General features: G+C 72.6%; 57 protein-coding genes, 1 pseudogene and 1 riboswitch (1 of these 59 cut by a window edge). Of the genes and pseudogenes, 34 read left to right on the top strand and 24 right to left on the bottom strand.

The genetic code is table 11. The features are described from left to right. Positions 1–2: 2 nt before the first annotated feature. Complete coding sequence (locus ABZ899_RS16950) at positions 3–665, top strand: MerR family transcriptional regulator (RefSeq protein WP_361346273.1); 663 nt, start codon at positions 3–5, stop codon at positions 663–665. A 45-nt stretch (positions 666–710) separates the two neighbouring features. Then, entirely contained in the window at positions 711–2,162 is a 1,452-nt protein-coding gene (locus tag ABZ899_RS16945; protein ID WP_361346271.1) for a DNA polymerase IV, read from the top strand. A 92-nt stretch (positions 2,163–2,254) separates the two neighbouring features. Here ABZ899_RS16945 and ABZ899_RS16940 read toward each other — a convergent pair whose 3' ends face one another. After that, positions 2,255–2,638 carry a PRC-barrel domain-containing protein gene (locus ABZ899_RS16940; RefSeq protein WP_361346269.1) on the bottom strand — a complete coding sequence of 128 codons (384 nt, stop codon included), beginning with the start codon at positions 2,636–2,638 and terminating at the stop codon, positions 2,255–2,257. A 114-nt stretch (positions 2,639–2,752) separates the two neighbouring features. After that, positions 2,753–2,848: riboswitch (glycine riboswitch) on the top strand. 173 nt (positions 2,849–3,021) lie between these two features. Between ABZ899_RS16940 and gcvP the strand changes: the two genes are divergently transcribed. The 5 genes from gcvP to ABZ899_RS16915 all read left to right on the top strand — a co-directional run bounded on the left by gcvP (position 3,022) and on the right by ABZ899_RS16915 (position 10,785). Beyond that, positions 3,022–5,907 carry an aminomethyl-transferring glycine dehydrogenase gene (gene gcvP, locus ABZ899_RS16935; RefSeq protein WP_361346267.1) on the top strand — a complete coding sequence of 962 codons (2,886 nt, stop codon included), beginning with the start codon at positions 3,022–3,024 and terminating at the stop codon, positions 5,905–5,907. Between the two features lie 327 nt (positions 5,908–6,234). Then, on the top strand, positions 6,235–6,324 hold the full coding sequence (gene kdpF / locus ABZ899_RS16930; protein ID WP_361346265.1) for a K(+)-transporting ATPase subunit F: 90 nt from the start codon (positions 6,235–6,237) through the stop codon (positions 6,322–6,324). An 8-nt stretch (positions 6,325–6,332) separates the two neighbouring features. Next, positions 6,333–7,997 carry a potassium-transporting ATPase subunit KdpA gene (gene kdpA / locus ABZ899_RS16925; protein ID WP_361346263.1) on the top strand — a complete coding sequence of 555 codons (1,665 nt, stop codon included), beginning with the start codon at positions 6,333–6,335 and terminating at the stop codon, positions 7,995–7,997. After that, on the top strand, positions 7,994–10,111 hold the full coding sequence (gene kdpB, locus ABZ899_RS16920) for a potassium-transporting ATPase subunit KdpB (protein WP_361346261.1): 2,118 nt from the start codon (positions 7,994–7,996) through the stop codon (positions 10,109–10,111). Before kdpA ends, kdpB begins: the two co-directional genes overlap by 4 nt. A 5-nt stretch (positions 10,112–10,116) precedes the next feature. Further along, complete coding sequence (locus ABZ899_RS16915; protein WP_361346260.1) at positions 10,117–10,785, top strand: potassium-transporting ATPase subunit C; 669 nt, start codon at positions 10,117–10,119, stop codon at positions 10,783–10,785. Positions 10,786–10,956: 171 nt separating this feature from the next. Here ABZ899_RS16915 and ABZ899_RS16910 read toward each other — a convergent pair whose 3' ends face one another. Next, a complete protein-coding gene (locus ABZ899_RS16910; RefSeq protein WP_361346258.1) occupies positions 10,957–11,163 on the bottom strand; it encodes a DUF5999 family protein in 207 nt (68 codons plus the stop codon). Between the two features lie 325 nt (positions 11,164–11,488). Then, on the bottom strand, positions 11,489–12,091 hold the full coding sequence (locus tag ABZ899_RS16905; RefSeq protein WP_361346256.1) for a hypothetical protein: 603 nt from the start codon (positions 12,089–12,091) through the stop codon (positions 11,489–11,491). A gap of 561 nt (positions 12,092–12,652) precedes the next feature. Between ABZ899_RS16905 and ABZ899_RS16900 the strand changes: the two genes are divergently transcribed. Beyond that, a complete protein-coding gene (locus ABZ899_RS16900; RefSeq protein ID WP_361346255.1) occupies positions 12,653–14,173 on the top strand; it encodes a glutamate-cysteine ligase family protein in 1,521 nt (506 codons plus the stop codon). A 30-nt stretch (positions 14,174–14,203) separates the two neighbouring features. Here the strand turns inward: ABZ899_RS16900 and ABZ899_RS16895 are convergent, their stop codons facing one another. Beyond that, positions 14,204–15,976, bottom strand: a complete 1,773-nt coding sequence (locus tag ABZ899_RS16895; protein ID WP_361346253.1) for a substrate-binding and VWA domain-containing protein — start codon at positions 15,974–15,976, stop codon at positions 14,204–14,206. A 202-nt stretch (positions 15,977–16,178) separates the two neighbouring features. On the opposite strand from ABZ899_RS16895, the gene ABZ899_RS16890 reads away from it, so the two are divergent. Continuing rightward, a complete protein-coding gene (locus tag ABZ899_RS16890; RefSeq protein ID WP_361346251.1) occupies positions 16,179–16,979 on the top strand; it encodes a CPBP family intramembrane glutamic endopeptidase in 801 nt (266 codons plus the stop codon). A gap of 44 nt (positions 16,980–17,023) precedes the next feature. On the opposite strand, the pseudogene ABZ899_RS16885 reads toward ABZ899_RS16890, so the two are convergent. After that, positions 17,024–17,780, bottom strand: a pseudogene (locus ABZ899_RS16885) (PhzF family phenazine biosynthesis protein). A 164-nt stretch (positions 17,781–17,944) separates the two neighbouring features. On the opposite strand from ABZ899_RS16885, the gene ABZ899_RS16880 reads away from it, so the two are divergent. Beyond that, positions 17,945–18,550: a PadR family transcriptional regulator gene (locus tag ABZ899_RS16880; RefSeq protein ID WP_361346249.1), complete on the top strand. Its 606-nt coding sequence runs from the start codon at positions 17,945–17,947 to the stop codon at positions 18,548–18,550. 90 nt (positions 18,551–18,640) lie between these two features. On the opposite strand, the gene ABZ899_RS16875 is transcribed toward ABZ899_RS16880, so the two are convergent. Further along, positions 18,641–19,075 carry an SRPBCC family protein gene (locus ABZ899_RS16875; protein WP_361346247.1) on the bottom strand — a complete coding sequence of 145 codons (435 nt, stop codon included), beginning with the start codon at positions 19,073–19,075 and terminating at the stop codon, positions 18,641–18,643. Between the two features lie 271 nt (positions 19,076–19,346). Between ABZ899_RS16875 and ABZ899_RS16870 the strand changes: the two genes are divergently transcribed. The 3 genes from ABZ899_RS16870 to ABZ899_RS16860 all read left to right on the top strand — a co-directional run bounded on the left by ABZ899_RS16870 (position 19,347) and on the right by ABZ899_RS16860 (position 22,102). Next, positions 19,347–19,895, top strand: a complete 549-nt coding sequence (locus ABZ899_RS16870; protein WP_361346245.1) for a Clp protease N-terminal domain-containing protein — start codon at positions 19,347–19,349, stop codon at positions 19,893–19,895. 84 nt (positions 19,896–19,979) lie between these two features. Beyond that, positions 19,980–20,984, top strand: coding sequence for an EamA family transporter (locus tag ABZ899_RS16865; protein WP_361346243.1), 1,005 nt, complete (start codon positions 19,980–19,982; stop codon positions 20,982–20,984). A 170-nt stretch (positions 20,985–21,154) separates the two neighbouring features. Continuing rightward, positions 21,155–22,102 (top strand): EamA family transporter, encoded by a 948-nt coding sequence (locus ABZ899_RS16860; RefSeq protein WP_361346241.1) that lies wholly within the window; start codon positions 21,155–21,157, stop codon positions 22,100–22,102. A gap of 46 nt (positions 22,103–22,148) precedes the next feature. Here the strand turns inward: ABZ899_RS16860 and ABZ899_RS16855 are convergent, their stop codons facing one another. After that, positions 22,149–22,832 carry a pyridoxamine 5'-phosphate oxidase family protein gene (locus ABZ899_RS16855; RefSeq protein WP_361346239.1) on the bottom strand — a complete coding sequence of 228 codons (684 nt, stop codon included), beginning with the start codon at positions 22,830–22,832 and terminating at the stop codon, positions 22,149–22,151. A gap of 35 nt (positions 22,833–22,867) precedes the next feature. Between ABZ899_RS16855 and ABZ899_RS16850 the strand changes: the two genes are divergently transcribed. After that, positions 22,868–24,199, top strand: coding sequence for an aminotransferase class I/II-fold pyridoxal phosphate-dependent enzyme (locus ABZ899_RS16850; RefSeq protein WP_361346237.1), 1,332 nt, complete (start codon positions 22,868–22,870; stop codon positions 24,197–24,199). Between the two features lie 73 nt (positions 24,200–24,272). On the opposite strand, the gene ABZ899_RS16845 is transcribed toward ABZ899_RS16850, so the two are convergent. Beyond that, on the bottom strand, positions 24,273–25,202 hold the full coding sequence (locus ABZ899_RS16845; protein WP_361346235.1) for a DMT family transporter: 930 nt from the start codon (positions 25,200–25,202) through the stop codon (positions 24,273–24,275). A 74-nt stretch (positions 25,203–25,276) separates the two neighbouring features. Between ABZ899_RS16845 and ABZ899_RS16840 the strand changes: the two genes are divergently transcribed. Next, positions 25,277–26,179, top strand: coding sequence for a LysR family transcriptional regulator (locus ABZ899_RS16840; RefSeq protein ID WP_361346234.1), 903 nt, complete (start codon positions 25,277–25,279; stop codon positions 26,177–26,179). 16 nt (positions 26,180–26,195) lie between these two features. Here the strand turns inward: ABZ899_RS16840 and ABZ899_RS16835 are convergent, their stop codons facing one another. After that, on the bottom strand, positions 26,196–26,663 hold the full coding sequence (locus ABZ899_RS16835; RefSeq protein ID WP_361346232.1) for a pyridoxamine 5'-phosphate oxidase family protein: 468 nt from the start codon (positions 26,661–26,663) through the stop codon (positions 26,196–26,198). Positions 26,664–26,801: 138 nt separating this feature from the next. Between ABZ899_RS16835 and ABZ899_RS16830 the strand changes: the two genes are divergently transcribed. Further along, positions 26,802–27,452: a cysteine hydrolase gene (locus ABZ899_RS16830; RefSeq protein WP_361346230.1), complete on the top strand. Its 651-nt coding sequence runs from the start codon at positions 26,802–26,804 to the stop codon at positions 27,450–27,452. Here ABZ899_RS16830 and ABZ899_RS16825 read toward each other — a convergent pair. Further along, a complete protein-coding gene (locus tag ABZ899_RS16825) occupies positions 27,439–27,882 on the bottom strand; it encodes a Rieske (2Fe-2S) protein (RefSeq protein WP_361346229.1) in 444 nt (147 codons plus the stop codon). The two genes, ABZ899_RS16830 and ABZ899_RS16825, sit on opposite strands and share 14 nt — an antisense overlap. Positions 27,883–28,090: 208 nt before the next feature. On the opposite strand from ABZ899_RS16825, the gene ABZ899_RS16820 reads away from it, so the two are divergent. The 6 genes from ABZ899_RS16820 (at position 28,091) to ung (ending at position 33,585) form a co-directional block, all read left to right on the top strand. Beyond that, entirely contained in the window at positions 28,091–28,855 is a 765-nt protein-coding gene (locus ABZ899_RS16820; RefSeq protein WP_361346227.1) for a HipA family kinase, read from the top strand. Further along, entirely contained in the window at positions 28,852–29,301 is a 450-nt protein-coding gene (locus tag ABZ899_RS16815; RefSeq protein ID WP_361346226.1) for a DUF3037 domain-containing protein, read from the top strand. The genes ABZ899_RS16820 and ABZ899_RS16815 overlap by 4 nt, the downstream gene beginning before the upstream one ends. A 113-nt stretch (positions 29,302–29,414) precedes the next feature. Continuing rightward, positions 29,415–30,176, top strand: a complete 762-nt coding sequence (gene fabG / locus ABZ899_RS16810) for a 3-oxoacyl-ACP reductase FabG (RefSeq protein WP_361346224.1) — start codon at positions 29,415–29,417, stop codon at positions 30,174–30,176. Positions 30,177–30,204: 28 nt separating this feature from the next. Beyond that, positions 30,205–30,966 carry an SDR family oxidoreductase gene (locus ABZ899_RS16805; protein WP_361346294.1) on the top strand — a complete coding sequence of 254 codons (762 nt, stop codon included), beginning with the start codon at positions 30,205–30,207 and terminating at the stop codon, positions 30,964–30,966. Positions 30,967–31,178: 212 nt separating this feature from the next. Further along, a complete protein-coding gene (locus ABZ899_RS16800; protein ID WP_361346222.1) occupies positions 31,179–32,759 on the top strand; it encodes an ABC transporter substrate-binding protein in 1,581 nt (526 codons plus the stop codon). Positions 32,760–32,901: 142 nt separating this feature from the next. Beyond that, entirely contained in the window at positions 32,902–33,585 is a 684-nt protein-coding gene (ung, locus tag ABZ899_RS16795) for a uracil-DNA glycosylase (protein WP_361346220.1), read from the top strand. A gap of 19 nt (positions 33,586–33,604) precedes the next feature. On the opposite strand, the gene ABZ899_RS16790 is transcribed toward ung, so the two are convergent. The 4 genes from ABZ899_RS16790 to ABZ899_RS16775 form a co-directional block, all read right to left on the bottom strand. Then, positions 33,605–34,087 (bottom strand): hypothetical protein, encoded by a 483-nt coding sequence (locus tag ABZ899_RS16790; RefSeq protein WP_361346218.1) that lies wholly within the window; start codon positions 34,085–34,087, stop codon positions 33,605–33,607. Between the two features lie 107 nt (positions 34,088–34,194). Further along, positions 34,195–34,677: a hypothetical protein gene (locus tag ABZ899_RS16785; RefSeq protein WP_361346216.1), complete on the bottom strand. Its 483-nt coding sequence runs from the start codon at positions 34,675–34,677 to the stop codon at positions 34,195–34,197. Positions 34,678–34,789: 112 nt separating this feature from the next. Further along, positions 34,790–35,302 (bottom strand): DinB family protein, encoded by a 513-nt coding sequence (locus ABZ899_RS16780; RefSeq protein WP_361346214.1) that lies wholly within the window; start codon positions 35,300–35,302, stop codon positions 34,790–34,792. 56 nt (positions 35,303–35,358) lie between these two features. Continuing rightward, the gene (locus ABZ899_RS16775; protein ID WP_361346212.1) at positions 35,359–35,949 is read right to left on the bottom strand and encodes a TetR/AcrR family transcriptional regulator; all 591 of its coding nucleotides are present in this window, start codon (positions 35,947–35,949) and stop codon (positions 35,359–35,361) included. 85 nt (positions 35,950–36,034) lie between these two features. On the opposite strand from ABZ899_RS16775, the gene ABZ899_RS16770 reads away from it, so the two are divergent. Together ABZ899_RS16770 and ABZ899_RS16765 are read left to right on the top strand one after the other, a co-directional pair. Further along, a complete protein-coding gene (locus tag ABZ899_RS16770; RefSeq protein ID WP_361346211.1) occupies positions 36,035–37,237 on the top strand; it encodes an FAD-dependent monooxygenase in 1,203 nt (400 codons plus the stop codon). Further along, the gene (locus ABZ899_RS16765) at positions 37,234–38,139 is read left to right on the top strand and encodes a Gfo/Idh/MocA family oxidoreductase (RefSeq protein ID WP_361346209.1); all 906 of its coding nucleotides are present in this window, start codon (positions 37,234–37,236) and stop codon (positions 38,137–38,139) included. Before ABZ899_RS16770 ends, ABZ899_RS16765 begins: the two co-directional genes overlap by 4 nt. On the opposite strand, the gene lnt is transcribed toward ABZ899_RS16765, so the two are convergent. The 3 genes from lnt to ABZ899_RS16750 all read right to left on the bottom strand — a co-directional run bounded on the left by lnt (position 38,063) and on the right by ABZ899_RS16750 (position 40,955). Next, a complete protein-coding gene (lnt, locus tag ABZ899_RS16760; RefSeq protein ID WP_361346208.1) occupies positions 38,063–39,634 on the bottom strand; it encodes an apolipoprotein N-acyltransferase in 1,572 nt (523 codons plus the stop codon). The two genes, ABZ899_RS16765 and lnt, sit on opposite strands and share 77 nt — an antisense overlap. A 71-nt stretch (positions 39,635–39,705) precedes the next feature. Continuing rightward, positions 39,706–40,224, bottom strand: coding sequence for a nuclear transport factor 2 family protein (locus ABZ899_RS16755; protein ID WP_361346206.1), 519 nt, complete (start codon positions 40,222–40,224; stop codon positions 39,706–39,708). A 65-nt stretch (positions 40,225–40,289) separates the two neighbouring features. Then, entirely contained in the window at positions 40,290–40,955 is a 666-nt protein-coding gene (locus ABZ899_RS16750; protein ID WP_361346202.1) for an NAD(P)-binding domain-containing protein, read from the bottom strand. A gap of 105 nt (positions 40,956–41,060) precedes the next feature. On the opposite strand from ABZ899_RS16750, the gene ABZ899_RS16745 reads away from it, so the two are divergent. Beyond that, positions 41,061–41,432 (top strand): helix-turn-helix domain-containing protein, encoded by a 372-nt coding sequence (locus tag ABZ899_RS16745; RefSeq protein ID WP_361346200.1) that lies wholly within the window; start codon positions 41,061–41,063, stop codon positions 41,430–41,432. A 48-nt stretch (positions 41,433–41,480) separates the two neighbouring features. Further along, positions 41,481–42,146: a hypothetical protein gene (locus ABZ899_RS16740; protein WP_361346198.1), complete on the top strand. Its 666-nt coding sequence runs from the start codon at positions 41,481–41,483 to the stop codon at positions 42,144–42,146. A 50-nt stretch (positions 42,147–42,196) separates the two neighbouring features. On the opposite strand, the gene ABZ899_RS16735 is transcribed toward ABZ899_RS16740, so the two are convergent. From ABZ899_RS16735 to ABZ899_RS16725, 3 genes are all read right to left on the bottom strand, one after another. Beyond that, positions 42,197–42,376 carry a hypothetical protein gene (locus ABZ899_RS16735; protein ID WP_361346196.1) on the bottom strand — a complete coding sequence of 60 codons (180 nt, stop codon included), beginning with the start codon at positions 42,374–42,376 and terminating at the stop codon, positions 42,197–42,199. A 114-nt stretch (positions 42,377–42,490) separates the two neighbouring features. Continuing rightward, positions 42,491–43,366 carry an undecaprenyl-diphosphate phosphatase gene (locus ABZ899_RS16730; RefSeq protein WP_361346195.1) on the bottom strand — a complete coding sequence of 292 codons (876 nt, stop codon included), beginning with the start codon at positions 43,364–43,366 and terminating at the stop codon, positions 42,491–42,493. A gap of 141 nt (positions 43,367–43,507) precedes the next feature. Further along, the gene (locus ABZ899_RS16725) at positions 43,508–43,978 is read right to left on the bottom strand and encodes a helix-turn-helix domain-containing protein (RefSeq protein WP_361346193.1); all 471 of its coding nucleotides are present in this window, start codon (positions 43,976–43,978) and stop codon (positions 43,508–43,510) included. Between the two features lie 212 nt (positions 43,979–44,190). Here ABZ899_RS16725 and ABZ899_RS16720 point away from each other — a divergent pair, with 212 nt between their 5' ends. Beyond that, positions 44,191–45,360 carry a thiolase family protein gene (locus tag ABZ899_RS16720; protein WP_361346192.1) on the top strand — a complete coding sequence of 390 codons (1,170 nt, stop codon included), beginning with the start codon at positions 44,191–44,193 and terminating at the stop codon, positions 45,358–45,360. Between the two features lie 13 nt (positions 45,361–45,373). Here the strand turns inward: ABZ899_RS16720 and ABZ899_RS16715 are convergent, their stop codons facing one another. Beyond that, a complete protein-coding gene (locus tag ABZ899_RS16715; RefSeq protein WP_361346190.1) occupies positions 45,374–46,156 on the bottom strand; it encodes a TVP38/TMEM64 family protein in 783 nt (260 codons plus the stop codon). A gap of 48 nt (positions 46,157–46,204) precedes the next feature. Here ABZ899_RS16715 and ABZ899_RS16710 point away from each other — a divergent pair, with 48 nt between their 5' ends. The 3 genes from ABZ899_RS16710 (at position 46,205) to ABZ899_RS16700 (ending at position 49,298) form a co-directional block, all read left to right on the top strand. Beyond that, positions 46,205–46,927 carry a DNA alkylation repair protein gene (locus ABZ899_RS16710; RefSeq protein WP_361346189.1) on the top strand — a complete coding sequence of 241 codons (723 nt, stop codon included), beginning with the start codon at positions 46,205–46,207 and terminating at the stop codon, positions 46,925–46,927. A gap of 272 nt (positions 46,928–47,199) precedes the next feature. Further along, on the top strand, positions 47,200–48,369 hold the full coding sequence (gene tuf, locus ABZ899_RS16705) for an elongation factor Tu (RefSeq protein WP_361346187.1): 1,170 nt from the start codon (positions 47,200–47,202) through the stop codon (positions 48,367–48,369). Positions 48,370–48,452: 83 nt separating this feature from the next. Continuing rightward, positions 48,453–49,298: a fused MFS/spermidine synthase gene (locus ABZ899_RS16700; RefSeq protein WP_361346185.1), complete on the top strand. Its 846-nt coding sequence runs from the start codon at positions 48,453–48,455 to the stop codon at positions 49,296–49,298. A 13-nt stretch (positions 49,299–49,311) separates the two neighbouring features. On the opposite strand, the gene ABZ899_RS16695 is transcribed toward ABZ899_RS16700, so the two are convergent. Then, positions 49,312–50,613, bottom strand: coding sequence for an MFS transporter (locus tag ABZ899_RS16695; protein ID WP_361346183.1), 1,302 nt, complete (start codon positions 50,611–50,613; stop codon positions 49,312–49,314). 152 nt (positions 50,614–50,765) lie between these two features. Between ABZ899_RS16695 and ABZ899_RS16690 the strand changes: the two genes are divergently transcribed. Both ABZ899_RS16690 and ABZ899_RS16685 read left to right on the top strand, forming a co-directional pair. Beyond that, a complete protein-coding gene (locus ABZ899_RS16690) occupies positions 50,766–51,218 on the top strand; it encodes a DUF4442 domain-containing protein (RefSeq protein WP_361346181.1) in 453 nt (150 codons plus the stop codon). A 175-nt stretch (positions 51,219–51,393) separates the two neighbouring features. Then, positions 51,394–52,044, top strand: coding sequence for a DedA family protein (locus ABZ899_RS16685; protein WP_361346180.1), 651 nt, complete (start codon positions 51,394–51,396; stop codon positions 52,042–52,044). Positions 52,045–52,078: 34 nt separating this feature from the next. Here the strand turns inward: ABZ899_RS16685 and ABZ899_RS16680 are convergent, their stop codons facing one another. Next, entirely contained in the window at positions 52,079–52,615 is a 537-nt protein-coding gene (locus ABZ899_RS16680) for a gamma carbonic anhydrase family protein (RefSeq protein ID WP_361346178.1), read from the bottom strand. Between the two features lie 114 nt (positions 52,616–52,729). On the opposite strand from ABZ899_RS16680, the gene ABZ899_RS16675 reads away from it, so the two are divergent. Then, on the top strand, positions 52,730–53,527 hold the full coding sequence (locus ABZ899_RS16675; protein ID WP_361346177.1) for an acyltransferase: 798 nt from the start codon (positions 52,730–52,732) through the stop codon (positions 53,525–53,527). Positions 53,528–53,547: 20 nt separating this feature from the next. Here ABZ899_RS16675 and ABZ899_RS16670 read toward each other — a convergent pair whose 3' ends face one another. Continuing rightward, positions 53,548–54,405, bottom strand: coding sequence for a DMT family transporter (locus ABZ899_RS16670; protein ID WP_361346175.1), 858 nt, complete (start codon positions 54,403–54,405; stop codon positions 53,548–53,550). 103 nt (positions 54,406–54,508) lie between these two features. Between ABZ899_RS16670 and ABZ899_RS16665 the strand changes: the two genes are divergently transcribed. Further along, positions 54,509–55,053: the 5' portion of an XRE family transcriptional regulator gene (locus ABZ899_RS16665; protein WP_361346174.1), read on the top strand. 28 nt of this gene lie beyond the right edge of the window; the window shows 545 of its 573 coding nt (coding positions 1–545); the start codon lies at positions 54,509–54,511; the stop codon falls past the right edge of the window.

Raw genomic sequence — 55,053 nt, 5'->3', positions numbered from 1 at the left:
GCGTGAGAAGCAGCGGCGGCGGTACGGCTGGGGGTGCACCCGAGCGCGGCCTCGGGGCGAGCGGCCCGTACCCGCTTCACGGCAGCGCTGACCAGGGCGGTGCGGCCGATCACGCCCCGCAACGACCGGCGGCCGTGCCGAGCAGCGGCGGAGGGGCGGCGTCCATGGCGTCCGAGCAGATCGGGTACCGGGGTCCGACGGCCTGTGCGGCCGCGGGGATCACGTACCGGCAACTGGATTACTGGGCCCGCACCGGACTCGTCGAGCCCAGTGTGCGGCCGGCGTACGGGTCGGGGACGCAGCGCCTCTACAGCTTCCGGGACGTCGTCGTCCTCAAGATCGTGAAGCGTTTCCTGGACACCGGTGTGTCCCTGCAGAACATCCGGACCGCCGTCCAGCACCTGCGCGAGCAGGGCTTCCGGGACCTGGAACGGCTGACCCTGATGAGCGACGGCGCCACCGTGTACGAGTGCACGTCGCCGGACGAGGTCCACGCGCTGCTCCAGGGCGGGCAGGGGATCTTCGGGATCGCCGTCGGCGTGGTGTGGCGGGACGTCGAGAGCGCGTTGTCGCAGCTGCACGGGGAGCGGATCGACACCGGGGAGACGCTGGTCGGGCACAACCCGGCCGACGAGCTGGCACGGCGGCGCAACCGCGCGGTCTGAGGACGCGCAGAGGCGTTGTCAGTGCCGTAGGGCAGCATCGGAACTGTGAGAAACGCGCCCACCATCCTGCATCTCGACATGGACGCCTTCTACGCGTCGGTGGAGCAGGCGTCCAAGCCGAGCCTGCGGGGGAAGGCCGTGATCGTGGGCGGGCTGGGGCCCCGCGGGGTGGTCGCCACGGCCTCGTACGAAGCGCGGATCTTCGGGGTGCACTCGGCCATGCCGATGGCGCAGGCGCGGCGGCTCGCGCCCAACGCCGCGTATCTCGTGCCGCGCTTCTCGATCTACCGGGACGTCAGCGAGCGTGTGATGGGGCTGCTGCGGGAGCTGTCGCCTCTGGTGGAGCCGTTGAGCCTGGACGAGGCCTTCGTGGACCTGGAGGCCGGGGGAGTGGCCTGGGACGCGGAGTCCGCCCGGCTGGTGGGGGTGAAGCTGCGCTCCGACATACGGACCGCCACCGGCCTGGCCGGGTCGGTGGGGCTCGCGGCGTCCAAGATGGTCGCGAAGATCGCCTCGGAGCAGGCCAAGCCGGACGGGATGGTGCTGATCGAGCCGGGGACCGAGCGGGCACTCCTCGGGCCGATGTCCGTGCGCGTGCTGCCGGGGGTGGGGCCGGCCACCGGGGACCATCTGCGGCGGGCCGGGATCCACACCGTCGAGGAGATCGCCGAGGCGGGCGAGGACGAGCTGGTGCGGCTGCTGGGGAAGGCGCACGGGCACGCCCTGTACGCGATGGCGCTGGCGCACGACGAGCGGCCCGTGGTGGCCGAGCGGGAGGCGAAGTCCGTCTCGGTCGAGGACACGTACGACGTGGACATCCATGACCGGGTGCGGGTGGGGTTGGAGGTGCAGCGGCTCGCCGACCGGTGTGTGCGGCGGTTGCGGGGGGCCGGGTTGTCGGGGCGGACGATCGTGCTCAAGGTTCGGCGGTACGACTTCTCGACGCTGACGCGGTCGGAGACGTTGCGGGGGCCGACGGATGATCCGGCGGTGGTGCGGGAGGCTGCCGCGCGGCTGCTGGACGGGGTGGACACGACCGGGGGCGTGCGGTTGCTGGGGGTCGGGGTGAGCGGACTGGCCGACTACACGCAGGAGGATCTGTTCGCTCAGGCGGCGGGGGCTGCGGGGGCTGTGGAGGTGGGCGGCGATGCCGAGGAGGGGGAGCTCGGGCTTGCGGGTGCCACGGTCACTTCCGAGGGGGACGGGGGCGGTGTCAGCGGTGGCGAGGAAGGGCGGGCTGAGGAGCAGCCGGCCGAGCGGCGGTGGCACGCCGGGCACGATGTGCGGCATGCCGCGTACGGGCACGGGTGGGTGCAGGGGAGTGGGGTCGGGCGGGTGACCGTGCGGTTCGAGACGCCGGATTCCGGGCCGGGGCGGGTGCGGACGTTTCGGGTCGATGATCCAGCGCTGGACGTGGCGGAGCCGCTGCCGTTGGTGTCGGGGTGGGGGGAGGCGTCGGCTGCCGCGCAGGGGGAGGCGCCTGTGGTGCGGGGGTAGGTCTGCCGGGGCGGAGGAGGCGCTGGGCCGCGCTCGGGGGTGTCGCCGCGCCCGCCTGTGCCGCCCCGGTGGCAGGACTGCCCGCGGCTACGTCAGGGATTGTCGTCGGGGGTGTTGGTGGGGGCCAGGGTGCCGAAGTCGTGGTCCGGGGGCGGGGGGCCCGGGGACACGTCGAGGCCGTAGTGGTGGTAGAGCTGCAGTTCCTGTTCGGGGGACAGGTGCCGGCCCACGCCGAAGTCGGGGGCGTCCTTGATCAGGGCGCGGTCGAAGGGGACGTGCAGGCTGCCGTCCACCAGTTCGCTCGGCTCCAGGGGGACGAAGGCGTCGCGGGAGAAGAGACCGGTGTGTATCGCCGCCCACTCGGGTACGCCGGTCGCGTCGTCCAGGTACACCTCGTCGATGGTGCCGATCTTGGTGCCGCTGCGGTCGAAGGCCTTGCGGCCGATCAGGTTGCGCGGATCGATGTCGGTCTGCACGGTCCCTCCACTTGGTCGCAAGTCATCCGTCAGCACTACGAAAAGCCAGATCCGTGACCGCGGCCACTCGAAGGTTCGTGCGGCGACCCCGCTGGTAGGCTTGGCGTCGGCTGCTGACCCCGTGCGGGAGAGTCCTCCGGAGATCACCGGAGGCGCCGAAGGAGCAAATCCTCCCCGGAATCTCTCAGGCACACGTACCGCATGGACGAGGTCACTCTGGAAAGCAGGGCGGGTGTCGACGGCTCCCGCTCTCACCGACGGTGAAAGCCGGGACCCTCGGGCGCCCCGGTGAAGCTCTCAGGTCGAGATGACAGAGGGGGAGGCCGTCCGGGTACCCGTGCCGTGGTGCCCCTCGAAGGTCGTCAGACCAGGAGGCCTCCGCAATGACCGCCCATCGCATTCCGCTCTCCGAGCTCGAGCAAGGAATTCCCTTCGAGCAGCGCCACATCGGTCCCGATTCCGAGGCGCGGGCCAAGATGCTCGCCCACGTCGGGTACGGCTCGCTCGACGAGCTGACCGCCGCCGCGGTCCCGGACGTCATCAAGAACGCCGACGCGCTCGATCTGCCCGGTGCGCGGACCGAGGCGGAGGTGCTGGCCGAGCTGCGCTCCCTCGCCGACCGGAACCAGGTCCTGGACTCGATGGTCGGCCTCGGCTACTACGGGACGTTCACCCCGCCGGTCATCCTGCGCAACGTCATGGAGAACCCCGCCTGGTACACGGCCTACACGCCGTACCAGCCGGAGATCTCCCAGGGCCGGCTGGAGGCCCTGCTCAACTTCCAGACGGTGGTCGCCGACCTCACCGGGCTGCCGACCTCCGGCGCCTCGCTGCTCGACGAGGGCACCGCCGCCGCCGAGGCGATGGCTCTGTCGCTGCGTATGGGCAAGAACAAGAAGGGCCTCTTCCTGGTCGACGCGGACGCCCTTCCGCAGACCATCGCGGTGATCCAGACCCGCGCCGAGCCCACCGGCGTGGAGGTCGTGGTCGCCGACCTCAGCGAGGGCATCCCGGCCGAGGTCGCCGAGCGCGAGATCAACGGTGTGCTCCTGCAGTACCCGGGCGCCTCCGGTGCCGTACGGGACCTCACGCCCGTCATCGAGCAGGCCCATGAGCTCGGTGCCCTCGTGACCGTCGCCGCCGACCTGCTGGCGCTCACCCTGCTGAAGTCGCCCGGCGAGCTCGGCGCGGACATCGCGGTGGGCACCACGCAGCGGTTCGGTGTGCCGATGGGCTTCGGCGGACCGCACGCCGGCTACATGGCGGTGCGCGAGAAATTCGCGCGCAGCCTGCCCGGCCGCCTCGTGGGCGTGTCCGTGGACGCCGACGGCAACAAGGCGTACCGGCTCGCCCTGCAGACCCGTGAGCAGCACATCCGCCGGGAGAAGGCGACCAGCAACATCTGCACCGCGCAGGTGCTGCTCGCCGTGATGGCCGGCATGTACGCCGTCTACCACGGCCCCGACGGCCTCAAGGGCATCGCCGCCCGCACCCACCGCTACGCCACGATCCTCGCCGCGGGCCTGTCGGCCGGCGGGGTCGAGGTCGTGCACGGCTCGTTCTTCGACACCGTGACGGCCCGCGTGCCCGGCAAGGCCGCCGACGTCGTCGCCGCCGCCCGCGACCACGGGGTGAACCTGCGCCTCGTCGACGCCGACCACGTGTCCGCCGCCTGCGACGAGACGACCACCCGGTCCCAGGTCTCCTCCGTGTGGAAGGCGTTCGGCGTCGAGGGCCGTATCGACGCGCTGGACGCGGCCGCCGGGGACGCGCTGCCCGAGGCGCTGCTGCGCGGCGACGAGTACCTCACGCACCCCGTCTTCCGGCAGCACCGCTCCGAGACCGCGATGCTGCGCTACCTGCGCCGGCTCGCCGACCGCGACTACGCCCTCGACCGCGGCATGATCCCGCTGGGCTCCTGCACGATGAAGCTCAACGCGACGACCGAGATGGAGCCGGTCACCTGGCCCGAGTTCGGCCAGCTGCACCCGTTCGCGCCCGCCGAGCAGGCGGAGGGCTATCTGACCCTCATCCGCGAGCTGGAGGAGCGTCTCGCCGAGGTCACCGGCTACGACAAGGTGTCGCTCCAGCCGAACGCCGGCTCGCAGGGCGAGCTGGCCGGTCTGCTCGCCGTGCGCGGCTACCACCGGGCCAACGGCGACGACCAGCGGACCATCTGTCTGATCCCGTCCTCCGCGCACGGCACGAACGCCGCCAGCGCCGTGATGGCCGGTATGAAGGTCGTCGTCGTGAAGACCGCCGGGGACGGCGAGATCGACGTCGAGGACCTGCGGGCGAAGATCGAGAAGCACCGTGACGAGCTCTCCGTGCTGATGATCACCTACCCGTCCACGCACGGTGTGTTCGAGGAGCACGTCGCCGACATCTGCGCGCAGGTGCACGAGGCCGGCGGCCAGGTCTACGTCGACGGCGCCAACCTCAACGCGCTCGTGGGACTGGCCAAGCCCGGCCACTTCGGCGGTGACGTCTCGCACCTGAACCTGCACAAGACCTTCTGCATCCCGCACGGCGGCGGCGGTCCGGGCGTCGGCCCGGTCGGCGTGCGCGCGCACCTGGCGCCGTACCTGCCGAACCACCCGCTGCAGCCCGCGGCCGGCCCGGAGACGGGCGTCGGCCCGATCTCGGCCGCGCCCTGGGGTTCCGCCGGCATCCTGCCCATCTCGTGGGCGTACGTCCGCCTCATGGGCGGCGAGGGCCTCAAGCGGGCCACGCAGGTGGCCGTGCTGTCCGCGAACTACATCGCCAAGCGCCTCGAGCCGCACTACCCGGTGCTGTACACCGGTCCGGGCGGGCTGGTCGCGCACGAGTGCATCATCGACCTGCGCCCGCTGACCAAGGCGACCGGCGTGAGCGTGGACGACGTGGCCAAGCGACTCATCGACTACGGCTTCCACGCGCCGACCATGTCGTTCCCGGTGGCCGGAACGCTGATGATCGAGCCGACCGAGTCCGAGGACCTGACCGAACTCGACCGGTTCTGCGACGCGATGATCGCCATCCGCGCGGAGATCGAGAAGGTCGGCTCGGGGGACTGGCCCGCCGACGACAACCCGCTGCGCAACGCCCCGCACACCGCCGGGGCGCTCGGCGGCGCGTGGGAGCACGCGTACACCCGTGAGGAGGCCGTGTTCCCGGCCGGAGTGTCGGCCGCCGACAAGTACTGGCCGCCGGTGCGCAGGATCGACCAGGCCTTCGGCGACCGGAACCTGGTGTGCTCCTGCCCGCCCATGGACGCGTACGAGGGCTGACACTCCGCGCGGACCGACGCCGCGTGTGAGATGACGAAGGGCTCCGCCCCCGGCCGTGACCGGCCGGGGGCGGAGCCCTTCCGTATGCCACCCGCCAGGGCGGACACGGCTCGGGCGCGGCACCGTATGGGTTCCGTCAAGGGAGCGCCGCGGGCCGTATGGGAGCCGTCAACAGCGGTCGTTTCCGGCCACGGAGGAGGTTTCCTCGAAGCGTCCCGTCCGAACGACCTTCACCCAGGAGTCCACGATGGCCGATCTGGCCTTCGTCGTCACCGCCATCGCGTGTTTCGCGCTGGTGGCCCTCGTCGCCAAGGGGGTGACGAAGCTGTGACCGCCGAGAACCTCGTCGGCCTCGTCGTGGCCGTCGCCCTGCTGGGCTATCTCGTCCTCGCCCTGATCTTCCCGGAGAGGTTCTGAGAACGCAGATGGGTCCCGTCTCCGCCGGCGTCCTCCAGTTGCTGGCCCTCACCGCAGCCCTGGCGCTCGCCCACAAACCGCTCGGCACCTATATGGCCCGGGTCTACTCCTCGGACCGGCACTGGCGTGCCGAGAAGTGGATCTACCGGTGCATCGGTGCCGACCCCGACCGGCAGATGCGCTGGACCGCGTACCTGCGCGGCGTCCTCGCCTTCTCCGCCGTCGGCGTCCTGTTCCTCTACCTGCTCCAGCGCCTGCAGGGCGTGCTTCCCGGGTCGCTCGGGTTCGCCTCCATCGACCCGGACCAGGCGTTCAACACGGCCGTCTCCTTCGTGACGAACACCAACTGGCAGTCGTACTACGGCGAGCAGGCCATGGGCCACGTCGTGCAGACCGCCGGCCTGGCCGTGCAGAACTTCGTCTCCGCCGCCGTCGGCATGGCCGTCGCCGTGGCGCTGGTGCGCGGGTTCGCGCGCTCGCGCACCGGTGAACTGGGCAACTTCTGGACCGACCTGGTGCGCGGTGTCGTCCGCGTCCTCGTCCCGATCGCCACGGTCGGCGCGCTTGTGCTCGTCGCCTGCGGGGTCCTGCAGAACTTCTCCGGCGTCCACGAGGTCGGCCAGTTCATGGGCGGCACCCAGCAGTGGAACGGTGGCGCGGTGGCCTCGCAGGAGGCCATCAAGGAGCTCGGCACCAACGGCGGCGGCTACTTCAACGCCAACTCCGCGCATCCCTTCGAGAACCCGACGCCGTTCTCCAACCTCTTCGAGATCTTCCTTATCCTCCTCATCCCGTTCGCGCTGACCCGGACGTTCGGCATCATGGTCGGCTCGGTGCGCCAGGGCTACGCGATCCTCGCCACGATGGCCACCATCTGGCTGGGCTTCACCGCCCTGATGATGTGGACCGAATTCAGCCACCACGGCTCGGCGTTCGCCATCGCGGGCGGGGCGTACGAGGGCAAGGAGGTGCGCTTCGGCGTCGGCGGTTCGTCGATCTTCGCCGTGGCGACCACGCTGACCTCGACCGGTGCCGTGGACTCCTTCCACTCGTCGTTCACCGGACTCGGCGGCGGCATCGCCCTGCTGGGGATGATGCTGGGCGAGATCGCGCCCGGGGGAGTGGGCTCCGGCCTGTACGGCATGCTGATCATGGCGATCATCGCGGTGTTCATCGCCGGTCTGATGGTCGGCCGCACCCCCGAGTACCTGGGCAAGAAGATCGGCTCCCGCGAGATCAAGGCGGCGGCCTGCTACCTCCTCGTCACGCCCTCGCTCGTGCTCGTCTTCACGGCCCTCGCGATGGCGCTGCCCACCCCGGCGCACTCCATGGCCAACAGCGGGGCGCACGGCTTCTCCGAGATCCTGTACGCCTATACGTCCGCCGCCAACAACAACGGCTCGGCCTTCGCCGGTCTGAACGCGGACACGCAGTGGTTCAACACCACGCTCGGACTGTGCATGCTGCTCGGCCGGTTCGTGCCGATGGTGTTCGTGCTGGCCCTGGCCGGCTCGCTCGCCGAGCAGCGACCGGTCCCGGTCACCACGGGCACCCTGCGCACCGACAAGCCCCTGTACGCGGGTCTGCTCGCCGGCACGGTCATCGTCGTCACCGGCCTGACCTACTTCCCGGCCCTCGCCCTCGGGCCGCTCGCCGAGGGGCTGGCGTCATGACCACCGATCTACAGAAACAGGACGCCATGTCCCCTACCCCTCTCGCGCCCACGCTCGCGCCCCACCAGGACACGCCGACCGGGCACAGGACGCCCCAAGGACGCGTCGGCGCGGGCATGTTCGACCCGAAGCAACTGCTCAGGTCGCTGCCGGACGCCTTCCGCAAGCTCGACCCACGGGTCATGGTCAAGTCACCCGTGATGTTCGTGGTGTGGGTCGGCTCGGTCCTGACGACGGCCTTCGCCGTCGCCGACCCCGGCGATTGGTTCGGCTGGACCATCAGCGCCTGGCTGTGGCTGACGGTGGTCTTCGCCAACCTGGCGGAGGCCGTCGCCGAGGGCAGGGGCAAGGCGCAGGCCGACACCCTGCGCCGGGCCAGGACGGACACGGTGGCGCGCCGGGCCGACGGCACGACGGTCGCCGGCACCGAGCTGCGGATCGGCGATCTCGTGGTGTGCGAGGCCGGTGACGTCATCCCGGGCGACGGGGACGTCGTGGAAGGCGTCGCGTCCGTCGACGAGTCGGCGATCACCGGTGAATCGGCCCCGGTCATCCGGGAGTCCGGCGGCGACCGTTCGGCCGTCACCGGAGGGACGAAGGTCCTCTCCGACCGGATCGTCGTCCGGGTCACGACCCGGCCCGGCGAGACGTTCATCGACCGGATGATCGGCCTGGTCGAGGGCGCGGCCCGGCAGAAGACGCCGAACGAGATCGCGCTCAACATCCTGCTGGCCTCGCTGACCGTCGTCTTCCTGCTCGCCTGCGCCACCCTGCCGCCGCTCGCCGACTACGCCGGCACGCATCTGTCGATGGTCGTGCTGGTGGCCCTGCTGGTCTGCCTGATCCCGACCACGATCGGGGCGCTGCTCTCCGCCATCGGCATCGCGGGCATGGACCGGCTCGTGCAGCGCAATGTGCTCGCCCTGTCCGGGCGGGCCGTCGAGGCCGCCGGTGACATCTCCACGCTGCTGCTCGACAAGACCGGCACCATCACGCTGGGCAACCGCAGGGCGGCCGAGTTCGTGCCGGTGAGCGGGGTGACGGCCGCCGAGGTGGCGGACGCCGCCCAGCTGTCGTCGCTGGCGGACGAGACGCCCGAGGGCCGCTCGGTGGTCGTGCTCGCAAAGGAACGGTACGGACTGCGCGAGCGGGAGCTGACCGGCGCCGAGTGGGTCGCGTTCACCGCGCAGACCCGGATGTCCGGCGTGGACGTCCCCGGACGCAGGATCCGCAAGGGTGCCGCCGGGGCCGTCATCGCCTGGGTCGCCGAACGCGGCGGCGACGTGCCGGGCGAGGCACGGGAACTGGCCGACCGGATCGCCGGGGCCGGTGGTACGCCGCTGCTGGTGGCGGTGGAGGACGCCGCCGGGGCGCGGGTGCTCGGCGTCGTCCACCTCAAGGACGTCGTCAAGGACGGCATGCGCGCACGCTTCGCGGAACTGCGCCGCATGGGCATCAGAACCGTCATGATCACCGGTGACAACCCGCTGACCGCGAAGGCGATCGCCGAGGAGGCGGGCGTCGACGACTTCCTCGCCGAGGCGACTCCCGAGGACAAGATGGCGCTGATCAAGCGGGAGCAGGCGGGCGGCAAGCTCGTCGCGATGACCGGTGACGGCACCAACGACGCGCCCGCGCTCGCCCAGGCGGACGTCGGCGTGGCGATGAACACCGGTACGTCGGCCGCCAAGGAGGCCGGCAACATGGTCGACCTCGACTCCGACCCGACCAAGCTGATCGAGATCGTCGAGATCGGCAAGCAGCTCCTCATCACACGCGGCGCGTTGACCACGTTCTCCATCGCCAACGACGTGGCGAAGTACTTCGCGATCATCCCGGCGCTGTTCGCGGCGGTCTACCCCGGGCTGGACAAGCTCAACATCATGGGCCTCTCCTCACCGAGCTCGGCGATCCTGTCGGCGGTCGTGTTCAACGCGCTGGTCATCGTCGCGCTGGTGCCGCTGGCGCTGAAGGGCGTGCGCTACCGGCCCGTCAGCGCGGACCGCCTGCTGCGGCGGAACCTCACCGTCTACGGCCTGGGCGGCCTGATCGCGCCGTTCCTCGGCATCAAGGTCATCGACCTGCTCCTCTCCCTCATCCCCGGAATCGGCTGAAGGACATGAACCACTCCGTATCCCACACGGCCCGTCTGCTCTGGGCGGGGCTGCGCGCCCTCCTCGTGCTCACCCTGGTGACGGGTGTCGTCTATCCGCTGGCCGTCACCGGCGTCGCACAGGGGCTGTTCGCCGGCAAGGCCAACGGCTCCGAGATCAGGGCGGACGGCAGGGTCGTCGGCTCCTCCCTGATCGGCCAGGCGTACAACCTGCCGCTGAAGAAGGGCCAGGAGACCCCGGCGCCCGACCTCAAGTGGTTCCAGGGCCGTCCGCAGAACGGCCTGGGCAGCAACAGCCTCAACACCCGGTACCACCTGATCCTGTCCGGCGCGACCAACCGGTCCGGTGACAACCTGGAACTCGTCCAGTGGGTGAAGGAGGCCAAGGCCGCCGTCGTCAAGGACAACTCGACCGCCGGGTACCGGGTGAAGCCGTCCCAGGTCCCCGCGGACGCGGTGACGTCCTCCGGTTCGGGGCTGGACCCGGACATCTCCCCGCAGTACGCCGACCTCCAGGTCCACCGGGTCGCCGAGCGCAACGGCCTGTCCCCGGGGCAGGTGCGGAAGCTGGTCGAGGCCCACACCGAGGGCCGTACGCTCGGATTCATGAGCGAACCCCGGGTCAACGTCCTCGAACTCAACGTCGCGTTGCGGGACTTGGCCGGCACGCGCTGACGCGGGCCGTTCGCCCGGGGGACACGGGGCACTACGGTGCGTGAGCGTGCCCGGACACACGTGGGGGCCGGCTCGCAGTCGGAGTCTGCGACCGGCCCCTGGGAGTACTCCGGGCGTGCGGCGGGCGCCGCCCGGTGACGCGGGCCTGTCCGGCGTGTGGGCCGGGGACGGCTACGCGGCGGTGACCACCTTGCCGGCGACCAGCGGACGGTGCGGGGCGATGATCTTGCCGTCCGGCAGGAGTTCACCGGTGTCCTCGAAGAGGAGAACACCGTTGCACAGCAGGCTCCAGCCCTGCTCCGGGTGGTGCGCCACGAGTCGGGCGGATTCCCGGTCGGCGGAGTCGGCTGAGGGACACGGTGGTTGGTGCTGGCACATGGAGGGGATCTTTCGCTCTGTCGTGACGGATGAGATGGCTGATGTGTCTGTCTCGCGGCGTGAAGCTTCGTTCATGGCCGCCCCCCGTTGTATAAGTCGGTCGGAACCCAGTGTTGCCCTACGGGCGGTAATCCGCAGGGATTTGGCAGCACCGCTTCTCACAGGATGAGGACGCGTCACCCGCGCGGGCGGTTCATCCCCACCGCACTGTCCCTTCGGGTGGTTTCACCTGGCCGGATGGGGCTAGTCCCGGTGGCCCCTCCGAACGCCGCGTACCCCGCCACCCGGAGCGGTGACGGGGTACGCGGGCCTCGCGCCGTGCGGGTCAGGCCGGAGAGCCGAGCAGGGGTGGCAGGGGTGGCAGCGGCGTCGGGGTGGCCCGCAGGGTGAGGACGGGCAGCAGGTCGGCCACCCGGTGCGGTACGTGGGAGGCGATGCCGGGAGGCGCCGGGGCCAGCGGGATGAGGACGTCCGCGGGGTCGGGGTGGCCGGAGGCGGCGTCGGCGGTGCTGTCGGCGTGCAGCCAGAGGGTGAGCATGTAGAGGCCGGGGAACGACAGCAGCCGCGGCTGGTACGGCTGCGTCAGCGTCTCGGCCTGCCGCAGCGCGCGCTCGGTCGAGGTGACGTAAGGGCCCTCGAAGAAGTGCGAGAAGGTCCAGCCGTCGGGGGTCAGCCGGGTCTCGGCGGCGGCCACCGCGCGTTCGCCGCACCGGATCAGGAAGCGCCAGCCGGTCAGCCGGGTCGCGGACCCGCCTCCCGGGGTGACCTCGTCCAGGACGTGGACGGGCAGCGGGAGTTCGGGGGTGGCGGGTCCCTGCGCGGCGCGCAGGGAGGGAGTTCGGGCCTCGCTGACGGCGGTGGGGGAACCGAGCGCGGTCAGGACGGAACGCAGTGCGGGCGCGGGAGCCGGGGGAACATGCAGCTGCATGGTGGGTCGCCTCTCATTCGACAGGCACGATGGCGCGAGGGCGGGGCAGGGCGGACAGCGCTGTCTGCTCGGGGGGAGGTCAGAGGTGCCGGGGAGCCGGGGTCCGAGAAGCGCGGGGGATGTGGGCCTGCCGTACGTCACCTGGACGACAGGTATGGGGACCGCGGGTGCCGACCCTCTGCCTGATAGCGCAGTTTATACGACGACTGTTCAGATGATGTTTCATCTAGCCGGTCCCGGTGTACAAGACAAGGGTGCATTCGGTCGGCGATATGCGGGAGAAAATCCCCATTCCCGGCCGGAGGTGTGGTGATGACCTCGAAAAACGTCCGGGGCGCGGTCGGCCAATTGTCGTCGGCGTTTTTCACGAGTTCGTCAGCCCGCGGAAACTGCGCTGTGCCGCATGCCCGGTGAATGTGCCGCCGGTCACATCGGAACAGAGTAGCGGCACACATGCCCGGGCGGGGACGTTATCGATCGCCTTCGCTGGGCATCATCCCACCTGACCCGCGAGACCGGCGGCCGATCGTCGGCCCGCCCATCCGAGGAGAGGACACTTCGATGGGGGAGAAGGTCGTGGCAGGTCGATTCGACCTGTCCGATCGTCAGCACTACCGCGACAAGCTGCGGCAGTGTCTGACGGGGCTGGAGCGGCTGCTGGAGGAGCGGCGGTTCGACCGTCCCAGGAATCTGCTGGGGCTGGAGATCGAGTTGAATCTCACCGGCGCCGATGGTATGCCCAAAATGCTGAACGGACAGGTGCTGGAGCGCATCGCCAGCCGGGACTTCCAGACCGAACTCGCCATGTTCAATCTGGAGGTCAACATAGCGCCGCACCGACTGGAGGGGCGTGTTTTCGACCAGCTCGGCGAGGAACTCCGTACGTCACTGGCATATGCCGACCGAAAAGCGGGAGAGGTCGACGCGGGAATCGTGATGATCGGTATTCTGCCGACCCTCGACCGCGACGATCTGGTCTCCTCCAACCTCTCCGAGGTGGACCGCTACGCGCTCCTCAACGAGCAGATCGTGGCCGCCCGCGGCGAGGACTTCACCCTGGACATCGACGGCGTGGAACGCCTGTCGTGCACCTCGAAGTCCATCGCCCCCGAAGCCGCCTGCACCTCCGTGCAGCTGCACCTGCAGGTCACCCCGGGCCGCTTCGCCGACGTCTGGAACGCCGCCCAGGCGGTCGCCGCCGCCCAGATCGCGGTCGGCGCCAACTCGCCGTTCCTGTTCGGACGCGAGCTGTGGCGGGAGTCCCGCCCGCCGCTCTTCCAGCAGTCCACCGACACCCGCCCGCCCGAGCTCCAGGCGCAGGGCGTGCGGCCGCGCACCTGGTTCGGGGAGCGCTGGATCACCTCGGCGTACGACCTCTTCGAGGAGAACCTGCGGTACTTCCCGGCCCTGCTGCCGATCTGCGACGACGAGAATCCGCTGGAGGTCCTGGACGCCGGCGGCATCCCCGGCCTCTCCGAACTCGTCCTGCACAACGGCACCGTCTACCGCTGGAACCGGCCCGTCTACGACGTCGCCGACGGCGTACCGCACCTGCGCGTGGAGAACCGCGTCCTGCCCGCCGGACCGACCGTCACGGACGTCATCGCCAACGCGGCCTTCTACTACGGCGTCGTCCGCGCCCTCGCCGAGGAGACGCGGCCCGTCTGGACCCGGATGCCCTTCGAGGCGGCGGCCGCCAACTTCGACGCCGCGTGCAAGGACGGCATTGACGCCCGGCTGCGCTGGCCGCGCCGGGGGCGGCACGGCGCCATGGCCGAGGTCGACGCCGTCAGCCTGGTCCGCGACGAACTGCTGCCGCTGGCCGAGGCCGGGCTGGACGCGTGGGGTGTCGAACCGGCCGACCGCGACTTCTACCTGGGTGTCATCGAGGAGCGCTGCCGTCGGCGCACCAACGGCGCGTCCTGGCAGGCGGCCACCTTCCACCGGGCGCTGGAGTCCGGGCTGGGCCGGGACGCCGCGCTGGCCGCGACCACCCGGCGCTACCGGGAGCTGATGCACCACGGCGAGCCCGTGCACACCTGGCCGGTGGGCCTGCCGGAGCCGGTCCCGGCCGCCAGGTGAGGACCGCCCGGCGGAGCGTACGGGCGGCCGTCAGCTCCGCCGGTCCGGGGACGCCGCCTTCACGATCGCCTTGAGGATGGCCGTCTCCATCTGGGCCGGGTCCGTCACCTCGTGGCCCGCGCCGCCGGTCGCCTTCGCGATCCGGTCGGCCTCCTCGCGGTCGGCGTCCGGGCCCACCGCGATCATGATGAGGGGGAGCGGGCGCTTGGGGTCGGCGAGCTCCTCGAGCCGGGCGAGGAGACCGGCCCGCGAGACGCTGCCCGGGTCCTCGTTGACGCCGTCCGTGAGGACGACCACGGCGTTGAAGCGGCCCTTCGCATAGGTGGAGGCCGCCGCCCGGTAGGCGGCGAGCGTCGTGTCGTACAGTCCCGTCGCGCCGTCCGGCACCGGCTCCAGCTTGCCGAACGCCGCCTCCAGCCGGTCCCGCTGGGTGACGTCGTCCTCGCTGTCCCCGAGGCGCCCGGCCGGCACTCGCACGCGGTAGTCCTTGGCGCCGTCCAGCGCGGTCGAGAAGTCCCACAGGCCGATCTCGTCGTCGGCCGTGAAGGTGTCCAGGGCGCGCAGCAGCGACGCCTTGGTGACGTCCATACGGGACCGCTCGGTCCCCGGCACCCGCTCCTCCATGGAGGCGGAGGCGTCCACGACCATGGTGATCCGCGCGCTGCGCACGGTGATCTCCCAGACGCCGAGCGTCTCCTGCAGCGCCACCGCCGTGGCCGGCCGGTCCACGGGCTCCGCGTACGGCTGGGAGGCGCTGCCGCCGGCCCGCGCGACCAAGCCGTCGGGCACCTTCTCGTCGGACGTGCGGAAGCCGTGACGTTCCAGCAGGCGCTGCTGCTCCGGGTCGTCGAGATAGCTCATGAACCGGATCGCCGCCCGGCTCTCGTCGGTCGTCAGCCCGGTCTGGTCGAGCAGCGCGTACGGGTAGTCGAGCCGCGGGGCCCCGTCCTCCGGGTAGAAGAAGTCCAGGTCGCGGGCGTCCTCGGTGGCCGCGTTGTACCGGAAGGCGGCCTGTTCGCTGAGGACCACCGCCTGGTTGCGCCGGGGGTTGGCCGACTCGGTCTCCGAGGTGTCGCGCGGCAGGGTCTCCAGGACCTGCCCGTCGCCCTCGGTGACCCGCTCCGACAGCGCCTTCATGAGGCCCGCCGCCCGGGTGTCCCCGCCCCGTCTCGCGCCGGCGGCCGCGCTCACCCGGGTCAGGGCGAGCAGCCCGGCCGCGCTGCGCGCCGGATCGGCCGCTCCGAGCCGCACGGGGCCGCCGCCGAGGGTGGCCCCGGCCAGCTCCGTCCAGGTGTACGTCCGGCGCGGCCACCCCAGCGCCTTCGCGGCGGCCGGGGCCATCGCGACCCCGACGGGGGAGGTGGCGACGTTGCCGATCGTGGAGACCTCGGCTGTGCCGCCGTTCGCCGTGAGCCGCTGCACCCACGCCTGCGAGTCCGGCACCCACACCTCGGCGCCGGGGTCCTCGTCCGCCGTCAGCGCGTCGGCGACCTGGTGCGGCTCCCGTGCGGTCACCGTCACGGACACACACCGCCCGTCCGAGGTGAGAGCGGCCCGGCGGGCCCGCTCGGCGGCCGTCTCCAGCGCGGGGGCCACCTCGGGGGAGGCCACCAGTCTCAACCGCACCGGATCGTCCTGGCACGACGTGCCGAAGGACAGCAGGCCCTCCTCGACCGCGGCGGCCGTGCCGCCGGCCACCGTCAGCGCCACGGCCGTCACCAGGGCCAGCCTGCGCCGGAAGGCGCGCCGACGGGGGTCGCCGCTGCCCGCTCCACACTGATCGGGCAAGCTGTGACGTCCCATGACGGTGGTGCCCCTCCCTGTCGCCCCGCCCGGTCCCCCGCCGCACTCCGCCGTGGGGCGGGCCAGGGGTGGTGCGGGCGGTGCGCCCCGTACGGAGCCCCGTCCCCCCGACGGCGGGCCCCGCGCGGTCCTCGTGACTTTTTTCGAGACCCTAGCGGGGCGGCGATCAGGATGAGACGGGATTAGCCAACTGGAGGCAGGTGTGCAGGGCGAGGCAGATCCCCTGGCCGATTCCTTTCCGCGTGAGCGGCCCGCACGGCGGATCCTCCGTGACGAGACACTGCTCGTCCTCGCGCTCTCGCTCGGCGCGAGCGGTGTGTCCGCCCTGATCAGCTTCGTCGGCTCCGTGACGAAGCCGGGCGGCCTCAAGGACCAGGCGGCCACGCTCAACGCCTCGGCCGCGCCCGGGCGTCCGTGGCTGGACCTGGCCTGGCAGCTGTTCGGGATCGCCAGCGCGCTGGTGCCCGTCGCGCTGGTCGCCCACCTCCTCATGCGGGAGGGGCGGAGCATGCGGACGATCGGCTTCGACCGCGGGCGGCCCTGGTTCGACCTGGGCCGCGGGGCGGGCGTCGCGGCGGTGATCGGCAGCACCGGGATCGCGTTCTACCTCGCCGTCCGTGAGCTCGGCTTCAACCTCACCGTGGTGCCCGAGGCGCTGCCGGACGTGTGGTGGAAGTACCCGGTGCTGATCCTTTCGGCCCTGCAGAACGCCGTCCTGGAAGAGGTCGTCGTCGTCGGGTATCTGATGCGGCGCCTCGGGCAGTTGGGCTGGACGCCCGGCACCGCCCTGGTGGCCGGCTCCGTGCTGCGCGGCTCGTACCACCTCTACCAGGGCATCGGGGGCTTCCTCGGCAACATGGTGATGGGCGTGGTCTTCGTCCTCCTCTACCGGCGCTGGGGTCGCGTGGGCCCGCTGGTCGTCGCCCACGCCCTGCTCGACATCGGGGCGTTCGTCGGATACGCCCTGCTGGCGGGCCGCGTGGACTGGCTGCCGACGGCCTGATCCGGAGGGCGGGACGAAGGGGGCCGCCGTGCGGCGGAGATTCCCTAGGCGTTGAGCTCGCCCTCGATGACCGTGACCGCGCGGCCGCTCAGCAGGGTGCGGTCGCCGCGCACTTCGACGCGGACGTGACCGGGGCGGTGGGAGGCCTGCAGGCCCGTGAGCTCGGTGCTGCCGAGGCGTTCGGACCAGAACGGCGCGAGGGCCGTGTGGGCGCTGCCGGTGACGGCGTCCTCGTCGACGCCGACGTTGGGGAAGAACCCGCGGCTGACGAAGTCGTGACCCCGGGCGGGGTCCTCGGCGCGGGCGGTGGCGATGACGCCGCGCCCGGAGTGCGCGCCGAGCGCCCGGAAGTCGGGGGTCAGGGCGCGGACCGTCTTCTCGTCGGGGAGTTCGACGAGCAGGTCGCCGACGTACGGGCCGGTGTCGAAGGCGCTCAGTGGTTCGGCGCCGAGGGCCTGCGCGAGCCCGTCGGGCACGGGCACGGGGGTGAGCGGGGCGGTCGGGAAGTCGAGCGTGATCGAACCGGAAGGGGGCGTACGAGCCGTTCGTACGGACGTGGGCCGTGGCGAGGGTGGCGTGGCCGCACAGGGCCACCTCGGCGGCGGGGGTGAACCAGCGCAGCGCCCAGTCGGCCTCGCCGCCCCCGGGCAGCCGGTGCGCGAACGCCGTCTCGGGATGGTTGACCTCCCTGGCCACGTCCTGGAGCCAGGCGTCCGCCGGGAAGGCGTCGAGGAGCAGGACCCCCGCCGGGTTGCCGGAGAAGGGGCGGTCGGTGAAGGCGTCGACGATTCGAATCCGCATGCCGCCGACGGTAGGGGGTGCCGGGAGCGGGGGGCCAAGGCCAATCAGAGGGTGCTGGACCGGAGTCCGCTCGATCGGGCAGCTCGGAAGGGCCTTGTCGTTCCAATGTTTCCGATATATCGTTGAAGCATCGCGACAGATCAACAATGGATGGAGTGAGGGCGATGCGTTCCCATGGATTCGAGCGTGGACACGGTGGCCACGAAGGTCGCGGCCGAGGTGGTTCGGAAGGGCGCCGTGGCGCCTTCGGGCCGTTCGGTCCGGGCTTCGGCGGACCCGGATTCGGACCCGGCCCGTGGGGGCCCAGGGGCCGGGGCGGGCCCCGGGGGCGGGCGCGGCGCGGTGACGTACGGGCGTCGATCCTCGCCCTGCTGAAGGACCGCCCGATGCACGGCTACGAGATGATCCAGGAGATCGCCGAGCGCAGCGGCGGGGCGTGGAAGCCCAGCCCCGGCTCGGTGTACCCGACCCTTCAACTGCTGGAGGACGAGGGCCTGATCGTCAGTGAGAGCGAGGGCGGCAAGAAGCTGTTCTCCCTGACCGAGTCGGGCCGCGAGGCGGCCGAAGCGGGACCGGACGCCCCGTGGGAAGAGGCTTCCCGCGGGGTCGACTGGGAGGCGCTGGGCGAGATCCGGCAGGCCGGCTTCGGTCTGATGGAGGCCTTCGGCCAGGTCTGGAAGACGGGCACCAAGGAACAGCGCGAGAAGGCGCTCGCCGTCATCGGCGAGGCCCGCAAGAAGCTGTACCTGATCCTCGCCGATGAGGACTGAGCGGCACCACGGCCTTCCCGCCGTGACCCACAGGCGCCCCGTGGAACGATCCACGGGGCGCTTCGCGTCGCCCGGAGGGGCCCGGAGTCCTCAGGTCACCAGACCCGCCAGCCTGCGCAGCGACTCGTTCAGCGCGGCCGTCGCCGAGTCCCTGAGCCTGCCGGCCATCAGGGACACCGCCGCGCCCGTGAACTCCCCGTCGATCCGCAGTGCCGTGGCCGAACCGCCGGCCTCGGGCGTCAGCGTGTACCGCGTGGTCACCGTGACCGCCATCGGTCCCTTGCCGCGGATGGCGAGCGTCCGGGCCGGCTCCAGTTCCTCGATGGTCCATTCGACCTCCGCGGGGAAGCCCATCAGCTTCATGTTCTCCTGGAAGGTCCCACCGACCTCGAGGACCGAGGGTCCGCCGGCCGGGAAGTCCGTGTGGGTCGCGTTCCACTCGCCGTACGACGACCAGTCCGTCAGCTGTGCCCAGACCTTCTCGGCGGGGGCCTCGATGTGTGCCTCCGCGCTGACTTCGGCCATGCGACCACCTCTTCGTGTCGGGCTCGGGTGTCGCGGAACGTAGCCGTGGGGTCCGCAGCATTCAAGAGTGATGAACCGTCAGATCCAAGGGGGTGCCGCGGCCGGGGGCGGGACCCGGCGTCCGGCAAGGCGGCGCGCGGCGCATCGCCGTCCTCCGTCTGATCTCCTCCGCAAGGAGGAGATCTCCGTCCCCGAAGTCCCCTGCGGGTGGTACGCCGGAATGGTTCCCCTCGCGGATGCCTCGGCGCGAAGTAGTTGATGGGGTGAACATGTGCAGCCCCGTATCCCCCGGCAGTCCACCCAGGAACCGGACTCCCGGCGCCAGGACGCCGCCCGGCTCAGCGACGAGCTGGCGGCGGTGGTCTCCGGCGCCCGCCGCCGGGCGGTCCGCGACCGGGACCGGCACGCCGACACGGCCCATCTGCTGCACTCGCTCCTGGAACACGACCCGGACGTCCATGCCGTCCTCGGCGACGGACCCCAGGTCGCCCGTCTGCTCGGCTACCTCGTCCAGCGCAGCATCGGCTACGGCCTGCGCTGGCAGGGCACCGTGGAGGACTCGGAGGCCCTGGCCGTCGTGCCGGCCGGCGACGGTCTCTCCCCGCTGGCCGCGGACGCGATGCGCGACTGCCGCCTGCGGGCCGCCCGCCGCGGCGATCCGCTGGCCCGGGGCGTCGACCTGCTCGGGGCGCTCGTACGGGACCCGCGGACCCGCGCCGTGGAGGTGCTGCGGCGCGCCGGGGTCGACGTGGACGACCTGCGCGCCCGGATCGACGAGGGGCGCGGCGAGTTCGCACCCGGTGTCGACGGTGCGCGTTAGCCGCCTGTGTGCGAGTGCCTCCGGCGTCCACCCAACGAGACAGGTGTCACCGGGGATGACGCTCATGTCAACGCCTGTCATCATGTGCCGGTGCACACGTCTGAGAGCGGTCTGACCGGCCGCGGCAAAGGGATCGGGCTCGGTCTGGCGATCGGCTCCGCGATCGCCTTCGGTGGGTCCGGTGTCGCGGCGAAGCCGCTGATCGAGGCGGGCCTCGACCCGCTCCACGTGGTGTGGCTGCGGGTGGCCGGCGCGGCCCTCGTGATGCTGCCGATGGCCGTACGCCACCGGGCCCTGGTCCGCCGGAGGCCCGCCCTGCTCGCGGGGTTCGGACTGCTCGGTGTGGCCGGTGTGCAGGCGTTCTACTTCGCCTCCATCTCCCGTATCCCGGTCGGTGTCGCGCTGCTCGTGGAGTATCTGGCCCCGGCGCTCGTCCTCGGCTGGGTCCGGTTCGTGCAGCGGCGGCCCGTCACCCGTGCCGCCGCCCTCGGCGTGGTCCTCGCCGTGGGCGGCCTCGCCTGTGTCGTCGAGGTCTGGGCGGGCCTCGGCTTCGACGCCCTCGGACTGCTCCTCGCGCTCGGCGCCGCCTGCTGCCAGGTCGGCTACTTCGTCCTGTCCGACCAGGGCAGCGATTCCGGGGCCGACATCCCGGACCCGCTCGGGGTCATCGCGTACGGCCTCCTGGTCGGCGCCGCCGTGCTCACGGTCGTCGCCCGCCCGTGGACGATGGACTGGGGCGTGCTAGGCGGCACCGCCCGCATGGACGGCACACCGGTACCGGCCGTGCTGCTGCTGGCCTGGATCATCCTGATCGCCACCGTCGTCGCCTACGTCACCGGAGTGGTCTCGGTGCGCCGGCTCTCGCCGCAGGTCGCCGGGGTCGTCGCCTGCCTCGAAGCGGTCATCGCGACCGTGCTGGCCTGGTTCCTGCTCGGCGAGCACCTGTCCGCCCCGCAGATCGCCGGCGGTGTCGTCGTCCTGGCCGGCGCCTTCATCGCGCAGTCCTCGGCACCCGCGAAGGGCGCGCCGCAGCCGGTGGCGGCCGGCGGGATCGACCCCGAGTTGTCCGCGCGGGAAAACGTCGCCTAAGGTGCGCCATCATGCCGATGACACGCGTTCTTCCGCCTCCGGCCGCCTGAGGCGGGCCCTCCGGATCGTCCGCCCGGCCGCGCCGGGCGGTGCCGTGCTGCCCGCAGACGTGTCCCCCGGACCCCGCTGAGCCGGGTCCGTACCTTCTGCAAGTCTGCGGAGAACCAATCGTGTCGAACACCGCTCTGTCCGGCCTGCCCGTCGGGCGTGGCCTGCTCTTCCTGGTCGTCGCCGGTGCCGCCTGGGGCACCGCGGGCGCCGCCGCCTCCCTGGTCTACCGGGCCAGTGACATGGGACCGGTCACGCTCTCCTTCTGGCGCTGCGCGGTCGGCTTCCTGCTGCTGCTCGCCGTCCATCTGATGCGTCCGCGCACCCGCGCGGCCGACCCGGCGCCGCTGCGGCGCCGGATGCTGCGGGCCGGGGCCACGGGTCTGGGCCTCGCCGTCTTCCAGACCGCCTACTTCGCCGCCGTGCAGGCCACCGGTCTCGCGGTGGGCACCGTCGTCACCCTCGGCGCAGGTCCCGTGTTCATCGCGCTCGGCGCCCGGCTGATGCTGGGCGAGCGGCTGGGGCGCGGGGGAGTGGCGGCCGTGGCCGGCGCGCTCGCCGGGCTCGGGGTGATGGCGCTCGGCGACGCCGGGGCGACCGTGCGGCCCGCCGGTGTGCTGCTGGCGCTGCTGTCCGCGGCCGGGTACTCCGTGATGACGCTGCTGACGCGCAAGTGGGGCCGGGACGGAGGGGCCGACGCCGCCTCCACGTCCGTGTGGGCCTTCGCGGTGACCAGCGTGTGTTTGCTGCCGCTCGCCCTGGCGGAGGGGCTCGTGCCGCACGCGGCCGAACCCGCGCGGGTCGGCTGGCTCCTGCTGTACATCGCGGCGGTGCCGACCGCGCTCGCGTACGCCCTCTACTTCGCCGGCGCGGCCGCCGTGCGCTCGGCCACCGTGTCCGTGATCATGCTGCTCGAGCCGGTCAGCGCCGCGGTGCTGGCGGTGCTCCTGCTCGGTGAGCAGCTCACGGCGGCGACCTGCCTGGGCACCCTGCTGATGCTCGGGTCCGTCATCGGGCTCGCGCTCGCGGAGGCCCGGGGGGCCCGGCGGGACCGCCCGCGCCCGGCGTGACCCCCGGGGGCCCCTTCGTCGGGAGGGGCCCCGCGCGGTGCGGTGCTCAGCGGGTGCCGAGGTAGTCCGGGAGGGCGGTGCCGGGGGCGAGGGAGGGATCGCCGACGGGGGTCCCGTAGCCCTTGCGCAGGGGGACGACCCCGGCCCAGTGGGGGAGGGCCAGGTCCTCGGGCTCGTCGTTGACGCCGCCCGTGCGGAGCTTGGCGGAGACCTCGTCCAGGCCGAGGCGGATCACCGCGGTGGCCGCCAGCTCCTTCTTGTTCGCCGGCCGGGAGTCGGCCGCCCGGCCGGGTACGACGTGGTCGACCAGGGCGTCCAGGGCGATCCGCTTCTCCTCGGGGTCCGTCACCTGATAGGCGGTGCCGTGCACCACGACCGAGCGGTAGTTGATCGAGTGGTGGAAGGCGGAGCGGGCCAGGATCAGCGCGTCCACGTGTGTGACCGTCAGGCAGACGGGGAGCCCCGGGTCCGTCTCGCCGGTCATCCGCAGCGGGCGGGAGCCCGTCGAGCCGTGGACGTAGAGCGTCTCGCCGACGCGGGCGAACAGCGTGGGCAGCACGACCGGGGCGCCGTCACGGACGAACCCGAGGTGGCAGACGTAGGCCTCGTCGAGTATCGCGTGCACCGACTCCCTGTCGTACGACGCCCGCTGCGGGGAGCGGGTGGGGACCGTGCGGTCCGTCGGTGTGTAGGCGCCGGGCGGCGGGGTCTGCTGCTGGGTCACCTGCATGGCGCCCTCCATTGTACTAGTGCATAATGTTGTTTGTGCTAGGAGAATATCGGATCGAAGGGCGGCGCGCGACGGACATCGCGTCGAGCGTCGAGCGCGGGGTCGGGACGGGTGAGCTGGAGCCCGGTCAACCGCTGCCGCCCATGCGGGAGCTGGCGGCGGATCTCGGGGTGAACCCCAACACGGTCGCCGCCGCCTACCGCATCCTGCGGGAGCGCGGCGTCATCGAGACCGCGGGCCGGCGGGGCAGCCGGGTGCGGCCCAGGCCCGCCACGACCGGGCGCGAGTACGCCCAGGTCGAGGTGCCCGAGGGCGTCCGGGACGTGGCGAGCGGCAATCCCGACCCGGCGCTGCTGCCGTCGCTGGCGCGGGCGTTCGCGGCCGCCGGCGAGCAGGGGGACCGGGAGCCCGTCCTGTACGGCGCCGACCCCGTGGAGCCGGAGCTGGCGCGCCTCGCGCGGGCGGCCCTGGACGCCGACGGGGTGCCGCCCGGTCCGCAGGCCGTCGTCTCGGGCTCCCTCGACGCCATCGAACGCGTCCTGGAGGCCCACCTCAAGCCCGGCGACACCGTCGCCGTCGAGGACCCCGGCTGGGGCGCCCTGCTCGACCTGGTCCCGGCCCTGGGGCTGCGGCTCGCCCCGGTGGGCGTCGACGACGACGGACCGCTGCCCGAGGACGTACGGCGGGCCCTCGCCTCGGGCGCGCGGGCCCTGATCGTCACCGACCGTATGCAGAACCCCACCGGCGCCGTGGTGAGCGCCCCGCGCGCGCGTGCCCTGCGCTCCGTACTGCGGGACCACCCCGACGTCCTGCTGATCGAGGACGACCACGGGCACGGGATCGTCGACCTGCCCCTGCACCCCCTCGCGGGCGGGACGCGGCACTGGGCCTTCGTCCGCTCGGTCGCCAAGGCGTACGGACCGGACCTGCGCCTCGCCGTGCTCACCGGCGACGGCGTCACCGTGGACCGGGTGCGCGGACGGCAGCGCCTCGGGGCCGGCTGGGTCAGCAGACTCGTGCAGCGGGCGGTGGTACGGCTGTGGACCGACGGCGGACACAACCCCGCGGCCGTGGCGGCGGCGTACGGCGAACGCCGGGACCTGCTGCTGCGGGCCCTGGCCGAGCGGGGGATCGGGGCCCACGGGCGCAGTGGCCTGAACGTCTGGGTCCCGGTGCCCGACGAGACCGGAGCCGTCTCGCGCCTGCTCCACGCCGGCTGGGCGGTCGCCCCGGGCGCCCGCTTCCGCACCTCGGCCCCGCCCGGCATCAGGATCACCACGTCGACCCTGCGCCCGGACGAGGCCCGCCCCCTGGCGGACGCGGTGGCGGCGGCGGTGGGCCGGGCACCGGTACGGAGCTATGTCTGAGTGCTCGGTCGTGTCCTGCCGATCGGGCCCGGCCTGACCAGCGGGACACCCCCAGGCGCGCCGCCCCGTCCGGTCAGGTGCCCCGCTTCACCTGTGTCAGTGCCGCGCCCGCCAGGACGATCACCGCTCCGACCGGGGTCGACCACGCCAGGGACTCGCCCAGGACGGCCACGCCCGCCGCCGTGGCGATGACCGGGATGAAGTACGTGACCATCTGGGCCGTCGTCGGACCAACCTCGGCGACCAGTCCGTACTGGATCAGCACCGCCAGTCCGGTGCCGAGCGCGCCCAGGGCGACCACGGCCAGCAAGGGGAGCAGCGGGAAGCGGGTCGGGAGGGACGTGAACAGAGGGGTGACGACCGCCAGTTGCCCGGTGGCCAGCAGCAACTGGGCGCCGGTCAGCGCCAGGTGCGAGGAGCCGTTCCCGGCCAGGGTGCGGCGGACGTAGATCCAGCCGATCGGGTAGCTCAGCGAGGCCAGGAGCGCCATCGCCGTACCCCTGGCGTCCAGCCCGTCGAACCCCTGCCAGGCGCCCAGCACCGTCAGCACACCGACGAAACCGATGCCCAGCCCGGCGACCCGCACGCGCGTGGGCCGGTCCTCGGAGAGCGCGACCATCGACAGGGCCATGCCCCACAGCGGCGAGGTGGCGTTGCAGATGCCGGCGAGCGTCGACGGGATCGTCAGCTCGGAGTACGCGAACAGCGAGAACGGCAGCGCGTTCAGCAGGAACGCGGCCACCGCCAGATGCCCCCACGTACGCGCCCCGCGCGGCAGCCGCTCCCGCTTGACCGCCATCGCCGCCGCCAGCACCGCGGTACCGAACACCAGCCGGCCCAGCGTGACCTGGAAGGGGGCGTACCCGTCGGTGCCCACCTTGATCAGCAGAAAGCTGAAGCCCCAGATCAGCGAGAGGGCGGCGAACCGCAGACGCCAGCCGAGGCGGGGGCGGGGGAGGTCCGGTGCCGAGGCCGGAGTGCGCGGGGTAGTGGCGGTGGTCATGGCCCTACGATGCGCCACGATGATCTCGTAGCACAATCGAGATTTCGCGCACGATATCTCGTAGCATCGCTTACATGTTGAACCTGGAGCGCCTGCGCACCCTCGACGCCCTCGCCCGGCACGGCTCGGTCAGCGGTGCGGCCGAGGGGCTGCACATCACGACCTCGGCCGTCTCCCAGCAGATGTCCAAGCTGGAGCGCGAGGTCGGCCAGCGCCTCCTCGCCAAGAACGGCCGGGGCGTGCGGCTCACCGACGCCGGGCGGCTGCTCGCCGAGCACGCGGCGCGCATCCTGTCCCAGGTCGAACTGGCCCAGTCCGACCTGGAGGCGCAGCGCGGGCAGGTGGTCGGCGAGCTGCGGCTCGTCGCCTTCCCCACCGCCCTGCGCGGGCTGTTCCCCGCCGCGCTCACCGCCCTGCGCGCCGAGCACCCGGCGCTGCGCGTGCGGTCACGGGAGCTGGAGCCCGAGGGAGGGGTCGCCGCGGTGGTCCGCGGGGACGCCGACCTCGCCGTCGTCCTCGACTGGCACAACAAGCCCCTGCCGATGCCCGAGGGGCTCGCCAAGGCGTCCATCCTCAAGGACCGCGTGGAGATCGCCATGCCCGAGGGGCATCCGCTGGCGGAGCGCGCCGAGGTCACCATGGAGGACTTCGCGGACGACGAATGGGTCGCCTGGCCCGAGGGCGAGTTCTGCCACGAGTGGCTGCTCTACACCCTGCGTACCGAGGGCATCGAGCCACGCATCGCCCACCGCGCCGAGGAGCACCACACCCAACTGGCCCTCGTCGCCGCCGGACTCGGCGTCTGCGTGGCGCCCCGGCTCGGCCGCGACCCCATGCCGCCCGGGGTGCGGGCGGTGCCGGTGCGCGAGAGCGTCCACCGGCACGTCTACGCGGTGTGGCGCGCGGACGCGGACCGCCGCCCGTCGATCCGGGCGGCGGTGCGGGCGCTGCGCTCGGCGGCGGAGGACGCCGTCTGACGGGCTCGCGGACCCGCTACGCCGACCCCAGCTTCCGGAAGTCCCAGGACACGATCTTCTCCGGGGTCAGCCGGACCCAGGCGTGCCGCCCGTCGTGCGGCATCTCCTCGATGCCGAAGTTCTTGCGGGCGAACAGCGTCTCCGGCACGTCGAGTTCGGCGCACAGCTCGCCCACGCGCGGGGCCTCGCCCACGAACTCGACCGTGCCGGACAGCTCCACACCGCGCAACTGCTCGTACTCCTCGCCCGTGTCGACGACGATCGCGACCCGAGGATCGCGGCGCAGATCGGCCCAGCGTTTGCTGCGGACCACCGAGTACAGCCACAGCGACGTCCCGTCCCACGCGAACCACAGGGCGCTGACATGCGGAAAGCCGTCGGCGGACACCGTGGCGACCCGGCAGGTGCGCTGTTCGGTGAGGAACGCGTCCAGCTCGCCCGGAGACATCATGATCTTCCGGCCCCGGCGCTGAGTGACGGTCATACGGCCCCCTCTTCTCCCACGTCGTGCCAGAGGAGAGATCCTCTGACATCACGTCAGAAAAGGATGAGTCGTCTTCCGTCCCCACGCAATGGTGGCTACGCTCACCGCCCACGCCGCCGCCGGCCCCTGGGAGAGACCATGCCGCCGCACGCCGAGCTCAGCGATCTCCTCGACCCCGCGACCACCGTCCTGCTCACGGTCGAGTGCCAGAACGGCGTCGTAGGCCCCCACAGCGCCCTGCCCGAACTCGCCGACGAGGCGCGCGGATCGGGCGCCCTCGCGCAGGTCGCCCGGCTGGTGGCCGGCGCCCACGCGAGCGGGGTGCAGGTGATCCACGCGATCGCCGAACGCCGCCCGGACGGCCGCGGCGCCAACCGCAACGCCCGGCTCTTCCGCGCCGCCGAACGGCTCCCCGTCCGGCAGCTGTCCGGCACCGACGCGGTACGGGTGGCGGCGCCGATCGAGGTCGCCGCACAGGACCTCGTCGTACGCCGCCTGCACGGCCTGTCCCCGATCCAGGGCACCGACGTCGACGCCCTCCTGCGCAACCTCGGCTGCCGCACGCTCGTCGTCGCCGGCGTCTCGGCCAACGTGGCCGTGCCCAACGCCGTCCTCGACGCGGTGAACCGGGGCTATGTCGTGGTCGTGCCGAGGGACGCCATCGCGGGGGTGCCCTCCTCGTACACCCCCGCGATGATCGCCCACACCCTCGCGCTCGTCGCCACCGTCGTCACCACGGACGAGGTCCTGGACCGACTCGCGCGGGCGCCGCGGGTCAGGCCAGCGTGATGGAGTCGCCGGACACGCTGATCTTCTTCGTGGCCAGCGGCTGGGTCGCCGGGCCCTTCTTCACGCTGCCGTCCAGGACGGAGAACTGGCTGCCGTGACAGGCGCAGGACAGCGTGTCCTCCTTGAGGTCCGTCATCGGGCAGTTCTGGTGGGTGCAGATCGTCGAGAACGCCTTGAAGTCCCCGGCCGCGGGCTGCGAGACGACCACCTTCTCGGCGTCGAAGACCTTGCCGCCGCCCTCCGGGATGTCCGCCGTCTTCGCGAGGGCGGCACCGCCGCCCGCCGCCGCTCCCTGCTCCGTGGACGAGCCGGACGCCTCGTCCTCGGATCCGCACGCGGTCAGCGCGACGGCGAGCCCCGCCGCGCCCACCGCCGCCACGACGGTACGGCGGCTCGGGCCCGGCATCGGCTGAACTGATTCGCTGGTCATGCTGACGTTTCCTTCCGGTCACTCGTGATCTGCCGAGAGGTACGGTCCCTGGGGACCCCTTGTTCAGACGCTGCGGAAATCCTGTCGTGCCGGACCTCGGGCGCGGGTAAAGGGGAGCTGTCGGTCCGCTGTCGACAGCTGTCGGTCCGCTGTCGGCGCGGCGGCGACCGGGCCCCGGCCGACGCTCCGACGCCAGTAACCTGGGGCGATGCTCAAGGAAGTCATCGCGACCCGCTACATCACGCCTCTGCGTGAGGGCGGCTCGCTGCCGGGACTCGTCGAGGCCGACGACTTCGGGACCTACGTGATGAAGTTCACCGGGGCCGGTCAGGGCCGCAAGACACTCGTCGCGGAGGTCGTCTGCGGCGAACTCGCCCGCCGGCTCGGCCTGCGGGTGCCCCGGCTGGTGACGATGGAACTCGACCCGGTGCTGGGGCTCGGCGAACCCGAGCAGCAGGTGCAGGACCTGCTCCGGTCCAGCGGGGGCACCAACCTCGGCATGGACTTCCTCTCCGGCGCGCTGGGCTTCGACCCGCTCGCCTTCGAGGTGAGCCCCGAGGAGGCGGGCCGCGTCCTGTGGTTCGACGCGCTGGTGAACAACGTCGACCGCTCCTGGCGCAACCCCAACCTGCTGATGTGGCAGGGCGAACTGTGGCTCATCGACCACGGCGCCACGATGATCTGGCACCACAACTGGCCCGGCGCCGAGGCATCCGCCGCCCGCCCCTACGACGCCTCGGACCACGCCCTGGCCCGGTTCGCGCCGGACGTCGCGGCCGCCGCGGCCGACCTCGCGCCCCGCGTCACCGAGGACCTGCTGACGGAGGTCACGGCGGAGATCCCGGACGCCTGGCTGGCCGGCGAGCCGGGCTTCGCCGCCGCCGACGACCTGCGGCGGGCCTATGTGCGGCCGCTGCTCGCGCGCGCGGCCGCCGTCCACGAGCGCATCACCGGGATCGAGGAGGTCGCGTGAGCGAGCGGCACATCCACATGGCGGGCCACGTCGTCGAGCGCCACATCATCCGGGGCGGCGAGGCCAACGAACGGGACGTCTTCGAGTACGCCCTGCTGCGGGTCGTCCCCCGGATCGAGCGCGGCGAGTGCGTCAACGCCGGCATCCTCGTGTACTGCCGGGCCCGCGGCTATCTGGGGGCCCGCACCCACCTCGACGAGCGGCGGCTGCTCGCCCTGGACCCGGACGCGGACGTGGCGGGCGTACGGGCCGCCCTCGCCGCGGTCGAGCGCGTCTGCGGCGCCGGCGAGGAGGCGGGACAGGCCGCCGGCGACGACGCGGGACGCCGTTTCCGCTGGCTGATCGCGCCCCGCTCGACCGTCGTGCAGCCGGGGCCCGTGCACACCGGGCTCACCCTCGACCCGGCGGCCGAGACCGAACGGCTGCTCGACCGGCTGGTGCGGTGACGGACGGGTAATGGATCACATGCGCGCGGTGGCCGTTGACACCGCGTGCCAGGACTTCTAGCGTCACGTCCATCGAAGGTACTAAGCGGTCGCTCACCTGAGGAGAGTCACTGATGTCCACCACTGAGCAGCGGGTCGCCGTCGTCACCGGCGGAGCGCGCGGCATCGGCGCCGCCACCGCCGTACGGCTGGCGGCCGAGGGCCGCGCGGTCGCCGTCATCGACCTCGACGAGGCCGCCTGCAAGGACACCGTGGAGAAGATCACCGCGGCCGGCGGCAAGGCCCTCGCGGTCGGCTGCGACGTGTCGGACGAGGCCCAGGTCGAGGCGGCGGTCGCCCGGATCGCCGACGAGCTCGGCGCCCCGACGATCCTCGTCAACAACGCCGGTGTGCTCCGTGACAACCTGCTGTTCAAGATGAGCGTCTCCGACTGGGACACGGTCATGAACGTGCACCTGCGCGGCGCCTTCCTGATGTCGAAGGCCTGCCAGAAGCACATGGTGGACGCGGGCTTCGGCCGTATCGTCAACCTCTCGTCGTCCTCGGCGCTCGGCAACCGCGGCCAGGTCAACTACTCCGCCGCGAAGGCCGGCCTGCAGGGCTTCACCAAGACGCTCGCCAAGGAGCTCGGCAAGTTCGGCGTCACCGCCAACGCGGTCGCCCCCGGCTTCATCGCCACCGAGATGACCAAGGCCACCGCCGACCGGGTCGGCATGGGCTTCGAGGACTTCAAGGCCGCCGCCGCCACCCAGATCCCGGTGGCCCGGGTGGGGGAGCCCGAGGACATCGCCAACGCCATCGCCTTCTTCACCGGCGAGGCCGCCGGCTTCGTCTCCGGCCAGGTCCTGTACGTGGCCGGCGGACCGCTCGACTAGGGATCAGGGATACGCGGAAATGACAGACATGACTGAACTGCCCGCACTCTCCGGCAAGGTCGCCCTCATCACGGGCGCCAGCCGAGGCATCGGCTACGGCGTCGCGGAGGCGCTCGTCGCCCGCGGCGACCGCGTCGTCATCACCGGCCGCAACGAGGACGCCCTGAAGGAGGCCGTCGAGCAGCTCGGCGCCGACCGGGCCGTCCACGTGGTCGGCAAGGCGCACGACGAGGCCCACCAGACCGTCGCCGTCGAGCGCGCCATGGAGGCGTTCGGCCGGATCGACTACCTGGTCAACAACGCCGGCACCAACCCGGTCTTCGGGCCGATCGCCGACCTCGACCTCGGCGTCGCGCGCAAGGTGTTCGAGACCAACGTGGTCTCGGCGCTCGGCTTCGCCCAGAAGACCTGGCACGCCTGGCAGAAGGACAACGGCGGCGCGATCGTCAACATCGCCTCCGTCGCCGGCATCGCGCCCTCGCCGTTCATCGCCGCCTACGGCGTCAGCAAGGCCGCGCTGATCAACCTCACCCAGCAGCTCGCGCACGAGTTCGCGCCCAAGGTGCGGGTCAACGCCATCGCGCCGGCCGTCGTGAAGACGAAGTTCGCCGAGGCCCTGTACGAGGGCCGGGAGGAGGAGGCCGCCGCGGCCTATCCGCTGGCCCGCCTCGGTGTGCCGTCCGACATCGGCGGCGCCGCCGCGTTCCTCACCTCAGAGCAGTCCGACTGGGTCACCGGGCAGACGCTCGTCGTCGACGGCGGCATCTTCCTCAACGCCGGCGTCGGCTGATCCACACCGCTCCGGCTTGATCATCCGCCGGGCCGACAAGGGCGCCGCTGTACGACAGTGGCGCCCTTGTCGGTGTATCGCACGATCGGTGAACCGCTGACAACGTAGTCAAACCACATGCGCAAAAGTGCTCCCAAGACGAGAGGTTCACAGGCCGTGAGCCTGCGGTATGTTTTGCCGACCCTTGGTATGGCAGATCGAGGAGCGTGCGCGTGTTCAAGCGGATCCGACGCCTGCGGCAGGTGGCGGCCATCGCGTCCATAACGTCCCTGGTGGCTGGATGCGGTGTCCTCTCCTCCGACTCCTCGGAGGAGCAGGGCCCGATCATCGTGGGGACGACGGCCGCCCCCAGCACCCTCGATCCCGCTGCGGCCTGGGACAGTTCCTGGGAGTTGTTCCGCAACATCTACCAGACGCTGCTCAGTTACCCGTCCGGGGCGAGCGCGCCCGAACCGGACGCCGCGGAGGAGTGCCGGTTCACGGACGGCTCCAACAAGAAGTTCCAGTGCGAACTGCGCGAGGGCCTGAAGTTCTCCGACGGGCACAAGCTCGACGCCCAGGCCGTGAAGTACTCGATCGACCGCATCCGGAAGATCAACGTCAACGGCGGCCCGGCCGGTCTGCTCGGCAGCCTCGACCGCGTCCAGGTGCTCAACGACCGCGAGGTCGTCTTCCACCTCAACAAGGCCGACGCGACCTTCCCGTTCGTGCTCGCCACACCCGCCATGTCGATCGTGGATCCCGAGGAGTACCCAGCCGGCAAGCTGCGCGAGGAGCGCTCGATCGTCGGGTCCGGCCCGTACAACCTCCAGTCGTACGACGAGGGCAAGCAGGCCGAACTCGTCAAGAACGACACCTACAACGGGTACGCGGAACGCAAGAACGACGCGGTCACCATCCGCTACTTCCAGGACTCGCCCACCATGGTCGGCGCGCTGCGCGACAAGGAGCTCGACGTCGCCTTCCGCGGTCTCGCCGCCGACGACATCGTCGCCCTCCAGGCCGACGACAAGGACGAGCTCCAGATCACCGAGGGCTTCGGCACCGAGATCAACTACCTGGTGTTCAACCCCAAGGACCCCACGGCCGGCAAGGCCGCCGTCCGCAAGGCCATCGCCCAGGTCGTCGACCGCCCGGCGATCGCCCACAAGGTCTACAAGGACACCGTCGAGCCGCTGTACTCGATGGTCCCCAAGGGCCTGACCGGCCACACCACCGGCTTCTTCGACGACTTCGGCGACCCCAGCACGGCCAAGGCCCGCAAGATCCTCACCGAGGAGGGCATCTCGGCCCCGGTGTCGCTCACCCTCTGGTACACCAGCGACCGCTACGGCTCCGCGACCAAGGCCGAGTTCGAGGAGCTGAAGCGCCAGCTGGAGAAGTCAGGGCTGTTCCGGATCACCCTCAAGAGCCGGCCGTGGAAGACGTACGTCTCCGGCTACCAGAAGGGCGAGTACCCGGTGTTCGGGCGCGGCTGGTTCCCCGACTTCCCGGACGCCGACAACTTCATCGCGCCCTTCGTCGGCAATCAGAACGCCCTCGGCACGCCCTATGTGACGCCGAAGATCACCGAGACGCTGCTGCCCAACTCCCGCGCCCAGAGCGACCGGGCCAACGTCGTCAAGGACTTCGAGGAGGCCCAGCGCATCCTCGTCGACGACGCGCGGCTGCTGCCGCTGTGGCAGGGCCGCCAGTACGTGGCCTCCAGCACGGAGATCTCCGGTTCCGAGCGGGCCCTCGACCCGTCGACGATCATGATGGTGGGCGAGCTGTACCGCAAGACGAGCTGGTAGTCACACCGTTCACCGGAGCACCGGCCGGGACGTGCGGTCCACGAGGCGATTGTCAGTGGGCGCCTGTAGGTTCGGAGAACCGACAGCGGCCACCGGCCGCGTGGACCGCACACCGCCCACCGCACACCGTGAGGAAGTTGACGTGACCGACATCGCCATGCTGCCCGAGTCCTGGCGCGGGGTTCTGGGTGACGAACTGCAGCAGCCCTACTTCAAGGAGCTGACGGAGTTCGTCGAGGAGGAGCGGGCGAAGGGTCCCGTCTACCCGCCGCGCGAGGAGGTCTTCGCCGCCCTCGACGCGACGCCGTACGACAAGGTCAAGGTGCTCATCCTCGGCCAGGACCCGTACCACGGCGAGGGCCAGGGGCACGGGCTGTGCTTCTCGGTCCGCCCCGGGGTCAGGACACCGCCGTCGCTGCGCAACATCTACAAGGAGATGCAGGAGGAGCTCGGCCTCCCCATCCCGGACAACGGCTATCTGATGCCCTGGGCCCAGCAGGGCGTCCTGCTGCTCAACGCCGTGCTGACGGTCCGCGCCGGCGAGGCCAACTCGCACAAGGGCAAGGGCTGGGAGAAGTTCACCGACGCCGTGATCCGGGCCGTGGCGAGCCGCCCCGACCCCGCGGTGTTCGTCCTGTGGGGCAACTACGCGCAGAAGAAGCTCCCCCTCATCGACGAGACGCGGCACGTGGTCGTCAAGGGCGCCCACCCCTCGCCGCTGTCGGCGCGGAAGTTCTTCGGCTCCCGCCCGTTCACCCAGATCAACGAGGCCGTGGCCCGGCAGGGCCACGAGGCGATCGACTGGCGTATCCCCGACCTCGGCTGATCCGCCGCGGGGCCGTCGGCTACGGCGTCTCGCCCAGACACCGCTCCAGCCGGCGGATCTCCGCCCGCACCCCGTCCCCGTAGCCGTCGTCCCCCAGCACTCCCGCCGCGCCCCGCGCCCGGCGCAGATGGGCCCGCGCCGCCTCGGCGCGGTCGAGCTTGACGTAGTCGGCCGCCAGGTTCAGATGCAGCGAGGGGTACAGCGCCTTCAGCGCGGGGACGCTCCGGGCAGTCGCGGTGGACCCCGCGCGGCCCGCGCTCTCCGCCTCGGTCAACGCCCGCAGGTCCCAGGCCAGTTCGTCGACGGGATCGTCGTGGGTGTCGGCCAGGTAGTGGGCCAGGGTGCAGCGGTGCAGCGGGTCGCCGTCCGCGCCGAGCTCGGTCCACAGGTCGAGCAGGCGGCGCCGGGCCTCCTCGCGGTCACCGGCGTGGTGCAGCAGGACGACCTGCCCGATCCGGGTCAGCACGGCATCGGACGCCGTGCGCTCCACTCGCTCCGTCACCGTGTCCTCCGGGCCCTCGTCGGCTGGGTCCCCGCCGACGCTAGCCGCCCGTACCGGCGATCCCGGTCAGGCGGCCCCGTACCGCCGGGGGGCGTGGCCGGTCCGGCTCACCGGCCGTACGCCTGGTCGCAGATCCGCGCCTCCTGGCTGTCCGGCCGCCAGCCGCCGTACCTCCGGCCGAGCGCGCAGACGTCGGCGTTCCCCCCGGCCTCCCCGGGGAGCTGCCGCGCCGCGTCGGGCACGGTGACACGCGGCTCGCGCGGGGCGCCCGGAGCCGGGTGGCGCGGGGCCTGCCGCTCGGGCCGCGGGCGGGGGGCCGCCGGTGCCGGCCGGGAGGTGTACGACGGTGACGAAGGCGCGGCGGACCTCGCCGGATCGGGGCGGCGGGACGGGCCGACGAGCGCCAGCGCCTCGGAGGCCGGCGCCTGGACGACCTCGGGCCGGACGTGCCCGGTCGGGTGGAGCGGGGCGGGCCGCGCGGGTGTCGCCCGGGGCGCGGGGGCCGCCGGGGCCTGGACCGTCGTACAACCCGTGAGGGCCGAGACGGCCGCGGTGACCAGAAGGGTCGCGGTGGTCGTCGATCGATGCACCCGCTCCACTGTGGTGGGTGCCGGGGCCGGCCGGAGAGCGGACAGGCGGAGGTTGCACCGCACGGGTGATCTCCGGCCCCGTACGGGCGGCCCCGGCCCCCTCAGGGTGACGTCAGTCGCCGGTCGCGCCGTCGATCCGCTCGCGCAGCAGGTCGGCGTGCCCGTTGTGCCGGGCGTACTCCTCGATCATGTGCGTGTAGATCCAGCGCAGGTTGTAGCGCTCGCCGGTCCGGGCGTGGGCGCCCTCCGAGATGTCGTCCAGGCCGAAGCGCGCGGCGTGGTGCCGGGCCCGGTCGATCTCCGCCTGCCAGCCGGCGTGGGCGTCCTCCCAGGAGTCGGCGGGGGAGAAGTGGAACTCGCCGTCGGGGTCGGCGTCGCTGTAGTAGACCGGCCCCGCGTCCTCGGCGGCGAGGACCCGCCGGAACCAGCTGCGCTCCACCTCCGTCATGTGCCGGACCAGGCCCATCAGGCTCAGCTCCGACGGCTCGGCGGAGGCGGTGCGCAGCTGCTCCTCGGTCAGGCCCTCGCACTTCCACGCCAGGGTCTGCCGGTGGTACTCCAGCCAGCCCTCCAGCATGGTGCGCTCGTCGGCGGTCGTGGGGGGTTCATGGCGTTCGGTCGTCATCGGAGCATGATCGCCCAACTCGGCTTCGGTGACCAGGAGTTTTCCCGGAACCGGGGTCAGGTTCCGGACATCCCGGCGAGCAGTTCACGCAGTCCGGCCCGGACCTCCTCCAGGCTCGGCACCTCGGAGCTGAAGGAACCGGCCACACAGCTGAACATCAGGCCGTCCGCCCAGGCGACGAGGGACAGCACATGCCGGCCGGGGGCCGGTGAGCCCGCCGCGGTCAGCAGCGCGCAAAGCTGGTCGCGGAAGGCGCGGCCCGTCGCGTCGAAGTACGTGCGCAGCTCGGGACGGCGCGTGGCCTCCAGGGCCAGCTCGTAGCGGGCCAGTGTCAGCTCGCGGTTGCGGGTCAGTGAGCGGTGGGTGGCCAGGGCCAGCCCGTCGGCCAGGGCGTCGAGGCCGCCGCGCGGGTCCGGCATCTCCTCGAGGGCCAGCACCCGCGCCTCGCGCTCCGCCAGCCGGCGCACCGCCAGCTCCAGCAGGGCCTGCCGGGTGCGGGCCACGTTGGACGTCGAGCCCTGCGGAAGTTCCGCGGCCTCGTCGACCGCCCGGTGGGTGAGCCCGCGCATGCCCCGCTCGGCCAGCAGCGCGAGAGCGGTGTCGGCGACGAGGTCGGCGCGAGCGGCGGACGGGGTGCGTACGGACATGACGTCAACCTACCGCTCGCACTACGCCTGTAGTACGGTCGAGCTCACGGACACTACACCTGTAGTAAGACCTGGGAGGACCGTCATGGCACCCACGAGGCGGGCCGTCGTGATCGGCGGCGGGATCGGCGGCCTGACCGCGGCCGCCGCACTGCACCGGAGAGGCTGGGCCGTCACCGTCCTGGAGCGGGCCCCCAGCCTGGAGCCGGTCGGTGCCGCGATCTCCCTGGCCCCGAACTCCCTGCGCGCCCTCGACGTCATCGGGGCGGGCGACGAGATCCGCGACCTCGCCGCCTGGCAGGGCGACGGCGGCCTGCGCACCCCGTCCGGACGCTGGCTCGCGCGGACCGACGCCGGCGCCGTGACCCGGCGCTTCGGCGGCCCCCTCGTGCTGCTGCACCGCGCCACCCTCGTCACCAGCCTCGCCGCACGGCTCCCTGCGGACGCCGTGCGCACGGCGACGGCGGCCACGGTCACCGACCCCGGCGAGGCCGGACGCCCCGCCCGCGTCGGCACCGCCGACGGCGAGCTGGAGGCCGAGCTCGTGGTGGCCGCCGACGGCATCCGGTCCGCCGTACGGGGCGTGCTCTTCCCCGACCACCCAGGCACCGCCTACGCCGGATTCACCACCTGGCGGCTCGTGATCCCCGTGCCCGGCGCCGCGTTCGCCTCCCACGAGACCTGGGGCCCGGGCCGCATCTGGGGCTCCCATCCGCTGAAGGACGGCCGCGTGTACGCCTACGCCGCCGCGGTCACCCCCGCCGGAGGGCGGGCCGCCGACGACGAGAAGACGGAACTGCTGCACCGCTACGGCGACTGGCACGCCCCGATCCCCGCGATCCTCGCCGCCGCCCGACCCGACGACGTCCTGCGGCACGACGTGCACCACATCGCCGAGCCCCTGCCCGCCTACCACCGCGGCCGGGTCGCCCTCGTCGGCGACGCCGCACACGCCATGCCGCCGACCCTGGGCCAGGGCGGCAATCAGGCCATCGAGGACGCCGTGGTCCTCGCCCACCACGCCGACGACCTCGCCGCCTACACCGCCGCCCGTCTCCCGAGGACGACGGCCATCGCCCGCCAGGCCGTCCGGGCCGCCCGGCTCAGCATGACGACCGGCCGGGCCGCCGTCGCCGTACGGAACACCGCGCTGGCCGCCGTGTCCAAGGCGGCGCCGCTGCTGTTCCTGAAGGGCTTCGAGGGCATCGCCGACTGGCGGCCGCCGCAGGCGCCGTATGCTGCCCCGAAGACCCCGGACGGCAACCACCCAAGGAGCACACCCCCGTGAAGGTCGGCTGCATCGGACTCGGTGACATCGCGCAGAAGGCCTACCTGCCGGTGCTCGGGGTTCAGCCGGGCGTCGAACTGCACCTCCAGACGCGTACGCCCGCCACGCTCACCCGCGTCGCCGACGGCCTGCACCTCCCGGACGCCCAGCGTCACGCCGACCTCGACTCGCTGCTGTCCGCCGGGCTGGACGCCGCGTTCGTGCACGCGTCGACCGTGGCGCACCCGGAGATCGTGACCCGGCTCCTGGAGGCGGGGGTGCCGACCTACGTCGACAAGCCGCTCGCCTACCGGCTGGCCGACTCCGAGCGGCTGGTGAAACTCGCCGAGGAGCGCGGGGTGAGCCTCGCGGTCGGCTTCAACCGGCGCTACGCCCCCGGCTACGCCCAGTGCGCCGACCACCCGCGCGAACTGATCCTCATGCAGAAGAACCGCGTCGGGCTCCCCGAGGAGCCGCGCGCGATGATCCTCGACGACTTCATCCACGTCGTGGACACCCTGCGCTTCCTGGTGCCCGGACCCGTCGACGACGTGACGGTGCGCGCCTGCACCGAGGGCGGGCTGCTCCACCACGTCGTGCTGCAGCTCTCCGGGGAGGGCTTCACCGCGCTCGGCGTGATGAACCGGCTCAGCGGGTCCACCGAGGAGATCCTGGAGGTCTCCGGGCAGGACACCAAGCGGCAGGTCCTCAACCTCGCCGAGGTCGTCGACCACAAGGGCCAGCCGACGGTGCGGCGGCGCGGCGACTGGGTGCCGGTCGCCCGCCAGCGCGGCGTCGAGCAGGTGGCGCTCGCCTTCCTCGACGCCGTGCGGGCCGGCAAGGTGCTCAGCGCCAGGGACGCGCTGGCCACCCACGAGCTGTGTGAGCGGGTGGTACTGGCGGTTCAGGAGCAGTCCGCCTGAACCGGGGCCGCAGACCGCGCGTCGCCTCGCCCAGACACCACAGGGCGACGAGCAGCACCGCCGCGTGCAGCGGCCAGTCGCCGAACCGGACGTACGGCGTGACACCGCCGGCCAGCGGCACCTCGTAGACGGCGCTCGCGCTCTCGCTCGTCCCCAGCCAGGACCCGACGCGCTCACCGCCCGGGCCGTACACGGCGGACACGCCGGTCAGCGTCGCGTGCACCATGGGCCGGCCCGTCTCGGCGGCCCGCAGCGCGGCCAGCGAGGCGTGCTGCTCGGGCGCCCAGCTCTGCTGGAACGTCGACGTCGCCGACTGGGCGATCAGCACGTCGGCGCCGTCGTCCGCGAGGTGGCGGCTCATGTCGGCGAAGGCGGACTCGAAGCAGACCATCGGGCCGACGCGCAGGCCGTGCCCGACGTCCATCACCACCTGCTCGGTGCCCTGCCTGCGGTCCTCGGCGGCCGCCTTGCCGACCGAGGTCGCCCAGCCCAGCAGGGAGCGCAGCGGGATGTACTCGCCGAACGGCACCAGCCGCATCTTGTCGTAGCGGTCGCCTGTCGGGCCGTCGGGGCCGACCAGGACCGAGCTCTTGTAGATGCCGGGGCGGTCGGAGCGCCGCGCGTCCACGTTCACCAGGACGTCCGCCCCGGTCTCACGCGACAGGGCGGCGAGCCGGCGCGACAGATCCCGCCGGTCGGCCAGATCGAAACCGACGCTGCTCTCGCCCCACACGACCAGATCGACGTCCTGGGTCGCCAGTTCGCGGGTCAGCCGCTCCTCGCGGTCGAACCGCACGTCCGGGCCCTTCACGACGCCCGGCTGCACGACCGCGATCCTCACCCGGTCGTCGACGTCGGGGCGCGGGGCCCACATCCAGGCCGCCGACGTGCCCACGGCCGCCGCGGTCAGCGCGGCCAGCGCCGGGACGCGTGCCGCACGCTCCGTCAGCAGCACGGCGAACGCCACGTTGACCGCCACCACCAGGACGCTGATCAGCCACACCCCGCCCAGCGAGGCGAGCCGCAGCGCCGGGCGCACCTCCCACTGACTGGCGCCCAGCACGCCCCACGGCCCGCCGAGCCCCTGCCAGGAGCGCACCAGCTCGATCAGCAGCCAGCCCGACGGCAGCAGGACGAGCGCCGCCGCGACCCGAGGCGGCGCCTGGCAGGCACCGAGCAGACGGTGCACCAGCCAGCCCCACGGCGCCCACAGCGCGCCCAGCAGGGCGGCGATGACGAACGTGAAGACGTGCAGGTTCGGCAGCAGCCAGTGGTGCATCGCCAGCATGAAGCCGAACCCGCCCCACCAGCCGTCGTGCGCCGCGCGCCGGCCCGTCGGCGCACCGCGCAGCAACACGATCCACGGGATCAGCGCGACGTACGCGAACCACCAGAGCGAGGGCTGGGGAAACGCGAGCACGGGCAGGGCGCCGAGGAGTGCGGCGATGGCCGAGCGCCGCCACGGTGAGGTGAGCCGGCGACTGATCGTCTTCATGCAGCGCCTCCTACCCCGTGGTCCTTACAGTGTGCGCACATGGCGGCGGCCGGACAGCCGGCCGCCGCCGGTCAGCCGGTACCCGCCGGCGCGGTCCGCCCCGGCCGGCGGCGCCACTTCTCCTCGATGACGACCCCGAGCAGACGCCAGCCGTCGTCGGTGCGGACCAGCCGGAAGGCGTACCGGCCGCCGCTGACGAAGTCCGGCGCCCCCGCGCCCTCGCCCTCCGCGTCCTCGCCCCCGGCATCCTCGCCTCCGGCCGCGGCGAGCCGCATCGGATTGACGTAGTCCGCCCGTACCTCCGCGGTGTCCCCGACGTCCTGATCGAGGACGCCGAAGCGCACCCGGCGGTTGACGATCAGGTGCTGCCGTACCGAGAAGGCCCGCATGCTCTCGGCCAGCCATGCGGCGACCGTCCCGGCGTCTCCCTCGACACCTCCGGCCGAGCGGTAGTCGGCCTGGCCACCCGGGGCGAACAATCCGCGGTACGCCTCCCAGTCGCCGTCGTCCACGGCCACCGCGTACTCGGTGACCAACTCGTCGAGGGCCAGCCGGTCCCTGAGGGTGGCGAGCTCCACACGCTGCGTCATCGGCTCAGTGTTGGGCATGGGACGCGGTGCGCCAAGAGGGCGTGCGGGGATATCCGAAGGCCGGGCTACGCCCCGGTGCCGGTGCGCACGGCGGCCGAGGGGACCACGGGCACCGCCGAGTTGGGGTCGACACCGGCGAAGGCCAGGCCGATGACGAACCCCGCCACCTCCTCCAACTGGCGGACACGGTCCAACGTCCCCAGAGTCGCCGGGATCCCGCCCACGTCCCGGACCAGGTCGCCGACGGTCTTCAGGGCTGCCGGGTCGTCGCCGCACATCGCCACCGTCACCGGGGCCTTGGCACTGGCGGGTGACGCGGCCCACCGGTCGGGGGGGAAGAGGTGGAACGCCTTCACGACCCGGGCGCCCGGGGCGAGACGCGCGATACGCCCCGCCGCGGACTCGCCGGGGCCGACGAGGAGCGCGCCTACGCCGTGCGCCACGGCGTTCGTGGGGTCGATGAGCGGCGTCCCGTCGAGCGCGCCCTCCGGGGCACCCGCGAGGCGCAGCATGTCCTCGATGCCACCCCACGTCACGGCGAGCAGCACCGCGTCCCGCCCGCCGACCGCCTCACGCGGCGCGACGGCCTCCACCGCGTCGCCTGTCTGCCGGGCGACCCGCTCGGCCTTCGCCCGCGACCGCCCGGCGACCGCCACTTCGTGCCCCGCCCGCGCCCAGCCCGTGGCCAGGGCCGTCGCGAGCATCCCCGTGCCCAGAATCCCGATGCGCATCGTCTCCGCCTCTCTCGTCGGTCAGCAGTGCTTCGCCGCTGAGGACGCTAGGCGAGCCCATGCGCACCGATCGGTGCGCGAGGGGAGCGGGATGATGTGCTCGCCATGACCGAACACGACGCCCACTGCCAGGAGTTCGTCGCCGACTGCCGGGTCCGCGCGGCCACGGACCTCTTCACCCACACCTGGGACCCGGTGGTCCTGGCCGCCTTGAGGGAGGGAAGGCGCCGGCGCCGCACGCTGCGCACGGCGATCGGCGGCATCAGCGACAAGGCGCTCACCGACGCCCTGCACCGGCTGCTCGCCACCGGCCTGATCGAACGCCACGCGCACCCGGAGGTGCCGCCCCGCGTCGAGTACGCCCTGACCCCCCTGGGCCGCAGCCTGGTCGAGGGCCCGATGGCGGCACTGGGCCGCTGGGCCCTGGACCACGGCGACGCATTGCTGGAGGCACGGGAGCGGGGGGCTGGGCATTGAACCGTCAACTCCGTCGGGCGGGTTGGCCCGGGGGTGGATCATGAGGGCATGAGGAAGTGGATGAAGAGGACGGCTCCGGCCGGCGAACCGGAACACGGGCTCGGACTCCCGGCGGACCAGCGGGCGATGCGGGAGCGGCTCCTCGCGGCGCCCGTGGTGCCCGCGCCCGAGCCCTGGCGACGCGTCTTCGGCCACACGTACGGGACGCCCGTCGGCGGGCTGGTCGGGATCGGCTTCGCGGCACACCCCGACGACGGCCGTGATCTGGTGATGGCCGTCTCGCACGCCGGGCACGGCCTGTTCGACGCCGTGACCGGCGAGAGGATCGCCAGGGACCACGACCCGGACCCCGAGGATGCCCTGCCGGACGAGGTGTCCGGCCTCTCCTGCCCCGGGCTGGGCCCGATCGCCGGGAGACGCGTGCGTATCGCGGGGCTGTTCGGCGGCGGGTTGCGCACCACCACCGAGGACGGCTGGACCTTGGAGGTCGCCCTCCCGGCCCGGCCGGACGAACGCGTCCTGCTGTCCCGCGAGGGCGGGTCTCCCCCCGTCGGGCCGCAGGGGGAGCGGCGGTGGCACATCTACCACGCCGACTTCTCCGAGCTGCGGACGGCCGGCTTCTCGCCCTCCGGGCGGACCGTCGCCGTGGCGACGAGCAGTGAGCTGGCCCTGTGGACACGCCGACCCGCGGGCGGCCCCGGGGTGCATCCGTAGGGCCTCGTGTGGGCGGGTGCCGCATCCGTGGGGGCAGGGCCCTCGCCTCTTCAGGCGGCCTCGACGACCTCGGCGCGGAGGGCGGCCGCCCACTCGACCACCAGCAGCTCGTACTCCGCGCGCTCCTGGGCCGAGAGGGAGCCGCCCGCGCGCGTCCACAGGGCACGGATCGCCTCGTTCACCTCGGCGGCGGAGCGCACGGAACCAGGGTCTAAGGAACTGGGGGACATGGTGTCAAGCCTAGGGGTTGGCACTGACCGTGCGCTACCGGACGGCTACAGATCACGTATGTCCTTGGCCACGAATACGACCAAAAACGCTTGGGCGGCGGCGAGTCGGACGGCTCAGCCCGACGACTCCGCCGCGTGCGGGCTGAGGACGCCGGCCACGACCAGGACGATGATGACCAGGCCGAGCGCCACCCGGTAGTAGACGAACGGCATGAAGCTCTTCGTCGAGATGTACTTCATGAACCATGCGATGACCGCGTACCCGGAGACGAAGGCGATCACCGTGGCGAAGATCGTCGGGCCCCAGGAGACATGGTCGTTCTCCAGCGCGTCCTTGAGCTCGAAGAGGCCCGAGGCGAGGACGGCGGGGATCGCCAGCAGGAACGAGTAACGGGCCGCGGACTCCCGCTGGTAGCCCATGAACAGACCGCCGCTGATGGTGGCGCCGGAGCGGGACACTCCGGGGATGAGCGCCATGGCCTGGCACAGGCCGTAGATGAGGCCGTCCTTGACGTTCAGATCCTCCAGCGACTTGCGCTGCTTGGCGGCGCGGTGCCGGCCGCCGGACTCGTCGCGCGCCGCCAGCCGGTCGGCGACGCCGATGACGATGCCGACCACGATCAGCATGGTCGCCGTGACCCGCAGGTCGCGGAACGGGCCCTCGATCTGGTCCTTGAGCGTCAGGCCCAGCACACCGATCGGGATGGAGCCGACGATGACCAGCCAGCCCATCTGGGCGTCGTGGTCGCGCCGCATCTCCTTGTTCGTCAGCGACTTCAGCCACGCCAGGACGATCCGCCCGATGTCCTTGCGGAAGTAGATCAGGACGGCCGCCTCGGTGCCGATCTGGGTGATCGCGGTGAAGGCCGCGCCGGGGTCCTCCCAGCCCGAGAACGCCGCGGTCAGCCGCAGGTGCGCGCTGGAGGACACGGGGAGGAATTCGGTCAGCCCCTGGACGAGTCCGAGGATGAGGGATTCAAACCAAGACATGAAGTTACGGCGTCCAAGTGCTGATCGTGGCAGGGGATACGCGGGACCCGCGTCGTCGGCGCGGTGATCGCGGCTGTCGAGGGGCAGCGTAGCGTCCCTGGGTGAACCCCCTGCCACAGGGGCTCGGCGCGCGACGGGCGGTCAGGCGGCCGTCGGTCCCGACACCGACCACCCCGGGGCCTGGGGGTGTGCGGTGACGTCCTCGTGCCGGACCGTCTCGCCGCAGGCCCGGCAGGTGACGACCGGGAGCAGTTCGTTGCCGCAACTGTGTTCGATCACCATGGGCCGGTCGTCGTCCTGGCGCAGATGGCGGTCGCCCCAGGCCATGAGCGTCAGCAGGACCGGCTCCAGCTCGAGGCCGGCCCGCGTGGGCCGGTACTCGAACCGCTGCGGCCGCTCGCTGTAGGCGCGCTTGGTGAGGATCCCGGCGTCGAGGAGGCGGCGCAGCCGCGTCGAGAGGACGTCGCGCGGGGCGCCGATGTTGCGGACGAGTTGGTCGAAGCGGCCGTTGCCGAGGCACACCTCGCGCAGGACGAGCAGGGAGTACTTCTCACCGACGAGGGCCAGCGTGTCGGCGATCGAGCAGGGGCGGGGGTCCTTGGTGGCGGCCATGCCGTCCAGTCTAGGGAGTCGAGCGTCCGGTTTTCCGACTTTGCTGCTCAGATGGGTGCGCAGTACCCGAAGACGCGCACAGCGCCCAAGGAGAGGGTTTGATTTTCCAACCTGCGGAGCTATGGTGAGTTCAGATTTCCTACTCACCGGTAATCAGGCGGCGCCCGGTACCCGCCGAGCCACCGGCCCCGCGCGCCAAGGAGGCCCGCACCATGCGAGACGCAGTCATCGTCGAAGCCGTACGCACCCCCATCGGCAAGGGCAAGCCGAACGGCTCCCTCGCGCACGTCCACCCCGTCGAACTCCTCGCCCACACCCTGCGCAGCCTCGTGGAGCGCTCCGGCGTCGACCCGGCGCTGATCGACGACGTCATCGGCGGCACCGTCGACCAGGTCGGCGAGCAGGCCATGAACACCACGCGCTACGCCGCCCTCTCCGCCGGTTTCCCCGAGACGGTCCCGGCGACCACCGTCGACCGCCAGTGCGGCTCCTCCCAGCAGGCCGTGCACTTCGCCGCCCAGGGCGTCCTGTCCGGCGCCTACGACCTGGTCGTGGCCTGCGGTGTCGAGTCGATGAGCCGGGTGCCGATGTGGTCGAACGTGCCGCCCGGCAAGGACCCCTTCGGCCCCGGCATCGCCGCCCGCTACCCCGACGGGCTCGTCCCGCAGGGCATCAGTGCCGAACTGATCGCCGCCAAGTGGTCCCTCACCCGTGAGGAGATGGACGCGTTCGCCGTCTCCTCCCACCACCGGGCCGCCGCGGCCTGGGAGAAGGGCCTGTTCGACGCCGAGGTCGCGCCGCTGGACGGCGTCTCGCGCGACGAGTGCGTCCGTCCCGGCAGCACGCCCGAGATCCTCGCCGGACTCAAGCCCGCCTACCACGACCCGGTGTTCGCCGAGCGCTTCCCGCAGATCGAGTGGAACGTCACCGCGGGCAACGCCAGCCCCGTCAACGACGGCGCCTCCGCCGTCCTCATCACGTCGTCCGAGACGGCGGCCCGCCTCGGCCTGCGCCCCCTGGCCCGGCTGCACAGCTTCGCCGTCACCGGCTCCGACCCCGTCCTCATGCTGACCGGCGTCGTTCCGGCGACCGAGAAGGTGCTGCGCCGGGCGAACCTGTCGATCGACGACATCGACCTGTTCGAGGTGAACGAGGCGTTCGCCAGCGTGGTGCTCGCCTGGCGGCAGGAGACCGGCGCGGACCTCTCCAGGGTCAACGTGCACGGCGGCGCGATCGCGCTCGGCCATCCGCTCGGCGCCAGCGGCACCCGGCTCACCACGACCCTGGTGCACGCGATGCGCGAGCGCGGCGCCCGCTACGCCCTGCAGACGATGTGCGAGGCCGGCGGACTCGCCAACGCGATGGTCCTCGAAGCCGTGTGACCGACGGCGGGGCTCAGCGGCCGCGCAGGTGGTGGCGCTTGCGCCAGGCCACCACCACACCCGCCAGCGCCGGCACGGCGATGCAGGCCAGCGCGATCAGGAAGGCGGGCGACGTCGGTGTGGCGGCACGGGCGCCGGCCACGGCGTACGCGGCGGTGTTCGGGATCGAGCCGAGCGCCGTCGCCAGCAGGAACGGGACGTACCCCATGCGGGAGACGGAGGCGGCGTAGTTCGCGGCCCAGAACGGCACCCCCGGGAAGAGCCGCACCGCCAGCATCGAGCGGAAGCCGTGCCGGCTGAACTGGCCGTCCGCCGCCTTCAGCACCCGGCCGCGCAGCAGCGGCCGCAGCGCGTCCTGGCCCAGCAGCCGGCCGAGCCCGAAGGCGATCCCCGCCCCCAGCACCGTGCCCGCGAGCGCCGCGCCCAGACCCAGCTGGGAGCCGAACAGCGCGCCCGCCGCCAGGTTCAGCAGGGGACGCGGCACGAACGCCACCGTGACCAGGCCGTACGCCACCGCGAACAGCACGACCGCCGCCGCGCCCTCCAGGTGCGCCGGCCAGCCGTCCGACAGGAGTCTCTGCGGCTCGAAGAGCAGCACGCAGGACGCGGCGGCGGCCAGCAGGAGCACCAGCGCCGACAGCCGTGACCACGGCGAGAGCAGGGCTCTGCCGCAGCGCGCGGCCAGGCCGGCGGGCGCGGGCGTGAGCGAGGGGACGGGGACGGCGAGCTCCGTGGTGACGGCCCGGGGAGAGGCCGTCGCGGTGCCCCCAGAGCGGGTGGTGGCATCGTCGAGCATTCGGCGACAGTAACCGAAGAGGACATGTGATCGCCGTATGGTCGTGCCATGAGCGGGACAGGCGCGAAAACGACGGACGTGCCGCGCAGCATGCTCGCCGACACGGTGATGGAGCGGCTGACCAGCACCTACGCGGCCGCCGCGGACCCGGGGCGGGCCGCCGCCATGCGGGCTTACATGAAGGACGTGGCCCCGTTCCTCGGCATCCCCTCTCCCGAGCGCCGCGCCCTGTCGCGCTCCGTCGTCCGGGGCACCCCGCGCCCCGACGAAGGCGACTGCACCGCGGTCGCGCTGCGCTGCTGGCGGCTGCCCGAGCGGGAGTACCAGTACTTCGCCGTCGACTATCTGCGCCGGCATGTGACGCGTCTGTCCTCCGGGTTCCTCCCGGTGACCCGGCAGTTGGTGTCGACGGTGCCCTGGTGGGACACCGTCGACGCGCTCGCCGCGCACGTCGTCGGCGGCCTCGTCACGGCCGACGCCGCGCTGGCCGCGGACATGGACGCCTGGATCGAGGACGACGACCTCTGGGTCGCCCGCACCGCTCTCCTGCACCAGCTCCGCTACCGGGAACGTACCGACACCCGGCGCCTGTTCGCCTACTGCCTGCGCCAGTCCGGCCACCCCGACTTCTTCATCCGCAAGGCCATCGGCTGGTGCCTGCGCGAGTACGCCAAGACCGACCCCGGGGCCGTACGGGACTTCCTGGCGCGCGAGGGCGGGCGGTTCGCCCCGCTGTCCGTGCGTGAGGCGCTGAAGAACATCGGCGCCTGACCGCCGGGCCGCGCGGGGAAAACCATTCGACGCCGGGGGCGGCCTCGGCGATGATCGGCGTCATGTTCCGGTACGCCTTCGTTCTCGCCGCATCCGCCGCCGCGGATACGCCGAAGGCTGCCGTCCTCGTCCTCCTGGCCGCCGTCGACGGCGCCCGAAGCTGACCCTCCCCGGAACGTCCGGCGGACCCCGCAGGGGGAGGGTCGGCACCTCCTCGGGGTCCCCCTCTCGTCACCGAGACGTCCAGCGACGTCAGACTTCGGAGCACACCCATGTCCAAGACGGCGTACGTGCGTACCAAGCCGCATCTCAACATCGGCACGATGGGCCACGTCGACCACGGCAAGACCACGCTGACCGCCGCCATCACCAAGGTCCTGGCCGCCCGCGGCTCCGGCACCTTCGTGCCGTTCGACCGCATCGACCGGGCGCCGGAGGAGGCGGCCCGCGGCATCACCATCAACATCGCGCACGTCGAGTACGAGACCGACACCCGTCACTACGCGCACGTCGACATGCCGGGCCACGCCGACTACGTGAAGAACATGGTCACCGGCGCGGCGCAGCTCGACGGGGCGATCCTCGTGGTCTCCGCGCTCGACGGCATCATGCCGCAGACCGCCGAACACGTGCTGCTCGCGCGGCAGGTGGGGGTCGACCACATCGTCGTCGCCCTCAACAAGGCCGACGCCGGCGACCCCGAGCTGCTCGACCTCGTCGAGCTGGAGGTCCGGGACCTGCTCAGCGAGCACGGCTACGGCGGCGACGCCGCGCCCGTCGTACGGGTCTCGGGGCTGAAGGCGCTGGACGGCGACCCCCGGTGGACGGCGGCCGTCGAGGCGCTGCTCGACGCGGTGGACACGTACGTCCCCATGCCGGAGCGGTACGTCGACGCGCCGTTCCTGCTGCCCGTCGAGAACGTCCTGACCATCACCGGCCGGGGGACCGTGGTGACCGGTGCCGTGGAGCGGGGGACCGTCCGCGTCGGCGACCGGGTCGAGGTGCTCGGGGCCGGCGTGGAGAGCGTGGTGACCGGCCTGGAGACCTTCGGCAAGCCGATGGACGAGGCCCAGGCCGGTGACAACGTGGCGCTGCTGCTGCGCGGCGTCCCCCGGGACGCCGTCCGGCGCGGGCACGTGGTGGCCGCGCCGGGCAGCGTGGAGCCCCGCAGCCGTTTCACGGCCCAGGTGTACGTCCTGTCGGCCCGCGAGGGCGGCCGCTCGACGCCGCTGTCCACCGGGTACCGGCCGCAGTTCTACATCCGCACCGCGGACGTGGTGGGGGACGTCGACCTCGGTGGGGCGGCCGTCGCGCGGCCCGGCGAGACCGTCACCATGACCGTCGAGCTGGGGCGCGAGGTGCCGTTGGAGCCCGGTCTCGGGTTCGCCATCCGTGAGGGTGGCCGGACTGTCGGGGCCGGGACGGTGACCGCCGTCGTATGAGGGGCCGGGGGCCGCGCGACCGGGACGACCGGGCGTGCGGCCCCCGTGCCGGTGGCGGGACCGGGGCGCCCCACAATGGGGGAGTGGACGACTCCAGACCCGTCGCCGGTGCCACCGGGCACGGCTTCGCCAAGCTCATGCCCGACGTCGACCGGGAACGGGCCTGGCTGCTCACCGTCGACGGGGCTCCGCAGTCGTACGTCGACCTCGACGAGCCCACGCACCTGGAGTTCGAGTACGTGCGCCGGGTCGGGCACGCGCTGGACGTCGTGGCGGAGCCGGGGCGCGCCCTGGACGTGGTGCACCTCGGGGGCGGGGCGCTCACCCTGCCCCGGTATGTCGCCGCCACCCGGCCGGGGTCCCGGCAGCACGTCGTGGAGCTCGACGGTGCGCTGCTCGACCTGGTCCTGGAGCATCTGCCGACGCCCGCCGGAGCCGACATCACCACGCACGCCGCCGACGCGCGGGCGTGGCTCGACGCCGCCCCGGCGCGGTCGGCCGACGTGCTCGTCGCCGACGTGTTCGCGGGCTCCCGGGTGCCCGCGCACGTCACGTCCGTCGAGTACGCCCGCGCCGCCGCCCGGGTGCTCCGCGGCGACGGGGTCTACCTCGCGAACCTCGCCGACGCCGCGCCGTTCGCCTTCCTGCGCTCCCAACTGGCCAACCTGGCCGATGTCTTCGAGGAGCTCGCGCTGATCGCCGAACCGGCCGTGCTGCGCGGGCGGCGCTTCGGGAACGCGGTCCTGGTCGCCGCGCACCGGCCCGTGGACACGGCCGCCCTGGCCCGGCTGACCGCGGGCGACGCGTTCCCGGCCCGCGTGGAGCAGGGGGCCGGGGTGCGGGCTTTCATGGGAGCGGCACGTCCCGTGCGGGACGAGGACGCCGTCCCGTCACCCGAGCCGCCCGAGGGGGCGTTCGGCATCGGCTGAGGGGCCGGTGCCGTCAGCCGATCCCCTCGGCCGGGGCCCGCGTGCCCGCCGGGGCGCCGCTGCCGCCCGACGTCACCGGCTTGCCGCGGCGGCGCAGATTGCGGACGTCCGGCACGCACAGGACCGCGGCGGTGACCACCACGATCACCGCGGCGCAGCCCCACAGCGCCGGCGCGCGCCCGAACGCGGTCTCCGCCGGGCCGGCCAGGGCCGTGGCCAGCGGGACCATGGCGACCGAGCCGAACCAGTCGTAGGCGGAGACGCGGGACAGCTTGTCCTCCGGTATCTCCTGGTGCAGCGCGGTCATCCAGGAGACGCCGAACACCTCCAGCATCACTCCGGTCAGGAACATCACCGCGCACAGCGCGCCCACCGGGACCGGCACGGCGAGCGCGGCGGACGGCAGGGCCAGCGGGAAGACGCACAGGGTGCCGGCGAGGAGGAGGCGGCGCGGCTGCCAGCGCGTCATGAGCAGCGCGCCGGCCACCGTGCCCGCGCCGAAGAACCCCAGGGCCACGCCCCACGGGCCGGCCCCGCCCAGGTGGTCCCGGGCGACGAGCGGACCGTAGACCGCGTCGGCCGCCGCGACCACCGCGTTGGCGACGGAGAACTGGACGACCACGGCCCACAGCCACGGCCGTCCCGCGAACTCCCGCCAGCCCTCGCGCAGATCGGCGAGCATGCCGCCGCCGGGCGCGCGCCGCGCGACCCGGCTGACGTCCAGCAGGGCCCGCATCGCACCGGCGACCGCGAAGGCCGCGGCGTCCGCCGCGAGCACCCAGCCCGGTCCCAGCGCCGCCACCATGGCACCGCCGAGCGCCGCTCCTCCGACGGCCGCTCCCTGCATCGCCATCCGGAACACCGCGAACGCCTTGCCCGCCTGCTCCCCCCGCACCGACGACAGCAGCATGCCCTCGGCGGCCGGGCTGAAGAACGCCTGGCCGGTGCCGCCGAGCGCGGTGAGCAGCATCATCTGCCACAGCCGGGCCTCGCCGGTGAGGACCAGCGCGGCGAAGACCGCCTGCGAGACGCAGTTGAGGGCGTTGGCCGCCACCATCACCCGGTGCCGGGGCAGCCGGTCCGCGACGGCACCGCCGATCAGCAGGAAGAGCACCAGGGGCAGGGTCCGGGAGGCGGCGACGAGACCCACGTCGCCGCCGTCGCCGCCCGCCTCCAGGACGGCGAAGGCGGCGGCGATCAGGGAGCCGTTGCTGCCGAGGTTGGTGACGAACGCCGAGGCGGTCAGCAGGCTGTAGTTGCGGCCCGCCCAGGCGGGGCGGCGGGAGCGGCGGGAAGGAGGGGCGGCGCGGGTCACCGGCCGACTATCGCCGTCCGGCCCCCGGTTTGCCAAGCCGGTGCGCAGGTCACGGACGGGCGGGTGCGCTCGGGACGGTGCGCGCGGCCCTGGGTGAGGGGTGCGTCACGGCGGTCTGTCGCCCGTCCCTACTCGCGAGTAACGTGACCGTCATGAGCGCAGACCAGCTGTCCGTCGGCGAGATGCTCGTCGCCACCGTGCCCATGGCCCGGACCCTGCACCTCGAGTTCGTGGAGATCACCCCCGAGCGGGCCGTGGTGGTCCTGCCGGACCAGAGCGCGTTCCACAACCACGTGGGCGGGCCGCACGCCGGCGCCATGTTCACGCTCGGCGAGTCCGCCGGCGGGGCCATCGTGCTGTCCGCGTTCGGGGACCAGCTGGCCCGCGCCGTGCCGCTCGCCGTGAGCGCCGAGATCTCCTACCGCCGGCTCGCCATGGGAGCGGTGACGGCCACCGCGACCCTGGGCCGCCCGGCCGCCGAGGTCGTCGCGCAGCTGGACGCCGGGGAGCGGCCCGAGTTCCCGGTGATCATCGAGATCCGGCGCGCGGACGGCGCCGTCACCGGCGAGATGAGGGCCATCTGGACCCTGCGGCCGAACGGCTGAGCGCCGCACAGCCGCGTTCCGGCTCACGGCCGCGCGCCCGCGTGCCACGGCCGGTCCGGACGCAACCCGGACGACGCCCGGGACGTCCAAGAGAGCGGGTAGGCTTCCCCGATGCGCGCCCACCGCTGAGCGGGCGCCCGGGAACGCAGGGTCAGGCACACGAGAGGAAGCGGCGTTGCACGTCCAGGAATGGCTCGAAACGGTGCCCCCGCTGGCGATCTACCTGCTGGTCGGGCTGGTCATCGGACTGGAGAGCCTGGGCATCCCGCTGCCCGGCGAGATCATCCTGGTGTCGTCCGCCCTGCTCGCCTCGCAGCACGGCGAAATCGACCCCTTCGTGCTCGGCGCCTGCGCGAGCGCCGGCGCCGTCATCGGCGACTCCATCGGCTACGCCATCGGCCGCAGGGGAGGCAGGCCCCTGCTGGCCTGGCTGGGCGCTAAGTTCCCCAGGCACTTCAGCGAGGGGCACATCGCGACCGCCGAGCGGTCCTTCCAGAAGTGGGGGATGTGGGCGGTCTTCTTCGGCCGGTTCGTCGCCCTCCTGCGCATCTTCGCCGGACCCCTCGCGGGCGTCCTGCACATGCCGTACTGGAAGTTCCTGACCGCGAACGTGCTCGGCGGCATCGTCTGGGCGGGCGGCACCACCGCCGTCATCTACTACGTCGGCGTGGTCGCCGAGTCCTGGCTGAAGCGCTTCTCCTGGCTGGGCCTGGTCGCGGCGGTCCTGATCGGCCTCGCCTCCCTGCTGATCGTGAAGCGCAAGGCCGCCAAGGCGCAGACCGCCCACCAGGAAGCGGAACCCGCGCCGGTCCCCGCGGGCGACTGAGCACACCGGGCCCGGCGCGGCGGGCGCGACGGTCTCAGCCGCGCCCTGCGTGCTCCTCCCGATGCGCCTTGGCCAGCTCGGCGTACATCGTGCCGTTCAGCGTGACCCCCTGCCGCTCCTCCTCGGTGAGCGGCCGCTTCACCTTCGCCGGCACGCCCGCCACCAGCGACCCCGGCGGCACGACCATCCCCTGCGGCACCAGCGCCTGCGCGGCGACCAGCGAGCCCGCCCCGATCACCGCGCCGTTCAGCACGGTCGCGCCCATGCCGACGAGACAGTCGTCCTCGACGGTCGCCCCGTGCACCACCGCGTTGTGCCCGACGGACACCCGCGCACCCACCCGCACCGGGAAACCGGGGTCGGCGTGCAGCGTGCAGTTGTCCTGGATGTTGGCCTGCTCCCCGACGAGGATCGCCTCGACGTCACCGCGCACCACCGCGCCGTACCAGACGCTGGCGCCCGCCTCCAGGGTCACGTCCCCGATCACGGACGCCGTCGGCGCCACGAACGCGGACCCGTCGATCCTGGGCTCCCGTCCCGCGATCCCCATGACCAGCGCCTTGTCCGTCATCGCCCTCTCCTCACCCCGAACGTCGTCGACAGTCGCACCGTACGCCACCCGGTAGGGCGAAGATCACAGCCCCTCGGCCTCATCACGACCACGAACGCTCAGTACCGTGAGGCCGTGCCCAAGCGCAAGAACACGTTCTCATCCTGGCGACGCCGACTGGCGCAGCGCGCCGTCCACGCGGGCTGGGCCTGGGCGCAGCGCACGGGTTCGGTGACCGCGGAGCACCCCGGCCGCTTCCGCTTCGGATCCCTCGGCGAGGCCACCCGGCTGGCCTTCCCGCTCGGCACGGTCTTCGGGGAGCCGTGGATCCACCTCGGCTCGCACTGCATCGTCGGCGAGCAGGTCACCCTGACGGCCGGTCTGATGCCCGACCTCGACCTCGGCCCGGATCCGATCCTGCGCGTCGGCGACGGCGTCGTCCTCGGCCGCGGCAGCCATGTCATCGCCGACACGACGGTGACCATCGGCAGCGACTGCTACTTCGGCCCGTACGTCTACGTCACCTCCACCAACCACTCCTACGACGACCCGCACGAGCCCATCGGCAGGCAGTGGCCGCGGATGGAGCCCGTCGAGATCGGCCCCGGGTGCTGGATCGGCACCGGCGCGGTGATCCTGCCGGGCGCGACGATCGGGCGGAACGTGGTGGTCGCCGCGGGCGCGGTGGTCCGCGGCACGGTGCCGGACCACGCCGTGGTGGCGGGGGCGCCCGCCCGTGTCGTACGGCGCTGGACGCCTGAGGACGGCTGGCAGCCGCCGCTGCGGACGCCGGCGCCGGTGCCGATACCGGACGGCGTGACCCCCGGACAGCTCCAGGCGCTGGCGGGCCTCGACGAGGAGACCGTGGCGCGGCTGGCGGAGCTGGACGAGCGGACGACCGCCGAACTGGCGGAGCCCGCCACCGAGTCCTGACCGGGCGGTGCCCGTGCGGGTCAGCCCGCGGCCAGCAGCACGGTGCCCACCAGGGCGAGCCCGGCACCCGCCGCCTGCACGCCGGCCAGCCGCTCCCGCAGCACGCCCCGCGCCGCCAGGGCGGTCACCACGGGATAGAGCGAGGCGAGCACGGCGGCCACGGTCACCGGCCCACGGTGTGCGGCGACCACATAGGTGCCGTTCGCGGCGACGTCGGCGAGGCCGACGAACGCGAGCGCGGGCAGCGAGCGCCAGGGAAAGCCGTCGTCCGGGAGAGCCGGCGCCCCGCGCCGCACCGACACGTACAGCGCGAGGCCGCCCGCCCCCACGTTGACGACGCGCTGCACGAAGAGCGCGAGGAACAGGCCGGTGACGGTGGTCGACGCCTCCGCCACCAGCACGAAGACCGTGCCGAAGCCGAAGGCCGCGACCAGCGTGAGCAGGATCGACCGCCGCTGCACGGGAGCGCCCCGCAGCTGCGGTCCGCCCGCCAGGACCACTCCGAGCACCGCCACCGCGATCCCCGCCGTCTGCACCAGCCCGGGCCGCTCGCCCAGGAAGAGGCCCACCCCGACGGGCACGGCCACGCCCACGGTCCCGAGCGGCGAGACCACGCCCATCGGGCCGAGCGCCAGCGCCTTGTAGAAGCAGAGCAGGGCGACGGGTCCCACCAGGCCGGCCGCGACCGCCCACCACAACCGCGGGTCCGCCTCGCTCCAGGCGCCCGTGGCCAGGACGACGACACCGAGGACGGCCGCCGCGATCGCCTGCGAGACGACGACCACCGTCAGCGCGGGGGTGCGACGGGTCAGTACGCCTCCGCCGAAGTCCGCCAGACCCCAGAGCAGACTGGTGGCCAGGGCGAAGAGTGCTGTCACAGGAGCCTCGCAGTACAGTGCGGTGGACGATCGGGTGCACCCCACGGTAGTGCGGTCTGGTGAACCCTGTCATCCAGAATATTGGACTCCGCAAGGACGGAATGTGTCGGACCTCGACCTGCTGACCCAGTCCCTGGCACGCAACGTCAAGCATTGGCGGACGGTACGCGGCTTCACGCTCGACGTGCTCGCGACCCGGGCCGGTGTCAGCCGCGGCATGCTCATCCAGATCGAGCAGGCCCGCACCAACCCCAGCCTCGGCACGGTCGTCAAGATCGGCGACGCGCTCGGCGTCAGCATCACCACGCTCCTCGACTACGAGCAGGGGCCGAAGGTGCGGGTCGTCCCGGCCGACCAGGTCGTACGGCTGTGGCACACCGACGCGGGCAGCCACAGCCGCCTCCTCGCCGGGACCGAGGCCCCCGGCCCGCTGGAGATGTGGCACTGGCGGATGATGCCGGGCGAGAGCAGCAGCTCGGACCCGCACCCGGTCGGCACCGTCGAGATCGTGCACGTCACCGCCGGCGAGCTGACCCTCACCGTCGACGGCGTGGACCACCGGGTTCCGGTCGGGGCGAGCGCCACCTTCGAGGCCGACGCCCCCCACGTGTACGGCAACCAGGGCGAGGTCCCGGCCGAGTGGATGCT

Source organism: Streptomyces sp. NPDC046859 (genome assembly GCF_040645135.1).
GTDB lineage: Bacteria > Actinomycetota > Actinomycetes > Streptomycetales > Streptomycetaceae > Streptomyces.
Note: the sequence above shows the minus strand (reverse complement) of the source record. Positions and strands in the feature narration are given on the sequence as shown.

Excerpts from the sequence above, each read along its gene's own strand:
- gcvP (WP_361346267.1), top strand. The coding sequence starts at position 3,022 with ATGACCGCCCATCGCATTCCGCTCTCCGAGCTCGAGCAAGGAATTCCC.
- kdpA (WP_361346263.1), top strand. The coding sequence starts at position 6,333 with ATGGGTCCCGTCTCCGCCGGCGTCCTCCAGTTGCTGGCCCTCACCGCA.
- kdpB (WP_361346261.1), top strand. The coding sequence starts at position 7,994 with ATGACCACCGATCTACAGAAACAGGACGCCATGTCCCCTACCCCTCTC.
- ABZ899_RS16915 (WP_361346260.1), top strand. The coding sequence starts at position 10,117 with ATGAACCACTCCGTATCCCACACGGCCCGTCTGCTCTGGGCGGGGCTG.
- ABZ899_RS16910 (WP_361346258.1), bottom strand. The coding sequence starts at position 11,163 with ATGTGCCAGCACCAACCACCGTGTCCCTCAGCCGACTCCGCCGACCGG.
- ABZ899_RS16905 (WP_361346256.1), bottom strand. The coding sequence starts at position 12,091 with ATGCAGCTGCATGTTCCCCCGGCTCCCGCGCCCGCACTGCGTTCCGTC.
- ABZ899_RS16900 (WP_361346255.1), top strand. The coding sequence starts at position 12,653 with ATGGGGGAGAAGGTCGTGGCAGGTCGATTCGACCTGTCCGATCGTCAG.
- ABZ899_RS16895 (WP_361346253.1), bottom strand. The coding sequence starts at position 15,976 with ATGGGACGTCACAGCTTGCCCGATCAGTGTGGAGCGGGCAGCGGCGAC.
- ABZ899_RS16880 (WP_361346249.1), top strand. The coding sequence starts at position 17,945 with ATGCGTTCCCATGGATTCGAGCGTGGACACGGTGGCCACGAAGGTCGC.
- ABZ899_RS16875 (WP_361346247.1), bottom strand. The coding sequence starts at position 19,075 with ATGGCCGAAGTCAGCGCGGAGGCACACATCGAGGCCCCCGCCGAGAAG.
- ABZ899_RS16855 (WP_361346239.1), bottom strand. The coding sequence starts at position 22,832 with ATGCAGGTGACCCAGCAGCAGACCCCGCCGCCCGGCGCCTACACACCG.
- ABZ899_RS16845 (WP_361346235.1), bottom strand. The coding sequence starts at position 25,202 with ATGACCACCGCCACTACCCCGCGCACTCCGGCCTCGGCACCGGACCTC.
- ABZ899_RS16840 (WP_361346234.1), top strand. The coding sequence starts at position 25,277 with ATGTTGAACCTGGAGCGCCTGCGCACCCTCGACGCCCTCGCCCGGCAC.
- ABZ899_RS16835 (WP_361346232.1), bottom strand. The coding sequence starts at position 26,663 with ATGACCGTCACTCAGCGCCGGGGCCGGAAGATCATGATGTCTCCGGGC.
- ABZ899_RS16830 (WP_361346230.1), top strand. The coding sequence starts at position 26,802 with ATGCCGCCGCACGCCGAGCTCAGCGATCTCCTCGACCCCGCGACCACC.
- ABZ899_RS16825 (WP_361346229.1), bottom strand. The coding sequence starts at position 27,882 with ATGACCAGCGAATCAGTTCAGCCGATGCCGGGCCCGAGCCGCCGTACC.
- ABZ899_RS16820 (WP_361346227.1), top strand. The coding sequence starts at position 28,091 with ATGCTCAAGGAAGTCATCGCGACCCGCTACATCACGCCTCTGCGTGAG.
- fabG (WP_361346224.1), top strand. The coding sequence starts at position 29,415 with ATGTCCACCACTGAGCAGCGGGTCGCCGTCGTCACCGGCGGAGCGCGC.
- ABZ899_RS16805 (WP_361346294.1), top strand. The coding sequence starts at position 30,205 with ATGACTGAACTGCCCGCACTCTCCGGCAAGGTCGCCCTCATCACGGGC.
- ABZ899_RS16780 (WP_361346214.1), bottom strand. The coding sequence starts at position 35,302 with ATGACGACCGAACGCCATGAACCCCCCACGACCGCCGACGAGCGCACC.
- ABZ899_RS16775 (WP_361346212.1), bottom strand. The coding sequence starts at position 35,949 with ATGTCCGTACGCACCCCGTCCGCCGCTCGCGCCGACCTCGTCGCCGAC.
- ABZ899_RS16770 (WP_361346211.1), top strand. The coding sequence starts at position 36,035 with ATGGCACCCACGAGGCGGGCCGTCGTGATCGGCGGCGGGATCGGCGGC.
- lnt (WP_361346208.1), bottom strand. The coding sequence starts at position 39,634 with ATGAAGACGATCAGTCGCCGGCTCACCTCACCGTGGCGGCGCTCGGCC.
- ABZ899_RS16755 (WP_361346206.1), bottom strand. The coding sequence starts at position 40,224 with ATGACGCAGCGTGTGGAGCTCGCCACCCTCAGGGACCGGCTGGCCCTC.
- ABZ899_RS16750 (WP_361346202.1), bottom strand. The coding sequence starts at position 40,955 with ATGCGCATCGGGATTCTGGGCACGGGGATGCTCGCGACGGCCCTGGCC.
- ABZ899_RS16745 (WP_361346200.1), top strand. The coding sequence starts at position 41,061 with ATGACCGAACACGACGCCCACTGCCAGGAGTTCGTCGCCGACTGCCGG.
- ABZ899_RS16740 (WP_361346198.1), top strand. The coding sequence starts at position 41,481 with ATGAGGAAGTGGATGAAGAGGACGGCTCCGGCCGGCGAACCGGAACAC.
- ABZ899_RS16735 (WP_361346196.1), bottom strand. The coding sequence starts at position 42,376 with ATGTCCCCCAGTTCCTTAGACCCTGGTTCCGTGCGCTCCGCCGCCGAG.
- ABZ899_RS16730 (WP_361346195.1), bottom strand. The coding sequence starts at position 43,366 with ATGTCTTGGTTTGAATCCCTCATCCTCGGACTCGTCCAGGGGCTGACC.
- ABZ899_RS16725 (WP_361346193.1), bottom strand. The coding sequence starts at position 43,978 with ATGGCCGCCACCAAGGACCCCCGCCCCTGCTCGATCGCCGACACGCTG.
- ABZ899_RS16720 (WP_361346192.1), top strand. The coding sequence starts at position 44,191 with ATGCGAGACGCAGTCATCGTCGAAGCCGTACGCACCCCCATCGGCAAG.
- ABZ899_RS16715 (WP_361346190.1), bottom strand. The coding sequence starts at position 46,156 with ATGCTCGACGATGCCACCACCCGCTCTGGGGGCACCGCGACGGCCTCT.
- ABZ899_RS16710 (WP_361346189.1), top strand. The coding sequence starts at position 46,205 with ATGAGCGGGACAGGCGCGAAAACGACGGACGTGCCGCGCAGCATGCTC.
- tuf (WP_361346187.1), top strand. The coding sequence starts at position 47,200 with ATGTCCAAGACGGCGTACGTGCGTACCAAGCCGCATCTCAACATCGGC.
- ABZ899_RS16690 (WP_361346181.1), top strand. The coding sequence starts at position 50,766 with ATGAGCGCAGACCAGCTGTCCGTCGGCGAGATGCTCGTCGCCACCGTG.
- ABZ899_RS16680 (WP_361346178.1), bottom strand. The coding sequence starts at position 52,615 with ATGACGGACAAGGCGCTGGTCATGGGGATCGCGGGACGGGAGCCCAGG.